The organism is Pseudolactococcus chungangensis CAU 28 = DSM 22330 (genome assembly GCF_002441885.1).
In the GTDB taxonomy this organism is placed as follows: domain Bacteria; phylum Bacillota; class Bacilli; order Lactobacillales; family Streptococcaceae; genus Pseudolactococcus; species Pseudolactococcus chungangensis.
Map to the genome: position 1 here is coordinate 1 of NZ_JXJT01000018.1, position 42,623 is coordinate 42,623.

The window sequence follows — 42,623 nt, forward strand, 5'->3', positions numbered from 1 at the left end:
TTCCCACACGATTTGACAAAGAACCAAAAAATCATGAGCGATCATGGTTTTTTTGTTTTACTGAAAAAAAGGCTTGACAAAATAAACTGTACTATCTATAATAGTACATATAATACAAAAAGAAAGGATTGCCATGAATAAATTAGCGATATATGAACAACTGGCCTACCAAATTAAGCATGAGATTGCGGCTGGCATTATTCAACCCGGTGATAAGCTACCAAGTGTGCGAAAGTTTGCGTTGGAAAAGCAAATTAATCCGAATACAGCGGTCAAAGTGTATAAGACTTTGGAAAATGAAGGTGTGATTATCTCGATTCCTAGTAAGGGTAATTTTGTGAGTGATGATGCTGACCAATTACAAAGTCTACGTGTGGCAGAGCTAACAGAGAATTTTCGTGACTTACTACAAGAGATGCGAGATAACCACATCAAAGAATCGGCTATTTTAAAATTAGTAGAAGGAGTTTACCATGACTTTGAGCGTTAACAATGTGAGCAAAATAATTGAAGGCAATCCGATATTAGAAAATGTGAACTTTGACATGGAGGCTGGCAGTATCGTTGGTCTTGTCGGGTGCAACGGTGTTGGGAAAACGACTTTAATGCGATTGATTGCAGGTGAAATGCAGCCAGAAAGTGGTCAAATTCAATTTGATGAAACAGGTCGAGCCTCTGTTTTCTATCTGGATACCTTGTCAAATTGGATGACGAGTTACACGGCGACATTGGCAGCAGATGTTTTAGCAATTTTTTATCCGCAATTTAATCGTGAGCATTTTGAAGAGATACTCTGCTCACAAAAGTTACCTTTGAATAAAACCATCGCAAGTTTGTCGAAAGGACAAAAGGCTTTAGTTTGTATCGCAGCAGGTATTGCCAGTCAAGCTAATTATTTGCTATTTGATGAACCCTTGGATGGTTTGGATGTTTTTGTCAAAGATTACTTTAAAGCGTTACTACTTGAAGCGGTCGATGAGGGACGCGGTGTCATCATTGCCACGCATAATCTAGCTGAATTAGACAGTCTGGCGGATAGGATATTACTGATTAATGATCGGTATGTCATTGAGCAAGAAAATGATACGGATACTGTCAAAATTCAATTTGTTTATGAGGGAGATGAACTCGCGTCCAACTTGACAGATGTTGCGACAATTCTTGAAAAAAGAGGTCGTGTCTATATTGCTTTGATTTCAGAGTCGTTGATCCCTGCTATTTTTACAGATACAACGACCTATAAATTTGTCGAGATTTTATCTGTGACAACTGAGGATATTTTCAGAAAGGAACTGGGGTAAGGTTGATGAAAAATGTAATGACAGCATATTATAAATTGCGTAAGGGATGGCTAATTGCTTTTTACAGTCTTATTATTCTAGCTGGTATGGTCAGCATGGTCGTGGATAGCGGCAACTGGCACACTTTGGAAAAACAATTTGACAAGCATTTCTCTGCGAAAATATATGATGAAATTCGTGATTATTTAGGGACTGAACAGGTGAGTCATGCGGATGTTTATGACAAATATGAAAATGCCTACCTTTATTTGAATATGATTGAGTCTGATGGGGAGACCGATGGTAAAGGGAGTACGAAACAAGCAGGCGCCGCACCCAGTGCCTATTATAAACAAATGCCTGCTAAGTTTGAGACCTTTAGAGCGCGTCAACTGGCTTACTATGGTCCAACTAATAGGCATCTCTATGGTGAGGGTTTAGTGCCTTATCGTCAAATCTGGTTAGGTATTCCTGAAGAAACGGTCAATATCTCCTTAAATGCTGTTGCTTTAATTGGCGCACCACTTTTAGTAATTGTGGCAGTATTTGGTTTGATGCTGATGTTTGACCAATGGAAGCAATTACCAAGTTTCATACGCTCACGAACTGGTCATGCTGGGTTATTACTTGGGGCGCAAGCTATTTATTGGGCAATCATACCGTTTGTCTTAGCTGGTGTGATGTCTGTGGTGACACAATTGACCCGCTCACTTTTTATTCCTGAAAAGTTTGTCACTGTTCCTTGGTCAGCTATCCTGAACTATTCCGCAGATTTTTTAGCTCAGATGATTTTACTTGTGATTTTGGCTGGTTTTGTACATGCTTTGGTTGGTAACCCAATTTATAAGGTCATCACCTTTATTTGTGCTTTAGGTGCTCTGGGGTTATCCATTAGTGTCTTTTATGGTTTAACAGGTATCGGGATTTTGAATAACGTTAACCGATTTAGTTATTTAACCTATTTTCTGATTGGGGGAGTCTCAATCCTTGCGACGGTCTGGTTGCAGTCTAAGTATTCTTTAGAGCAAGATAGTAGTTATATCCGACTGCCAAAGCTGAGGCTTGCTTTCTATCTGGTAATTGTTTTCTTCACGGTATTCGATTTTCTGGTACCATTGTTCGCTTTGCGAGGGGATAACTGGCGGGTGATGGATTCTGTGATTCATGTGATTGTTCCGATTGTGCTTGTCGTTTTATTTGCTAAATTAGTTCTGAATAAAGACATTCGTCATTTGTTTTCAAAATAAGAATTAGCACTCTGAAAAAAGAGTGCTAATTTTTTTGTCAAAATTGGTCAAACATGGTAAAATGGATGTACACTAAAAAATACTAAATAAAATAAAAGAGGTTTTGCCTAAATGAATAACACAGAATACTACGAGCGTCTGGGCATTAGCAAGTCTGCCAGCCAAGACGAAATCAAAAAAGCTTATCGTAAATTGTCGAAACAGTATCATCCGGATATTAATAAAGAAGCCGGCGCTGAGGACAAATATAAGGAAATTCAAGAAGCCTATGAAACGTTAGGTGATGAGCAAAAACGTGCAGCCTATGACCAATATGGTGCAGCTGGTGCCAATGGTGGTTTTGGCGGCGGTGGCGGATTTGGTGGATTTGATGGGTTCTCAAGTGGCGGTTTCGGTGGCTTTGATGACATCTTTTCATCATTTTTCGGCGGCGGCGGTGCGCAAAGCAATCCGAATGCCCCGCGTCAAGGTCAAGATTTACAATATCGCATGAAGTTGAAATTCGAAGAGGCGATTTTTGGCATTGAAAAAGAAATCAAATATACACGTGACCAAGCTTGTCACACTTGTCATGGCAATGGTGCTAAACCGGGTACGCAGCCTGTTACATGTAGTAAGTGTGGTGGTCGAGGCCAAGTACAAGTGGCGCGTGATACACCACTTGGTCGTGTGATGACAACAGCGATTTGTGATGTTTGTCATGGTACTGGTAAAGAGATCAAAGAAAAATGCCCAACTTGTTATGGTTCAGGTCATGAAAAACAAGAACATAAAGTTAAAGTTTCAGTGCCAGCAGGTGTAGAAACTGGTCAACAAATGCGCATGCAAGGTGGCGGAGATGCTGGGGTTAACCAAGGCCCTTATGGCGACCTTTATGTTGTCTTTGATGTAGCAGCATCTGACAAATTCGAGCGTGATGGTTCTGATATTTTCTATGATATGCCTCTTGAGTTTGTTCAAGCAGCACTCGGCGATGAGGTCGAAGTACCAACAGTTCATGGCAATGTTAAGCTAAAAATTCCAGCAGGTACACAAACCGGTCAAAATTTCCGTTTACGTGGTAAAGGTGCGCCTAAATTACGTGGCACAGGTAATGGCGACCAACACGTCATCGTTAATATTGTTACACCTAAGAAACTTAATGACGCCCAAAAAGAAGCTCTGACAGCATTTGCCAAAGCAAGTGGTCAAAGCGTCTCAGCACAAAAATCAGAAGGATTTTTCGACAAATTAAAAAAAGAATTTAAGTAAAAACATGATACTGAAAGCGATGCGACGAAGTCGTAAACTTTCGTAGAAAAATAGGATTTAGTGGTTCTGCGCTTGCACAGGTTCGCTAAATGTCTTTTTTCCACGAAAGTTAGCTTGAAGTTCAAATCAAGCATGATACTGAAAGCGATGCGACGTAGTCGTGAACTTTTTTCGACAAATTTTGATAGCCTCTTAACCAGTATCTCTGGTTGAGAGGTTTTATGTTGTACAGGAAACAAATATGTTATAATATAATCATGGAAAAATCAGAACAAATCATGGCTGGCATTACAGATCTGAACAGTAAGCTATTACTATTACGTAAACCAATCATGGAAAAAGCAATGAGAGGTTTTAGCTTATCAGAAATTGCTTATATGGAATATATTGCTTTGCATCCAGATGCTAATGTCACGCGACTTGCTGCGGCGCTTTACATGACACGAGGGGCGATTAGTAAAATAACCAAAAAATTAGAAAAAAAGGGTATGATAACCAGTTATCAGAAACCTGATAATAAAAAAGAACTCTATTTTGCCTTAACAGCAGAAGGTCAAAAGATTGATGCCATTCATCATCAACTACACCAAGACTTTCTTGCAGCAGACAAAAAGGTGTTTTCAGATTTTTCAGATGGTGAACTAACAACGATTTTACGTTTTGTTGACGCTTATAATCAGCATTTAAACCAAGAGTTAAATTGAGACCTTTTGAGGTCTTATTTTTTTTGAAAATATTTTTGTTGACAAGGAAACTAAAAAGAAGTAGACTAAATATGTTGACAAGGAAACAAAAAACGAAATGATAAAATATTCCACACATGAAAGGTTTTTAGAAATGTCTTTTACAATACAAACTCAAACAAAACTGCCGCGCCAGACAATGGTGACAGCCTGGACGATTATGCTAGCAGGGATAGCCCCGATGTTGGACGCAACCATGATAAATATTGCGTTTAAGCAACTGACGCAGGATTTTTCGACGACAATCGGCATGGTTCAGTGGGCGATGACAGGTTATATTCTAGCACTTGCGCTAGCAGTACCAATTTCAGGCTGGTTGATGTTGCGCTTTGATGGCAAAAAAGTGCTGATACTTTCAGTTCTTGCTTTTGGTTTGATGTCTATTCTAGTTGGCTTTAGCTGGAAAATCAGTCTCTTTATTTTTTTCCGTCTTTTACAAGGGTTCAGCGCGGGCATCATTACACCCTTGATGTCCACTTTACTCGTCAAAACAGCTGGTCCAGAAAATATATGTAACGTCATTGCTATCGTGACTACCCCGATGATTTTCGGCCCTATATTTGGTCCAGTTTTGGGTGGTTTACTCATCGAATTCAGTTCTTGGCAGTGGCTTTTTTTCATCAATGTCGGTGTCGTCGTCCTAGCAATCCCCTTACTCGTCCGAAATTTGCCAGATTTCCCAGCGGTTGATGCCTCACGTCGATTAGATATTATCGGGATACTGTTATTATCGGGTATGAGCATCGCCATGATTTTGGGCATCTCAAAAGCCACAGATTCAGCCAGTTTTCTGACACCCTCAACCTTGGTGTGGTTAGCGGTAGGAGGGGGATTGCTACTCGTCTACATCGGTTATGACCGACTCAGTCCGTATCCGACCGTTCTGCCGCTGCGCCTCTTTCACCATCGCACTTTCAAAGCGACAAGCATCGGTCTCTTTCTTGCCAACATTGCCATTATGGGGCCCATGTTCCTACTTCCTTTAATCTTTCAAAACATACTGGAGTTGACGACAATTGAGGCAGCGCTCGCGCTGATACCACAGGGTTTGGGGATGTTAGTGATGCGACCTTATATTGGTCGAATGATTGATAAAGTCGGCGCTAAAAGAGTGGTCATGGCCAGTGTTGCTCTATCAATGCTCGGCTCTGTTCCTTTAGTTTTTATCACACAACAGACATCTTTCATCTGGATATCTCTTATCCTTTTCACTCGTGGGCTGGGTATTGGTGGTATTACGATTGCTTTATCAAGTGATGCCTATACGGGTCTTGAAGAGCAAGACCTGCCGCCTGCTGGTGTTGGCATTAATGTCATTGAGAATTTGGGTTCTAGTTTTGGGACAGCGCTTTTAGCGACGGTCTTTGCTGCAACGACATTGACAGCTGGACAAGTCGCAGGATTTCATGCGAGCTTTCTTGTGGCAATTATTGCGCTTGTGCTTGTCACCTTACCTGCCTTATTTTTGACCGAAAAATAAGGGGTATTTTTAAAAATAGGCAACTTGGGCAAATCTGAAGTTTTAGAGATACCCTGAAATGCATTGGAATATAAGGTTCGCTTAAGGTAACTAGTCTATAATAAAGTCATTCCTAAAATATTTTTCATAAACTTCCCCTTTTCTCAGTAGCTCGCCAAGTTTGGCGAGCTTTTGTGTTATAATGAAAACATGAGTATTGAAAATTACAAACCGGATTTTCTGTTATCGGCTGCCTATCAGTTAGGTGCAGAAAGTTTGAGACGGCACGGGATTCGTGCGGTATTGGTAGATTTAGATAATACCTTGACTGCTTGGAATAATCCTAATGGGACGCCTGAGATGCGTGCTTGGTTGGCAGAGATGAAAGCAACGCATATCAAAGTCATCGTTGTGTCAAATAACAAACATGACCGGGTCAAGAGAGCTGTTGCGCGATTCGATGTGCCATTTGTCAGTCGTGCCATGAAGCCTTTCGACATGGGCATCAAAAAAGCCCTTAAGGTGTTGGGTGAAAAGCCTGAGGATGCGGTGATGGTCGGCGACCAGCTGATGACGGATATTCGCGCAGCTAAGCGGGCGGGTGTTCGAAGTGTGTTGGTTAAGCCGTTAGTTGAATCAGATGCTTGGAATACGAAATTTAATCGTGCGCGTGAACGACGCGTATGGCGCAAGTTAATAGAAAAATATGGAGAACCTGAGTGGCAGAACGCGATTTAGTAGTAGAAGAAGTAGAAGCCTTACGTTGTATTGGTTGTGGGGCTGAAATACAGACAGTAGATAAAGATGCAATGGGTTACACGCCGAAATCAGCACTAGAAAAAGGGCTAGAGACTGGCGAGTTATACTGTCAACGCTGTTTCCGTCTGCGTCACTATAATGAGATTGCAGCTGTTAATATCAGTGACGATGAGTTTTTACGTCTTTTGACAGAGGTTGGTAATACCAATGCTTTGGTTGTCAATGTCGTTGATATTTTTGACTTTAACGGCTCAGTTATCCCAGGTTTGCATCGTTTTGTAGCGGGAAATGACGTGCTGTTAGTCGGGAATAAGCGTGATATCTTACCAAAATCGGTTAAGGAAAGCAAAGTAAGAAATTGGTTGCGAGAACGTGCACATGAAGAAGGCTTGCGTCCTGTTGATGTTATTTTGACTAGCGCTTATAATCGTGATGATACGCTAGACCTCGTAGATGAGATTGAAAATTATCGTGAAGGTCGAGATGTCTATGTGGTTGGTGTGACCAATGTTGGCAAGTCAACCTTGATTAATGCGATTATTAAGAATGCGACAGGTGACAGTAATGTCATTACGACGAGCCGTTTCCCAGGGACAACCCTTGATAAAATTGAGATTCCGTTGGATGATGGTAGTTTTATCATTGATACACCGGGGATTATCCATCATCATCAAATGGCGCACTTTATCGGACCTGAAGACTTGAAGTTGGTGAGTCCGAAAAAAGAAATCAAACCAAAAACTTATCAGTTGAATGAAGGTCAGACTTTATTCATGGGTGGTTTGGCACGCTTTGATTATTTAAAAGGTGACAAACAAGGCTTTACAGGTTTCTTTGATAATCATCTCATGATTCATAGAACTAAACTTGAAAAGGCAGACGAGTTCTATGTTAAACATAAAGGTAGCCTTTTAGTGCCACCTCGTGAGGATGACATGGCTACTTTCCCTAAACTGGTTCGAAAAGAGTTTGCTATCAAAAGTAAATCGGACATTGTCTTTTCTGGACTGGGGTGGATTAGAGTTGCTAAACCAGCGATTATAGCTGCTTGGGTGCCTGAAGGTGTCGATGTTATGATTAGAAAAAGCTTGATTTAATAGCTTAGCCTTAATTGACTCTTAAAGTTAGACGTATTGAAACCATCATCTTTTTATGATATGATGGTTTTTTAATAATAAAAAAAGAGAATATTGAGGAAAGATGATGAATACGATGAAGTTATTATTTCAGGAAAATCCACTAGCCTATATTGGTCTTGGGGTTGCGGCAGTTGGTATAGTTGTCATGCTTGTTTTTTTAGTCCAACTAATTGCGGGCAAAAATAAGAAACATGAATTAATTAAATTTCTGGTTGCGCTCTTAGTTGTGGTCGCAAGTTTGGGTGCTTTTATGTATGCGGCATTGACGGTTAAGACGCCTAAGTCGGACACGATAATCGCCGTCATGGATAAAATCAATGGCAATCAAGACTATCAAAAATATAGCCTTGAAGCCAATCAATTGACAACATCAATGATTAATGAATGGGGTGTATCAGGTGATTTAGCACCTGAAAAAGGCCAAGAAATTGTCAATAATAACAAGGCAAAAGTCGATGCTTTGATTGCCAATGGAGAGAGCTATTTGAAAGCAATTGATGTGGCAGCGCCAAAAGCCAAACTGGATACTTTACCTAAAGCATATGGTGATTACGTTGTAGCGATTAAAGAAAATATCAAGATTAGCTTGAGTATGTTAAAAGAAGTGCAGACGATTAGATTAAATCAGAATGAAACCGTGGATAAGTTCAACAAAGAATATACACAGTCGTTGATGGCAGCACAAACGACAATCAATTCAGCGGCTGATGCCTTGAATAAGTTACGTGGCACTGAAAAATAAGTCAATGGGTAAAAACGGCTAGGCATTTTAGTTATTTGACAAGAAGTCTAAAGAAATGCTGTCAACTCTGATAAATAGCGAGGAAGGTGTGACTCCTTCCTTTTTGTTTCCTCTAAATTATGGTAAAATTAAACTTAGAGATTTAAAATATTGAATCGACAGCACACAAGCGGTTAGACTGATTATTTACGGTGTCTAACGCTAATTATAGAAAGATAACGATGACATTAACAGGAAAACAAAAACGATACCTACGCGCTGAAGCGCACCATTTGACACCGATTGTTCAAATTGGTAAAGGTGGTTTAACCAATGAAATCAAGACGAGTATTCGTAAGGCATTAGACGCCCGTGAATTAATTAAAGTGGCAATTCTACAAAATTCTGATGCTGACATTCACGATGTGGCAGAAGAAATCGAAGAAATGTCATTTGATGTGGTCCAAACCATTGGTCGCATTTTAGTCGTTTTCAAAGTAGCTGAAAAACGCGAAAATCGCAAGCTCTCCCTCAAAGTCAAAGAGTTGTAAGCCAAATTTTTTAGATGGCCGCAAGGCTCAGCACATCTACAATACATCTCACGCATGTTCAGCCACAAGCAAAAAAGGAGTTATCGATGGGAATTGAACTGCTCACACCTTATACGAAAGTTGAACTTGAACTGCAAGAAACGGACAGTCGTCGCCAAATTGGTCTTTTTGTCGGAAAATTTGCCCCGATTCATCTGGCACATCTGGTGATTGCGGATCAGGTGTGGCGAGAACTCAACCTTGAGCGCATTTTATTCATGCCTGAATATGACGATGAAAATGGGACGATTATCAGCCTCTTAGCGCGTGGTTTGCAAGGACATCCGGGCTTTGGTATTGATATGGCACGGCTTAACCGCACGAGGCAGCCCCTCACTGAAACTCTGAAAACCCTCATTGCGAATAACCCAGATACAGATTTTTACTTGATTGCAGGTAGTGATGAGATTGGTAGATTGTCACAGTTGGGAAATGCGTCAGAATTGGCGCAATTGGTGCAACTTGTGGGGGTACAGCGCCCGAAATTCAGGACGGGAACGTCGTTACCTATTTTATGGGTGGATGTCCCACAGATGGATATTTCATCTAAAAATCTGCGAGACATGATGCATCAAGGCATTGAGCCTAAGTTTTTGATGCCAGATGCGGTGCTTGATGTAATTAAGGAGAGAGGATTGTATGGTCTTTGAGTTTTATCCAGAAGTTGGACTGACACGAGCTGAATTATGTGATAAAATTTCAGCTAATATGTCTGACAAACGCTTTCAGCATGTGCAAAATGTCGCTAAATCTGCACTTAGATTAGCTGAGCGCTGGGGCTATCCTGAACCTAGGAAAGCAGAATTAGCAGGACTCTTGCATGATTACGCAAAGGAAACAACAGATGAGACGTTTATCCAGCTGATTGACAAATATCAGCTAGACCCAGATCTTCTCAACTGGAATAATAATGTCTGGCACGGTCTCGTTGGGATTTATAAAATTCAGGAAGACTTGGGGTTGACTGACCCAGAGATTACCCGTGCGATTGAGATTCATACAGTTGGTAGTGCAGCTATGAGTTTGCTAGATAAGATTTTGTATGTGGCAGATTATGTTGAAGATGGTCGTACTTTCGAGGGTGTTGATGTTGCACGTCAACTTGCTTATGAGCAGGACCTAGATGCTGCGGTTGCTTATGAAACGGTGCACACAGTTGCCTTTCTCGCGAGCAAACACGTGAGAATCTACCCGCAAACGATTTTAACCTATAATGCCTATGTTGAGCAACTCAAATAGGACGACAAAACGTCTGCCTATAGGATTTGTTGCTGGTTTTCTGGCAATTAATGGTGCTCAAGGTATCTATCAATCGCTTTTGATGTACAGACGTAAGCGACAGTTTCTAGCTTATCTAAAAAATGATTCAAGAGTTACTTTTGGCAATTTTCATCGTGGCTCAGTCTATGGCTACAAGCATATCAGAAGTTCCCAAGACGTTTATTTTGCGGTGAGACAACTCTCTGATGAACGATTTATCGTTCGTAGACATGCCCGGATTTGGAGAATGCCAGAAAGTTATTCAGTTACTGATTTCGACTACAACTTTCTCAGTGATTTTGCTTACTATGTTGATGATCAGATGGCGATGCAAGACCACTTTGAGCCGATTCGTGCTGGGGATTGTTTAGATGATAGATTTCAAGTCGTTCAAACAATCGATGATGAGGCAACAGGTTTGCAAGCCATGGCTGTGCAAGTTAGTCAGATGCAACTCGTCATTGCATATGCTGGCACTAACCCCCTCGATGCTAGGGATTTGAAGATGGATATGACGACGATTGTCGCCAAGCAACATCTACCTAGTTCAGAAAATAGCCAGCAACATCAAAAAGCTGAAAAATTTTATCAGGCAGTCCAAGCTGAATATCCTGATAGAATTATCACGCTGACAGGTCATTCACTGGGTGGATTTCTGGCACTATACGTCGCTTGTAGGCAGAGGCTTGATGCCACAGTATATAATGCGCCCGACCCTTGCCAGTTGTTAGCCGACATGCCCCAAGAACTAGAACTTAAACTGATAAATTACCGCCATGTTTATGATGCTATGGGCAAGATGCGGGGGAACGGGACGGGTGCTGAAGTGTTCAGTAATCGACGCTTTTTCCTCGCACGTACGCCTTTTGTTTACCACGGTATAGCCTCATGGCGCTTTGATTCGAATGGAAAAATAGAAAGATAAGAAAATATGACAATTCAAAATGTACTACAAACCGCAGTGACAGCTGCAGATGATAAAAAAGCCCTCAATATCGTTGCCTTAGATATGCGCGAAGTGAGCGGTGTGATGGATACGCTCGTCGTGATGGAAGCGATGAATGCGCGTCAAATCGATGCCATCGTGGATAATATCACGGAGGCTATCAAGAAAAATGGTGGAGACATTCATGGTGTTGAGGGTGTTGGTGCAGACGGTTGGGTATTGATTGACCTGATTGATGTTGTGATTAACGTCATGACGCATGATGCACGCCTGACATATAGCCTCGAAAAACTTTGGCATGATGCCCCAGATATTGATGTTGACGAATGGTTGACAGCATAATGATAGTGAAAGCGGTGCGATGGTTGCATCTAACTAAGTGAGAAAATATGGATAATTATCAAGAGTTTGCACGCGTTTATGACACGATTATGGACGACACCTTATACGATGCTTGGCATGATTTTTCACGTCGGCATTTACCATCAGAAACGACAAATATACTAGAGCTTGCTTGTGGTACAGGTAAGCTCTCTGTGCAGTTTGCGCGAGATGGCTACGCAGTAACTGGGCTCGATTTGTCAGAAGAAATGCTGACGATTGCTTACAACCGAGCGCTTGACGAGCTTGATGAATCCACAGGTATCGGCTTTATCGAAGGCGATATGCGCGATTTGAGTGATGTTGGTACCTACGATGCCGTAACTTGTTATAGTGATAGCATCTGCTATATGCCTGACCGCGAAGCCGTGCAAGAAGTCTTTGACGGCGTTTTTAACGCCTTAAATGCGGGAGGCACCTTTATCTTCGATGTGCACTCCGTGCATCAAATCGACGACGTCTTTCCAGGCTATGCTTATCATGAAAATGAAGAAGATTTTGCCTTTATCTGGGACTCCTTTCCAGGGGAAAAAGCCCACAGTATCACACATGAACTGACTTTCTTTGTCAAGGATAGCGACGGAAAATTTGAGCGTCGTGATGAAGTTCATGATGAGCGAACTTACACGATTGACAATTACCTGACCATGTTAGATAATGCCGGTTTCGTCTCAGTTCAAGTTTTTGTTGACTTTGAAGATATTGCAGCACAGGAAAAAGATGATGGTGCACGCTGGTTCTTTGTCGCAAGAAAGGACTAAGCGCAAGTATGATAGCGTCGGATAGCTACTTGGCTTTCTGTTTGCTTATTGTTTTTATGATAGTTTTGCTTAGGTTAATCGCTGAGTGTACTTCAAATGAGAGGAAAATACTATGTTCTATTTAGGTATCATCGTGGTCGTTGGCTTAATTGCTTATTTGACACAAAATAGTCGAGACAAAAAAATGCCACGATGGTTAAAAGTGCTTTTAGTTGTCATTGCTTTAGTAGTTCTAGGTGACATATCTGAAAAATTATCAGGGATCGTTTTGCTTGCCTTAATCGTCTGGTGGTTTGTCAGACGCCCAAGTCGTCAAAACAGACATCAGACAGCAGAAACCGCGGCGATGCGAAAACAAGCTAAATCTTCTTTCGCGCAGCCAATTGACCCGATTAAGCACTACGTCTCAACACCTAAGCGCCGTGAGGCTTTGGTTGAGTTAGGCAGCACACCAAAAGAATTAGCAGTTTACATTCATCAGGAAATTGATACATTCTTCATGAATGAATGGACTAAGATGTCCGTTATCTATATGGATCAGTCTGATCAATTTGATGATGATGTCCAAGAAAATGCTGGTCGTCAGATGCGGGAAATTTTGGATGCCATTTCTGCCAAATTTGCCAAGAAAAAGCGGGCTGAAATGGTAGAAAAACAATCAATTAATGAAGAACTGAAGGCCCAACATAAACAAGAGATTGACATCGCCATGCAAGTTTATGATAAGTGGCAGGATAAGTCATGAGGTTAACTAAAGTTTCTACTGAAAATTCTGTCCCAATATCAGGTATCATTGCAGAGTTTAACCCCTTTCATCATGGGCATCAGTACTTGCTGTCACAAGCACCAGGTCTGAAAATCGTTATCATGAGTGGCAACTGGATGCAACGAGGTGAACCTGCGATTGTGGACAAATGGACTCGTGCCCAAATGGCCTTAAAAAATGGTGCGGACATTATCGTCGAGTTACCATTTTTTGCTAGTGTTCAGGGAGCTGACTATTTCGCCCAATATGCGCTGCAAATGCTAGCAGACTTAGGCATTAATCAGTTGGTCTTTGGGACAGATTCTGATGATGTTGACTATGACATACTACGTCAACTTTATTACGATAAAAGTACAGAGATTCAGGGATTTTTAGAAACCTTGCCTGAGAACTTGTCTTATCCACAAAAGATGCAGCAGATGTGGCAGGCTTTTGCTGGTATTCAATTTGATGGCAATACACCCAATCACATCCTAGGTTTAGCCTACACCAAAGCTGTGGCGATGGTCGCGCCAAAGATTAAGTTACAGCCAGTCAAGCGCATAGGGGCAGGTTTTCACGATGACACCTTGTCACAATTTGCCTCAGCGACTGCGATTCGTGAGCATGCAAACGAAAATTTATCTAGCTTTATGCCTGACTATGCTAGTTTTCAGGCGGCGCCTAAAGTTCAATGGTCTGATTATCTCCCCTTGCTCAAGTATCAGCTGCTTTCTGCACGTCTTACGGACATTTTTCAGGTTAATGAAGAGTTGGCTGTCAGATTGAAAAGTGCTATTCAAATAGCGACAGATTTTGAAACCTTAGTAGATGCAGTGGTGACGAAACGCTATACTAGAGCGCGAGTTAAGCGTTTGCTGACTTACATCTTGGTCAATGTACCTAAATCACAAATCTTTGAGAAGCCCAAGCCACATGTGTTAGGTTTTTCAGCAGCGGGTCAGCGCTATTTGAAAAATGTTGATGTCGTGACGAAAGTCGGAAAAACCTATCAAGACAGACTCACGCTTCAGGCAGACGCTATCTATCGTCTGGGCAATCAAGCCATTCTTGAGCAAAATTATGGCCGGCCACCGCTTAGGCAGACGCATGGCGCAGCCCAAGGGAAAGAAATAGGTTAATGGGCTAAAAAAGTGTCGAAAATGACACAATAGCTGACAAATGTTGAAATTATGATAAAATAGTATAGAATGATAATAATGCTAAAAGGATACGAAAGAAGGAGTAATAATGGGACGCAAATGGGCGAATATCGTTGCAAAGAAAACGGCTAAAGATGGCGCAAACTCAAAAGTTTATGCGAAATTTGGTGTGGAAATCTATGCTGCAGCGAAACAAGGAGATCCAGATCCTGAGTCAAACTCAAAATTGAAATTTACGATTGAACGTGCAAAACAAGCGCAAGTGCCACGTCATATTATTGATAAGGCGATTGATAAGGCGAAAGGTAGCAGTGATGAAACCTTTACCGAAGGTCGTTATGAAGGATTCGGTCCTAACGGCTCAATGGTTATCGTGGATACTTTGACGACCAATGTCAATCGGACGGCTGCAAATGTTCGTGCGGCATATAATAAAAATGGCGGTAATTTTGGTGCCTCAGGTTCAGTAGCTTACTTATTTGATAATACCGGGGTCATTGGCTTTGTCGGTGATAACGCAGACGAGATTTTCGAGTATCTTTTGGAAAAAGAAATCGATGTTCGCGATGTTGAACAACAAGAAGACCAAGTCATTGTCTACACAGAGCCAGAGGCTTTGCATAAAGCCTTAGCAGCACTTCGTGAAAATGGTGTAGGTGAGTTTACAGTGTCAGAACTTGAATTGATCCCGCAAAGTGAAGTTGAATTATCTGGCGACGATTTAGAAACCTTTGAAAAATTAATCGATGCACTGGAAGATGACGAAGATGTTCAAAAAGTCTATCACAATGTGGCTGATTTCTAATAAATGGTGAGAATAGCAGTAAAAACAAGCGGTGAAAAGTCATCGCTTGTTTTTTGTAGAATTTCTAGCAGATATTATCAAATCTCTTGACTTTTATCTGAAACATGGTAAACTAAAATGGTATGCTTTTGGCATAACTATGAAACGGAAAAGAGGTGAAATCCTATGTCACAAACAATCGTACGTAAAAACGAATCGCTTGACGACGCGCTTCGCCGCTTTAAACGTTCAGTAACAAAAGCTGGAACACTTCAAGAAGCTCGTAAACGCGAGCACTACGAAAAACCTTCTGTGAAACGTAAACGTAAATCAGAAGCAGCTCGTAAACGTAAAAAATTCTAATCATTAAAGTTTAGAGATAAAAAGCAGCCATTGGGTTGCTTTTTTGTGTTCAGACTAATAATATCAATTCCTTTACGAACCTATTCTTGAAATGTTACAATGAGAGCAAATAAAAGCATTAATAAGGAAAGAGGAGTAAGCATGAAAATCGCAGTTATTGGTGCAACAGGTCAAGCTGGTAGCTTGATTACCGAAAAATTGGTCGCTGCGGGGGCAGATATCACAGCGCTCGTTAGAAATGCCAGTCGGTTAAAAGTCGATATCCCTGTTATCGAAAAGGATATTTTTGCCCTAACCCAAGCAGACCTTGCACCATTTGATGTCGTCATTGAGGCTTTCCGCGCGCCAGAAGGTCATGAAATTCAGCATTTGCAGGCTATGCAACACCTCATGGCATTGCTTGAGGACAGTCAAACGCGTCTTATTGCGGTGGGTGGGACGAGCTCGCTCTATAGCGACGAGACCCGCACTAAACGTCTTATTGACCTTGTCGATGTGACAGCGTCTTTTTATCCTGTTGCTAAATATATGAGTGACGCAGCCCTTGAACTTAAAGCGAGTGACCTTAACTACACTTACTTCTCACCCGCTGCTTACTTTGACCCGGCTGGCCTTGAAACGAGGGCTTACAGCTTAGCCACCGACATTTTCACGGTTAATGCGTCTGGGGAAAGCTATATCTCGATGGCAGATTTCGCAAGTGCTATGCGTGATATCGTGCTTAATGGTACGCACCAAAGGGAACATATCAGTATCTATCAAAATTAGAGGAGAATGAGATGAGTGAAAAAGTGATTTAATGTGCCACCTGTCTACTTTTTGTGATATAATGTACTATGTAGATTTATAGAATACAATTTAATGGAGGCAACAACCAAATGGCTAAACTTACTGTAAAAGACGTTGAGTTGACAGGTAAAAAAGTTCTCGTACGTGTAGACTTTAATGTACCTTTGAAAGACGGCGTGATTACAAACGATAACCGTATCACAGCAGCGTTACCAACAATCAATTATATCCTTGAACAAGGTGGACGCGCAATTCTTTTTTCTCACCTTGGTCGTGTAAAAGAAGAATCTGATAAAGCGGGTAAATCTCTTGCACCAGTTGCAAAAGCTTTGTCTGAAAAATTAGGTAAAGAAGTTGTCTTTACTGGCACAACGCGTGGTGCTGAACTTGAAGCCGCAATTGACGCGCTTAAAGACGGCGAAATCTTGCTTGTTGAAAACACACGTTTTGAAGATATCGACGGTAAAAAAGAATCTAAAAACGATCCTGAGCTTGGTAAATATTGGGCTAGCCTTGGCGATGGCATCTTCGTCAATGACGCTTTCGGTACAGCTCACCGCGCACACGCTTCAAACGTAGGTATCTCTGCTAACGTTGATAAAGCAGTTGCTGGTTTCTTGCTTGAAAACGAAATTGCTTACATCCAAGAAGCAGTTGAAGCACCAGTTCGTCCGTTTGTTGCCATCCTTGGTGGTTCAAAAGTATCAGATAAAATCGGTGTTATCGAAAACCTTTTGTCAAAAGCTGACAAAGTTATCATCGGTGGTGGTATGACTTATACTTTCCTTAAAGCACAAGGCATCGAAATTGGCGATTCACTTGTTGAAGCTGACAAATTGGATATCGCTAAAGAATTGCTTGCGAAAGCTGAGGGTAAATTGATCTTGCCAGTTGACTCAAAAGAAGCGAATGCTTTTGCTGGTTATACTGAAATCAAAGATACTGAAGGCGATGCGATCGACCCTGGTTTCCTTGGTCTTGACATCGGTCCTAAATCAATCGCGAAATTTGACGCTGAATTGACAGGCGCTAAAACAGTTGTATGGAATGGACCAATGGGTGTCTTTGAAAATCCTGATTTCCAAGCTGGTACAATTGGCGTTATGGATTCAATCGTTAAACAACCAGGCGTTAAATCAATCATCGGTGGTGGTGACTCAGCAGCAGCAGCTATCAACCTTGGTTACGCTGAGAAATTCTCATGGATTTCAACTGGTGGCGGCGCTTCAATGGAACTCCTTGAAGGTAAAGTCTTGCCAGGTTTGGCTTCATTGACTGATAAATAAGCCAATTAATTGATTGGTGATAATAGAATTATCATCATGATAAAAACGGAATTAGTTTGAGCTAATTCCGTTTTTTTATATTTTTGTAGTACTAGCGAGATGATAACGGTCTCGTTGGTTATTACTGTCAAAGCGACGGTGACAAAAGTCTAGAAAATAAAAAAAACTTGAAACTTGTATGTAAAGAACTTGGTTTCATGCAGTTTTCGTATTTTAGAGGTAGGGAAACTTGATTCATGCTAGTTTCCCTACCTCTTTATTTTAATTATTAAAAATATCAAATTTGTAGACTCTATTGATCCCTCTCGCAATAAACATGGCAATATTGAAATCAATTAGTGAGTGAATAAAGCCACCAATGCCAAGAATGAGTAGAAGGGAAGCCAGATTTCGACCGTCTAGATGGCTGAAACCAGTTGTCAGAAGAATATAGACGATTGCAACCTCTGCTAAGGTGTGGATTAGAGCAATAACGACATTGAAAATTTGGAATTTAATACCGTGCGTATAGTCGCGATGTTTCCAAAGGAAAAGAGAACCAACGAGTGCGAAAATAACGTGCGTTGCAGCGCGAAATGTAATTTCAATTGGTAAACCAGAAATCAAGAAACCAATCGTTGAGCCGAGTGCGACGATGACCGCAACAGCAGGCGAAATTAACATACCGATCATAATCGGGACATGACTAGCAAGCGTGAAGCTAGCTGGGGGAATCACGATTTTGGGCATGACTTGCGGAATGAGAATTGCAAGTGCTGTCAAAAGTGCAGCAGTTGTAAGTATTGATAAGTGTTTGCGTGTCTGATTCATGAGATTAGATTACCTTTCTGATAAATGGATCGCTAGAGATACCACGTTCAAGAATGAGTGCTGACCACTCCTTAGCAGTCCAAAGTGAATGGTCACGGTAATTACCGCAGGACTCAATCGTTGTGCCAGGAACATCTGACCATTCAATGGTATTAACAATGGCCTCTAAAGACGCTTTAATGACCTTAGCAATCTCTTCTGACGAATGTTCTCCCCACATGATCATATGGAAACCAGTACGACAGCCAAATGGTGAGAAGTCAATCATGCCATCAATGCGATCTCGAATAAGACTCGCCATCAGATGTTCAATGGTATGTAAGCCAGCGGTTGGGATCTCTTGCTCATTAGGTTGTACCAAACGAACATCAAAGTTAGTGATAACATCCCCTTTAGGGCCAGTTTCAGCCCCAATTAAGCGGACATAGGGTGCAAGGACTTTTGTATGGTCGAGTTGGAATGATTCGACGTCTGCCATAGATTGATTCTCCTTTTTTATGTTGGCTCTCCAGCCAAGTGTGGTTGTTTTGATATAGGGTTAATTATACTGTAATGTGAATGTTTTGACAAGAAGAACGGCGTAGAAAATACCATTTCAAATCATTGCAGAAAAAAGCTATCTATATTATAATGAAAGCGTAAATTGTTCAGCCTTCATCTGAGTTAATCAACGTATTGTGCACACGAACTTGAGCTTAGGCTCATATCTATAGGAGGAACGTATGACTTTAACAGATACTTACACACTCAACAACGGCGAAAAAATTCCAGTTGTTGGTTTCGGAACTTGGCAAACACCTGACGGCGATGTCGCTGAAAAATCAGTCATTGCAGCCCTTAAAGCAGGCTACCGTCATATTGACACAGCAGCTGTTTATAAAAACGAAGCCTCAGTAGGTCGTGGCATTGCAAATTCAGGAGTCGCACGTGAAGACATCTATGTGACAACAAAAGTTTGGAATGATAAAACGACTTATGACGAAACCTTGGTAGCCATTGATGAAAGCCTTGCTAAGCTTGGTTTGGACTATGTTGATTTATTCTTAATCCATTGGCCAAATCCTGCACCAATCCGAGAAACAATTGGCTATGAAAAAAGAAACGCAGACGTTTGGCGTGCCTTGGAAGCCGGCGTTGCAGCAGGTAAAATCAAATCTATCGGTGTCTCAAATTTCCGACCACACCATATTGATGCACTTCTGAAAACAGCAAAAATCGCACCAGTCGTCAATCAACTTTACGTGAACCCAAGTGACCAACAAGAAGAAGTTGTCGCTTACAACAAAGCGCACAACATCTTGACACAGGCCTACTCACCACTCGGAACAGGCGAAGTACTGACAGTACCAGCCTTGGTCGAAATCGCTGAAAAACATGGTAAATCACCAGCGCAAGTCGCGCTGAAATGGTCACTACAAAAAGGTTATCTACCCTTACCAAAATCAGTGACACCAACCCGTATCATTGAGAATGGTGAATTGTTTGATTTTGAATTATCGGTTGAAGATATCGCAACGATTGATACCCTCCACGGTGCCACACGCATGACGAGTGACCCGGATCAAACGAACTTCTAAAATGAGAGCGTTGTAAGACTCTTAATCGTGTAAATGCGGTTAAGCGTCTTTTATTATCAAACAACACAAAGTTTTAAAACTTGAAAATCTATCATAATTTGTTATAATAAAATAGAACTCAAGGGAGTAGCAAGCAGTTTTCTGCGCAACTATCGTCATTACGGTCGTGTTTTCGGCTCGGTAGTTGCTTAATATGCGAGACTTGTAGCTGTAGCTACAGGTCTCTTTTTTATCTGCTGTGATAGCTTTGCTTACCAGCTAGTCATCTTGAGACCCGAGTTATTGTTAATAATCAGTTAAGCTGAATGATTGATTAAATTTAGTAAGGAGACTACATTGTCAGAAAAAAAATTCTACACGCAATCCCCAGACGAGGTGTTGACAGAGTTGGCAACGACCAAAAAAGGGTTGACGTCAACTGAAGCCCAAGAACGTCTTGCCAAATATGGTAAGAATGAATTGGATGCTGGCGAGAAAAAAACATTACTCGCTAAATTTTTAGAACAATTTAAAGATTTGATGATTATCATCTTGATCATCGCAGCGATTTTGTCTGTGGTGACAAGTGGTGGTGAAGACATCAGTGACGCCATTATCATCATGGCGGTTGTGATTATCAATGCTGTTTTTGGTGTTTACCAAGAAGGTAAGGCTGAGGCAGCCATTGATGCTTTAAAATCAATGTCAACACCATCAGCACGTGTCCGTCGTGATGGTCACGTTGAAGAGATTTCATCAGACTTGCTTGTACCAGGTGATGTCGTATCACTTGAAGCAGGTGACGTTGTGCCAGCAGACATGCGTTTGCTTGAAGTCAATTCCCTTAAAATTGAAGAGGCAGCCTTAACAGGTGAATCTGTACCAGTCGAAAAAGATTTGGCTGTTGCCGTTGCTGCGGATGCCGGTATTGGTGACCGTGTCAATATGGCCTACCAAAATTCAAATGTGACTTACGGTCGTGGTTTGGGTGTTATCGTCGCAACAGGGATGACAACAGAAGTCGGAAAAATCGCCTCAATGCTCCAAAATGCTGAGGAAACAGATACACCACTCAAACAAAATCTCAACAATTTGTCGAAAATCTTGACTTATGCGATTCTCTTGATTGCAGCAGTGACATTTGTGGTCGGCGTTTTCGTTCAAGGACATGCGCCGCTTGAAGAAGTGATGACGGCAGTAGCCCTTGCCGTGGCAGCCATTCCAGAAGGCTTGCCAGCCATCGTGACGATTGTCCTTGCCCTTGGGACACAAGTGCTGTCTAAGAAAAATGCCATCGTCCGCAAATTACCAGCGGTTGAAACGCTTGGTTCAACTGAAATTATCGCCTCTGATAAAACTGGGACATTAACCATGAACCAGATGACAGTCGAAAAGGTTTACACAAATGGTCAATTACAGGATGCGACTGATGAGATTTCGTTCGATGACATGACCCTGCGCATCATGAACTTTGCTAATGATACCAAGATGTCACGTGATGGTAAACTGGTTGGTGATCCAACGGAAACAGCCCTCGTCCAATATGGGATTGATCATAACTATGACTTGCGTCAGGTGCTCAAAGCTGAGCCACGTGTGGCAGAATTACCGTTTGACTCTGATCGTAAACTTATGAGTACCGTCCACAAAATCACGGATGAAGAGTTTCTCGTTGCTGTCAAAGGGGCACCAGACCAGCTCCTCAAACGCATTAGCAAAAAAGTTGTTGATGATCAAGTCGTAGCCATGACGCAGACTGACCGTGATGAAATTCTAGCGCTTAATAAATCACTTGCAAAACAAGCCCTTCGGGTCTTGATGATGGCTTATAAATATGAGTCTGCCGTACCTGAGCTTGAAAGCGAAAACCTTGAAAATGATTTGATTTTCGCTGGTTTGATTGGGATGATTGACCCAGAGCGTAAAGAAGCCGCTGAAGCGGTGCGTGTTGCTAAAGAGGCGGGTATTCGCCCAATCATGATTACGGGTGACCACCAAGATACAGCTGAAGCGATTGCCAAACGCCTGGGCATTATTGATGAAGGCGACACGGAAGACCATGTCTTTACAGGCGCTGAGCTCAACGAACTGTCTGATGAAGATTTCCAAAAAGTGGTTACCCAGTATAGCGTCTATGCGCGCGTGTCGCCTGAGCATAAAGTGCGTATCGTTAAAGCATGGCAGAACGAAGGTAAAGTCGTTGCTATGACTGGCGATGGTGTCAACGATGCACCCGCACTTAAAACGGCGGATATCGGAATCGGTATGGGGATCACCGGAACAGAAGTGTCTAAGGGTGCCTCTGATATGGTCCTTGCCGATGATAACTTCGCAACGATTATCGTTGCCGTTGAAGAAGGACGTAAAGTCTTCTCAAATATCCAAAAAACGATTCAGTACTTGCTTTCTGCCAATACTGCCGAAGTCTTGACGATTTTCCTTGCGACCTTGTTTGGTTGGGATGTCTTGCAGCCAGTTCACTTGCTCTGGATTAACCTGGTAACAGATACTTTCCCAGCGATTGCGCTCGGTGTTGAGCCAACTGAGCCAGGTATCATGACCCACAAACCGCGCGGTCGTAAAGCTAGTTTCTTCTCAGGTGGTGTCTTGTTTGCGACGATCTATCAAGGGCTCTTGCAAGCCACACTTGTGCTGGGCGTTTATGGTGCAGCCATCACATGGCCAGTCCACACGGGTCATGAAATGCACGCGGATGCCTTGACAATGGCCTTTGCGACACTGGGCTTGATTCAACTGTTCCATGCCTTTAATGCCAAATCGGTCTACCAATCTATCTTGACAGTCGGACCATTCCGCAGCAGGACCTTCAACTGGTCAATCTTAGTTTCCTTTATCTTACTCGGTGTCACAATCGTCGTGCCAGGATTTAATAAAATCTTCCACGTGACACACTTAGATGCCTACCAATGGGCCATGGTTCTCGTCGGCTCATTTGCCATGATTATCATCGTTGAGATTGTTAAAGCCATCCAACGTGCTATGGGCTTAGATAAATAAACCGGATAAACAAAAATCCTTTGTCTCTTTAAAAGTAGACAAAGGATTTTTTGTCAATTTAATTACATTTCTAGTAAGATGGAAGAAGAGTAAAAATAAATCATATTTTTTGTAACCAAACTAAGTTTAATTCGTTATATAAGTGAAGTAGGACTTTGAGCGTTTGGATGTGCGTAAGCGTCGGTTAAATGTCAAGATTTCACGTAGAGAATTGTAGAAAGGAGGTCGCAGGTGAATATTAGCCCCTATGAGCAAATTTTGATGACTTGCGCATCTGAAATTCAGCGCTACTTAATCAAAACCGGAGCGAATCCAGCAGATGCGCAAGACATCGTTCAGGACGTCTTCATTAAGCTGATACAGGCTGATATTGTACTTGCCACCGATAAACTACGCCCTTGGTTCTATCGCGTGGCGCTGAGCCGGTTTTATGACCTTTATCGACGCGAAAAGCGTTATCGAGCACTTTTATCCGAACGATTTTATCTGATTTATGGTAATGTCGTTAACTTAGATAACGACAGAAGTTGGCAGCTAGAGCAGGCTTTGAAGACGCTGACAGATTATCAGTTAGGTCTTGTGACCTTGTATTATGAAGATGATAAGTCTGTCAAAGACATCTCAGAGATTTATCAAATTTCTGAGGCCAAGGTCAAGACAGACTTGTATCGCCTGAGACACAAACTTAAACAAGAAATGGAGCAAAATAATGAAGATGAATGAAGACTTTGATAAGATTATCAAAAAAGAAAAAAGAAAAAAAATCGTTAAAACATTCGCAATTTCAGTTGTAACAACGCTTGCTTTACTGTTCATAGGCTATACCGTGAGTAATAGAGGCATGGCCTTGCAATACGAAAAAGCAAAGGAAATGGCCAATATCACAGATATGATTGAATCTCCTAACTTGATTTCGAGATCCCAATATTTGAGCAAAACTGGCTGGGTGACTTCTCAACTGAAAAGTGATCGTTTTAAAAACATTGACGGTTACCTAGTTGCAGCGGCACCACTCGAAATCAATTTTAGCCTGTTTGGAGTTGGCTATGCCAGTGATCAAAACTCACCATTAACAGTTCCGATTACAAAAACAAAAGATATCGGTGCCTTTAGCCGAGAAAATGGCGAAAAACTGCCATTGTTTTTCGATCCCAAACACAAGCAAAGCGAAACTGAGCAAGAAGTTAAGACGACACACGAGGCAAGGACTTTATCCGGACTGAAAAATCATGTCGCAGAAGTTGCCATTTCATTTAAGGAGCCGATGACTTATGCTGAAATTCAGGCTAAACTTCCTGATAATTTACTGATTAACTGGTACTGGCTAGGCATGGCGAGTGACCAACTATCAGTCACGGATACCATTGGTAAAGTCATTGGGATTAATGCAGATGAAACTGGTAAATTGAAAGATGAGTCATTGGAGACATCCTCTTCAAGTAGCTGGTCATCTGCCAACTATCCATCTTTTGTGACTGCCGTAAAAACAGCAGCTGAAAAACGCGGCTATAATGTTGCGGGCATTGATATCTATAAAGATGCCCTAAAACAGGTCGAAAAATATCCAACTTTAAAGACGGCTAAGTTTGCAGGTATTATTGTCAGTGGTCGAACTGAAAATCTAGCCATCTTAGATGATGAACCCTACATCTTTGCGACCAATGTCGGCCTTCAAGCTGAAATTCTACCCTATATTGAACCGATGAAATAAACACAAAAGGCTGAGACAAAATGTGCTCAGTCAACGAGAGAGAAAAGTAAATTAGGGTGTGGTGATTGTACCTCGATTAGTTTTCTTTTTTTTATCTAGTTTTCAGAAAGTCTCCAAATTTTATAAAATAGCAGATTTTTTTTATCCAATTCGTATTGTTTTGGCAGAATAATACGAATTTGGTATAACATCGACGTTTTGATGATCAAATTAATCAAAATTTTTTAAATAAAATGTTTGACCTTTGTTGACCAAAGCGTTATAATAAGATTTAGAGATAAGATATGTCTCTAATCTACTTCTGAAAACATGATATTGAAAGCGATGCGACGTAGTCGCAAATTTCTGTAGAAAATTAGGGATTTATGGTGCTCCTGTGATTACTCGTCGCTGGTGACACTTCTGCACTTGCGCAGGTTCAGAAATCATCTATTTTCCCAAGAAGTTAGCTTGAGGTTCAAAAAAGGAGAACAAAAGACAATGAATATTGAAAAAATGACAACAACTTTACAACAGGCTTTGGCTGAGGCGCAAAAAATCGCGCAAGTTCGACAACATCAAAATATAGAAATCGCACATCTTTGGAAATTCATGATTCAGCCTGGGCAGTTTGCGCATGACTTTTATCAAGACTTAGGTCTAGATTTAGTGGGTTTTGAGGCTGAAATTGACAAGGAATTGGACAAGATTTCTGTCGTGACTGGTAGCAATGTGACTTATGGTCAGAATTTGAGTCAAAATCTGTTTAACTTATTTAGTCAGGCTGAAAAGCTGGCTGAATCTCTAAAAGATGAGTTTCTATCCACTGAGACGGTACTGTTAGCACTGTTTTCGCAAAGCCATAATCCATTGACCCAATACCTGAAAAGTCATGGCATCACGGCAAAAGAGGTTAGGGCGAAAATCGAGAGTATGAGAGGAGGGAGTTCGGTGACAAGTCAAAATCAAGAAGAACAATATGAGGCGCTGAAAAAATATGGCGAGGATTTGGTTGAAAAGGTTCGTACGGGTAAGATGGACCCAGTGATTGGGCGTGATGAGGAAGTACGAGATGTTGTAAGGATTTTATCGCGTAAGACGAAAAATAACCCAGTTTTAATTGGTGAGCCAGGTGTCGGTAAAACGGCAATTGTTGAAGGGTTGGCACAACGGATTGTGAAGAAGGATGTGCCAACGAATCTACAAGATAAGACGATTTTTAGTCTGGATATGGGTGCGCTAATTGCGGGAGCTAAATTCCGTGGGGAGTTTGAAGAACGGCTCAAGGCTGTTTTAAATGAGATTAAAAAGTCTGACGGGCGGATTATCCTCTTTATTGATGAAATTCACACCATCGTTGGCGCGGGCAAAACAGAAGGGTCTATGGACGCAGGTAATTTGTTGAAACCGATGTTAGCGCGTGGTGAGTTGCACTTGATTGGCGCGACAACTTTGGACGAATATCGTCAAAACTTTGAAAAAGATAAGGCTTTGGAGCGTCGTTTCCAAAAAGTGCTGGTAAAAGAGCCGACGGTTGAGGACACGATTTCTATCTTGCGTGGTTTGAAAGATCGATTTGAAGTTCACCATGGTGTGAAGATTCATGATAATGCTTTGATTGCTGCGGCAACCTTGTCAAATCGTTACATTACGGATCGCTATTTGCCTGATAAGGCAATTGACCTTGTTGATGAAGCGAGTGCAACGATTCGGGTTGAGATGAATTCATCGCCAACGGAGCTAGACCAAATCACCCGCAAGCTCATGCAGCTTGAAATCGAAGAAGAGGCGCTAAAAAAAGAAACGGACGAGGGTTCTAAGAAACGTCTGGCAATTTTACAAGAAGAACTTGCCAATACGCGTGAAACAGCCAATGCCCTGAAGATGCGTTGGGAAACTGAAAAAGAGGCAGTAGAAGCGATTCATACTAAACGTGCTGAGTTAGAGCAAGCTCGTTTTGATTTAGAAAATGCTGAAAATGACTATAATCTAGAACAGGCAGCGGTATTGCGCCACGGCACCATTCCAAAACTGGAAAAAGAAGTGGCTGATTTGGAAAATGCCCAAGAAGCAGATACCGGTAATCATCTGGTTCAAGAATCAGTGACAGATCAAGAAATTGCGGAAGTGATTGGTCGCTTGACTGGGATTCCAGTGACTAAACTGGTTGAAGGCGAAAAGGAAAAGCTCTTGCATTTGGCAGAGACACTACACCAACGTGTGGTTGGGCAAGATGAAGCTGTTAATGCGGTTTCTGATGCCATTATCCGTAGTCGTGCAGGTTTGCAAGACCCTAATAAACCGCTTGGTAGCTTTCTCTTCCTTGGTCCGACAGGTGTCGGTAAAACTGAATTGGCTAAAAGCTTAGCCGAAGACCTTTTCGATTCAGAAAACCATATGGTGCGGATTGACATGAGTGAGTATATGGAAAAACACAGTGTCTCACGTTTGGTTGGAGCACCTCCAGGCTATGTTGGCTATGACGAGGGCGGTCAGTTGACTGAGGCTGTACGTCGTAATCCTTACACGATTGTCCTGCTTGATGAAATTGAAAAAGCGCATCCTGATGTCTTTAACATTCTCCTGCAAGTTCTTGATGATGGGCGTTTGACGGATTCTAAAGGTGTTGTTGTGGACTTCAAAAATACCGTTTTGATTATGACGTCAAACATTGGCTCACGGACGTTATTGGATGGCATTAAAGATGATGGCACTCTTGACAATATGACGAAAGAAGCAGTCTTGGACGAGCTTAAACTTCATTTCAAACCTGAGTTCCTTAATCGGATTGATGATACTGTTGTCTTCACGCCATTGACCTTGTCTGTCGTGAAACAAATTATCGATAAAATCGTGGCGCAGCTTACAGAACGCTTGTCGCATCAAGATATTAATTTAGAGCTAACAACAGATGCCCTTGATTGGATTGCCAAAAATGCGTATGAACCCGAGTACGGGGCACGCCCAATAAAACGGTTTATGACGAAACATCTTGAAACACCGCTTGCGAAAGCACTTGTATCTGGTAAAGTCTTACCAAACTCAGTGGTTTTGGTTGGTTTGAAAGACGATGCGTTAGTTTTTGATATGAAGTAAGTAATTTCGAAATGAAAATAAACAGAAATCTGTTCATTAAGATTTCTGTTTTTTTATTTGAATAAAAATAGATAAAAGTGAGGAGCTAATAATTGAATGAATAATCTAATAATGTTATAATTGGTAGAAGGTAGAAGGTAGAAGGTAGAAGGTAGAAGGTAGAAGGTAGAAGGTAGAAGGTAGAAGGTAGCAAACTTGTTTGGAAACGCTTACTATACCTTGTCTCTCTCCTGGCTATTTTGTGAGTGATGAGTGGAGAAGACTAAATGACAATAGAATTAGACTTAGGTGCATTTTACAAAGAAACGCGAGAGAAATTGGGGTATTCACAGCGGGATGCGGAGTCAGCATATTGTGACCATTCATTAATTTCACGCTTTGAAAATGGTGAAACAGTATTACGAGCAGATAAACTTTTGATGGCGATAAATGGTTTGGATTTAACACCAACAGAATTTTTTGTTTGGCATGGCGATTACCTACCTAATAGGTTACAGATGTTCAACAAAAAAATGAATGCTTATGTGATTAATGGAGATGTAGAGGGTTTAAAAACATTACTGAAAACACGAGCTATAAGAAATGAAGATAAAATTTTTAATATTGTAGCTAAATGTGCGATTTTTGATTTATCAGATGAGATGTTAATAACTAAATCAGAGCGTAAATTTATCGAAAAATATTTTAATGGCGTTAAACAATGGACGATATACGAGATGAGTGTTTTTGCGCACTGTTTAGAAGTATTAGATGTCGGAGAGGCTTATGATATAGGTCAAGATATTCTTAAGAGTGATGAATTTTCTAAAATTATAGCTAGTAATGCTGCTCTTGCTAAGAAAACATTGGTAAATTTATATGTACATTTAATTTGTCATGGGAGTTATAGGTATGCCGAAAAGTTGAAAAGAGGCATAGATAATTTTTTGACGGAATGGGATATGTCAGAGAAGATTATTCTCCATATTTTTGAAAAATTTTCCTTGTATAGACAAGAAAAAAATCCTGAACTTCTATCAGAAATTCAAGATGATATACAGATTTTAAATAGGTTTGGTGCAACGGGGATGGCTAAGCGGATGACTCTATTTATTGAAAAATTTTGTTAGTGATTTTGATTTATTTTACTGAATACCAAACGATATAAGTGAGTATAGAAATTTAAACATACTGTTTTGCCTCCTTATCTTAATACATTTATTCTACCATTTAAAATGATTAAAATTTTAAATGGTGCATATATGCAAACTTGGTATTTTATAAATTTTTCTGTGTTAGAATGAATCTTATAAAGTTGAAAGAAAACGTTTTCTTTCAACTTTATACTGACGGTCGACAGTCAGTGCTATATTCAGATTGATTAATTCTGATGTTGTTTCATTTTTGTATTTGAAATTATCCTGATCAAATAATTTTAAATTGGAATGCTTAATCTTTTTGGAAGATTAACAAAAACAGAAAGAGGTTGTAAGATGAAAATTTGTTTGCAAAAACGAATCCCAAAAGTAGAGGTACTTAGTTCGTTAATGGTTGCTTTTGTGATTGCATTAGGTGCTAAAGTATTTTTGCTTGGTAACTTGGTTCAAAAATTTGGTCTGTCAAAAGGTGATGCTGCTTGGGCTGTTGGTTTAGTGGCTTCTGGTGCGGCTACGTTAATTGCAATGTGTTGGCCGATGCTTGCTCCATATTTGTTAACGCTCCGTGGTTTGATTGCTACTATTGGTGCAGGTGCAGCTGCTGGTTGGTAAAATAAAGGAGAAAAAATGTTAAGTATTTTTGGTAATTTGATTAGTAAGTTTGGACTTTCAAAGGTTGTTGCTTCAACAATTGTTGGTCTTTTATCAACTGGAGCGAGTTATTCTGTAATGATTATCTATCCTTATTTTGCACCATTTATTGCAACTGCTCAGGCATATCTTGCAATCTTTGGAGTAGCTGCGGGGATTTCATTTTAAATTATGAAAAAAACTTCTGTCAAAAAAGATTTTTGGGTAACTTTTATTACTTTGATTATAGGAGTAATTGTCGGTATCTGTATAATAAAAATTTCAGGTATTACCATTACTTCGGATATCCAAGTATTGAAGTTTAATGAAATATTTAATCATAATACAGGAGTTGCTTTAATAATCTTAATCATTGGGTCACTGACATTCGGTGTTGGAGGTCTAATGATTTTGTTTATTAATGGTATCTCAATGGGAATGGTAATGGGGATTTTGCCTCTAAAACAGATAATATTTATACTTTTCCCCTATGCAGTATTTGAATTATTGTCTTTTGTTTTTGTTGCTATGGCAGGAATAGAAATGTCTAGAAATATAAGAAAATTTATGAAAGAAAAAAGAATCATGGCCTTAGTTAATGAATGGTTTTATGTCCGATTTTTATTGACATTAACGTTGGTTTTATTAGCTATTGCTGGGATTATAGAGGTATACATATGATTAATAAAAAAGGGATAAAATTAACGTTTTTAGTTGCTTTTACTATATTTAGTATTTTAGGATTATACCTTGGTTTTAGAGGGGCAACCACTATCTTTTCTTCAATTGATTCAGAAAATATAACAAGTTCCACTAAAATTATTCAACCACTTGAGAGTAAGATTGCTTCTTACTTAAATATTTTAGTCGGTATTGTTGTATTTGCTTATATCGTTGTATTCAAAGAAAAGAAAACGAATATATTTTGGTTAATTCTTGGTCCGATAGGTGTCCTAGCATTTTCGATAAAAAAACTTCTATATCTAAAAAAAGGTGGCGATAATATTGCGATTTAGTAAGGAGGTGAAAGTTCCTAGTGTATATGAGATGTTTATATTTTTCTCAGTTATTTTTGGAGCAATATATTACAAAGCGTGGTTTGTTTTTATATTTTTACTTTTGATTAATTTACCTGAAATAGTTGTAGTTTTTTGTTCAATTAAAAGATTTGGAAGATGATGAATTATAAAATGCAGGAAATGTATTTATACTTTAGTATGGATAGAAATTTAAGAGCAGATATAATGAGAGGACTAAATTTTTTAGTTTGGGAGAAGAATATGAATAAAAAAATGAAGAAAATTATCGCTATTGTCATTATCTTACTGGGCATTATATCAATCATCACGACATCGCTTAATCTTCAGGTAACACTAGGTAATACAGAGGCATTTTTGGCTGGTGAAGTGGATGTACCAGTTTCATCGGTTTTGACATGGGGACTTAATTTGATGCAAGTGCTTGGTTTCTTTTATATCGTATTTGCTGAAAAATTCAAGAAATCAAATCTATTTTGGATTTTAGTTTTACCGCTAGGTTGCATTGTTCTAGGAACGCGTCAACTTTTAAGATTAAACAAACTGACCTTGATTGAGGACTAGGCATGAAAAAATTCTACCAAAAATACCCATTAGTCGTTATTTTGACAAGCATTATTACCACAATTATCATTGGAATTGTGGTTTTATCTGCTTTATTATTACCTAAACTAAAGTCTAGCAAGCAGGAAAATTATACGCTTTACGCTGTCAAAGCTCAGGCGGATAATATTTTCAAGGGCAATGTGACGGCAAAAACGTCGACTGATTATCGAGAAGATATGTCGCTTGGTGAATTGTCACAAGTCAATGTGACGGATGGGCAGGAAGTGAAGGCTGGCGATGTTTTATTGACATATACTAAGTCATCTGACGACTTATCAAGCCAAGAATTTGCAATCAAAAGTGCCGAGAATGATTTGGCAAATGCCCAGGCAGATGTGGTGGAAGCAGAAAATAAAGATGCTAAGTTGCGCAAGAAATATGATAAAGCCAAAGAGATAGAAGAAAAAGAGGGGATCAATACACAAATTGAGAGCAATAATGAGGCTTGGAAAGCAGCGCAACGCTCGGTGACGGCTGCTACACTTGCGCGCGACCAAGCACAAGCAAGTTTAGCAAGTCAAAAGGATAAGCAAACGGCCACGGTGACCGCTAAAACGGATGGTCTTGTGATCATGGGGACGAATTCTGAGACGTCGCCTTTACTGAGTGTTGTGAGTCGGGAGACACTGGTCAATGGTAAGACGTCGGAATATGATTACGACAAGCTCAAGGTGAACGATGTGGTAAGTGTTGAGACGGTTGACTTGTCGAAAAAAGTGACGGGTAAAATCTCTTACATTTCCCCAGTTCCAGATAAAGCAACATCTGAAACCTCATCTAGTCAATACAATTTTAAGGTTGTTTTAGATGAGCCGTTACAAAATGGCTATACGGTTCAGATTCACCGTCCAAATGAAACACTTTATATTCCGAAAACATCCGTGAAAAATGGTAAAGTTTACATGAAACGTGGTGGGAAATTTAGTAAGGTTGCAGTCGAAACTAAGGAGTCGGGTAGTCGATTGCAAGTCATATCTGGTTTAAATTCGGGCGATAAAATTATCGAGGAGGCAGCAGCTTATGTTGATACGCCTTGAAAATATCACGAAAACTTATGAGCTTGCCAAACAAGAAGTTACTGTTTTAAATAATGTCTCTCTCAATATTTTTGAGGGTGATTTTGTTGGTATTATGGGGCGAAGTGGTTCTGGAAAGTCGACTTTGGTTAATCTGATTGGTTTTTTGGATAAGAAATTTAAAGGGACTTACTATTTTGAAGATAAGTTAGTTGAGCAGTATACAGACGATGACTTATCTAAAATCAGAAATGAAAATGTTGGCTTTGTTTTTCAAAATTTTGGCTTGATTGAAAATATGACAGTTGGGCAAAATGTTGAATTGCCTTTATTATACGCTGGTATTTCTAATCAGGAAAAAACACGTCTTGTAGCGGAGAGTTTGGAAAAAGTGGGCTTGGCTGACTTTGTAGGCCAGTCTGTTAAACTTTTATCGGGTGGTCAAAGGCAACGGGTGGCTATTGCGCGTGCCATTGTCAATTCTCCTAAATTTATCATTGCAGATGAGCCAACGGGTGCGCTTGATAGCAAAACATCTGTTGATATTATGCAGTTGTTTACAGATTTGAATAAGACTAGTGGTGTGACGATTATTTTGGTGACACATGATCCCAATTTGATGGCACATTGTAATCGTGAAATTAGAGTGTCTGATGGCGAGGTGGTCCTATGAACTTGCGTGCCGTTATCAAAAATGCTTATCAAGCCCTTCGTCAAAATACCAGACGCAGTATTTTAACGATGCTTGGTATTGTCATTGGTATTGCCAGTGTCATCACGATTTTATCGTTAGGACGTGGGTTTGAAACTTACACGGTAAAAAATCTGACTGCTACAAATGAAAAAAATGTAGCGGTCGATGTTGTTTTTTCGCCGTCGGATTATGAACAGTTTGAATCAAATAAAATGCGCTACTTTTCTGATGAAGACCTTAAATTGATAGGTCAGATTGAGGGCGTAGAGAAGGTTGCCTATGTCAAAGCTGACGACAAGTTTTTACGTATAGATTTACAGGCAGCAGATAAAAAAATCAGTAAGAATTTAGGCTTTGTAGCTGGTGGTAAAGATGCTGTCGAGGTGGGGCGCACGATTAGTCGTGATGATATTGAAACGCATCAAAAGGTCGCAATTATCAGTCGTGATACGGCAAAAGATGTCAATCCAGATGTGAATAAGGTATTAGGTACAGGGATTGACATAAAAGGTGAGCTTTATCAAATTGTTGGCATCTATAAAGGAGGGACGGCTAATTTGTTTGATATGACCCCTGATGTCAAAATTCCCAAGACAACCTACCAGTACTATGCGAATAGCGATGGCAATCCCACGCAGATAAAAGTTATAGTTGCGAATGACTATAAACCTAGTAAGGTAGCGCAGAAAGTGATTAAAAAACTGGAGAAAGTAGGCGTTAGCCGTCATTTTGGTGAGTATTCAACTTTTGATATGAGTTCTCTGACAGACGGTATTGGTAAAGTATTGAAGACGTTGACTTTCTTTATCTCAGGCATAGCGGGCATTTCACTCTTTATTGCAGGTGTTGGTGTTATGAATATGATGTATACATCAGTTTCTGAACGTGTCAAAGAAATTGGCGTTCGCCGAAGTGTTGGCGCTAAAAGACGTGACATTAGAAATCAATTTTTAGTTGAAGGCTTGATGCTAACGATATCGGCTGGTGTGATTGGTTATATCATCGGTTATTTGGTGGCGCTTGTCATCTCAATTTTCTTGCCATTTAAAGTATCTCCAGATTTATTTACAATCTCTCTGACTTTGGTCATAACGATTGTCATTGGTCTGGTCTTCTCAATCACTCCGGCCAACATGGCAGCGCGAAAAGATTTGGTTGAGATTTTAAGGTAGCATCACAAAAAAATAGGTCATTTGACTTATTTTTTTGTGGCTAATAAGTCGAAAATAGGGCAATCTATTGGCTGAATAGGATGAAATAATCACATGTTAGGTAAATTCTTGACATCCTATATATAGTGTGTTAAAGGCTTAAATCTTTATATGTGACACAATATATTGTGATTCTGTGTTTACAAATTACCCAATGAGTGGTAGAATATATTTAAAATCACTTTAGAAATGAGATGTACGTTATGATGGTATGGGAAAAAACAGAGGTAATTGACAACACGATGGAAGTTGTCAAGCGTGATGGTCGCCATTTAAATTTTGAACCGGAAAAAATTTATGATGCCTTGAGAAAAGCCTCTGATGAAGTTTTTCCTATGTCACCGGTTCAAGAAGTGAAATTGGAACACTTGACGGATAAAATCGTTGCGACAATTTTTGACCGTTTTGATAAGGATATCAAAATTTATGAAATTCAAAACATTGTCGAACATGTGTTGTTGGATGCGAATGAGTATCAATTAGCAGAAGTCTATATTAATTATCGGACAAAACGCGATTTTGAGCGCTCGCAAGCGACAGATATCAACTTCACGATTGACAAATTGATTAATAAAGAACAATCTGTTGTCAATGAAAATGCCAACAAAGATAGTGATGTTTTCAATACACAACGTGACTTGACGGCAGGTATCGTTGGCAAATCGATTGGTTTGAAAATGTTGCCGGCGCATGTTGCGAATGCCCACCAAAAAGGTGACATCCATTTTCATGATTTGGATTACCAACCCTATGCACCGATGACGAACTGTTGTTTGGTTGATGTCAAAGGCATGCTCCGTGACGGTTTCAAACTTGGAAATGCTGTCATCGACAGTCCTAAATCAATCCAAACAGCAGCAGCACAAATTTCGCAAATTATTGCCAATGTTGCCTCAAGTCAATATGGTGGTACATCTGTCAACCGTATCGATGAAGTGCTTGCGCCTTATGCTGAGCTCAACTACGCCAAACACATGAAGGACGCCGAAGAGTGGGTAGCAGCTGAAAAACGTGAAGACTACGCGCGTGCCAAAACGGCAAAAGACATCTATGATGCCATGCAAAGTCTGGAATACGAGATTAACACCTTGTTCACATCCAATGGTCAAACGCCATTTACAACGTTTGGTTTCGGTCTAGGCGAGGATTGGTATGCGCGCGAAATTCAGAAAGCAATTCTTCAAAACCGCATTAAAGGTCTGGGTAAAGAAGGGCGTACAGCTATCTTCCCTAAACTTGTTTTTACCATTAAACGTGGTTTGAATTTGAATGTTGAAGACCCCAATTATGACATTAAAGCATTAGCAGCCGAATGTGCGACAAAACGCATGTATCCAGACATTGTCAGCTACGATAAAATCGTTGAGCTAACAGGCTCGTTTAAAACGCCAATGGGTTGCCGCAGTTTCTTGCAAGGTTGGCAAGATGAAAACGGTCAAGATGTCGTGGATGGTCGGATGAACTTAGGCGTTGTGACGCTTAATTTACCACGTATCGCTCTTGAATCTAAAGGCGATAAAGATAAATTCTGGCAAATTTTCTTTGAGCGGATGGCAGTTATGAAAGACGCGCTTGTTTACCGTGTGGAACGCGTAAAAGAAGCAACGCCTGCCAATGCGCCAATCCTTTATGAAAACGGTGCTTTTGGTAAACGGCTTAGCAGAACAGACTCTGTCAATGAATTGTTCAAAAATCGTCGTGCGACGGTTTCTGCCGGCTATATTGGGTTATATGAAGTCGCAACTGCTTTTTATGGTGGTGAATGGGAATCTAATCCTGAAGCTAAGGCATTTACACTCGATATTTTGCGTGAAATGAAAAAAGCAGCAGGTGAGTGGTCTGACGAATATGATTATCACTTTTCAATCTATTCAACACCGTCTGAAAGTTTGACTGACCGTTTCTGTCGCCTAGATACAGAAAAATTCGGTGAGATTAAAGACATCACAGATAAAGAATACTACACCAATTCATTCCATTATGATGTCCGTAAAAATCCAACACCATTTGAGAAGTTAGACTTTGAAAAAGACTATCCAGTCTATGCTAGTGGTGGTTTCATTCACTATTGTGAATATCCAGTACTCCAACAAAATCCAAGAGCCTTGGAGGCTGTTTGGGATTACGCCTATGACCGTGTTGGCTATCTTGGTACAAATACACCGATTGACCACTGTTATGAATGTAATTTCGAGGGCGACTTTACACCAACTGAACGTGGTTTCCAATGTCCGAACTGTGGTAATAGTGACCCTAAAACAGTTGATGTTGTCAAACGGACGTGTGGTTATCTCGGTAACCCACAAGCGCGCCCAATGGTCAAAGGTCGTCATAAAGAAATCGCATCACGTGTGAAACATATGAACGGTTCAGTCGGTCATTTGTCAAACGGAGATGACTTGGAAAGTGTCGACATTGACTCAGCTAAGTCTCGTTTCTTTCAACAATAATATATAAAACGGCGAAATGCCGTTTTTTGCTGTTTAAACAGCTGTCAACTGAGTAGATTTATAGTTCAAAATGAAGAAAAGCCGACAATTTCGGCTTTTTTTGGTATAATGTTGTCATGCAGAAAATTCTGGAAATAAAAAATTTAACTTATCAATATGAAGAATCAAGCGATATTTACGCTGTAAATGACGTGTCTTTTGACGTTGTTCGTGGTGAGTGGGTGTCGATTATTGGGCGAAATGGTTCTGGTAAGTCGACAACGGCAAGGTTAATAGATGGTCTGATGGCAGCAGCCTCAGGTGAGATTATTATTGATGGGCAAACCTTAACGGAAAAAAATGTTTGGGAGTTGCGCCAAAAAGTAGGTATGGTCTTTCAAAATCCTGATAATCAATTTGTCGGCTCAACTGTTGAGGATGATGTCGCATTTGGGATGGAAAATCATGGTGTGCCACGTGAGGAAATGTTGGCGCGTGTGAATGCAGCTCTGGAACGTGTCAATATGCAGGAATTTAAAACGAAGGAACCTGCTCGTCTATCGGGTGGTCAAAAACAACGGGTTGCCATTGCAGGTATCGTTGCTTTGCGTCCTGACATCATTATCCTTGATGAGGCGACATCCATGCTAGATCCAAAGGGAAGGCTGGAAATTATTCAAGTCGTTAGAGAAATCAAGGAGCAGTATGGTTTGACGGTGATTTCGATTACGCATGATTTAGATGAGGCGAGTCTTTCTGATAAAATTATTGTTATGAGAGATGGGAAGATCGAGCAGATTGCGACACCAGATGACTTGTTTTTGAATCATAATCTGGTCGATATTGGTTTGGATGTGCCTTTTTCAGCCAATGTTGCAAGAGAGCTGCGCCAAAATGGGTTGCAGATTCCTGAAAAATATTATACAGAAAGCGAGCTGGCTGACTTTTTATGGCAATCTCTTTTGACAAAGTAAACTACACTTATCAGCCCAACACACCTTTCGAAAGCCGAGCGCTGTTTGATATTGATTTAGATGTGGCAGATGGTAGTTTCACGGCACTGGTGGGACATACTGGTTCGGGTAAATCTACTTTATTGCAGCATTTAAATGCGCTTTTACTTCCGACTTCAGGGACTGTTACGGTCGGTGAAACGGTCATCAAGCCTGACAGCAAGGCGAAGGCTATCAAACCTGTTCGTCAAAAAGTCGGTGTTGTTTTTCAATTTCCTGAAACGCAGTTATTTGACGAAACAGTTTTAAAAGATGTGGCTTTTGGTCCGCAAAACTTTGGCGTATCAAAAGAAGATGCTCAGACTATTGCGCGCGAGAAGTTGAACCTGGTCGGGATTTCAGATGAACTATTTGAGCGGTCGCCGTTTGAGCTTTCTGGTGGTCAGATGCGCCGTGTGGCGATTGCCGGTATCCTAGCGATGAACCCAAGTGTTCTTGTTTTGGATGAGCCGACTGCTGGTCTTGACCCTAAAGCACGAATTGATATGATGCGTTTATTTGAAACGATTCATGCCTCTGGTGTGACGACAATTTTGGTAACGCATCTCATGGATGATGTCGCCGATTATGCTGATACCATGTACGTTCTTGAAAAAGGCCGCATTGTTAAATCAGGACAACCGCAAGACTTGTTTCAGGATGTTGATTTCATGACTGCGCATCAGCTCGGTGTACCTAAGGCGACTCGCTTTGCGCTACTTTTACGAGCGCGCGGTCAGTATTTTGAGCACTTGCCAATTACACGTTCGGCGCTTGTTGAGATGATTACGGAGGCGGCAAATCATGGATAAACTGATTATTGGTCGCTACATTCCCGGGTCTTCAATCATTCATCGTCTGGATCCAAGAAGTAAACTACTTGCTATGTTTGCCTTTGTTTTTATCATCTTTCTGGCAAATGATGCTATCGGCTATGGTATTTTGACCATTTTTACCTTTCTTGGTGTTGGTTTGAGTCGGATTAAATTATCTTATTTTCTCAAAGGGTTACGCCCGATGTTGGGGTTGATCTTATTTACGGTCATTTTCCAAATGCTTTTCACAACAGGTGGAGAAGTCCTCTTTCAAATCTGGTTTTTAAAAATCACGTCTTATTCGTTGCAAAATGCCTTTTTTATCTTCATGCGGTTTGTCTTGATTATCTTCATGTCAACACTGTTGACGTTGACGACGCCACCTCTGACTTTGGCTGACGGGATTGAAACGGGGCTTGCACCCTTGAAAAAAATCAAGGTGCCTGTTCATGAAATTGGACTCATGTTGTCGATTTCTTTACGATTCATTCCAACGTTAATGGATGATACCACGATGATTATGAATGCCCAAAAATCAAGAGGAATGGACTTTGGTGAGGGAAACTTGGTTCAAAAGGTTAAATCGGTCATTCCGATTTTAATTCCACTGTTCGTCTCAAGTTTTAGACGGGCAGATGATTTAGCCATTGCCATGGAAAGCCGTGGTTACCAAGGGGGAGAAGGACGCAGTAAATACCGCATCCTCAAATGGCAGCGCTCTGATACTTTGCTGTTGCTCAGTTTGGTTATCGTTACTGCTATTCTGGTCGCATGGAATATGATGAAATGAAGTCATATTAAATTATATCGTTTAACACACATATCTTAATAAGGGAGAGTAATATGTCTAACAAAATGTCTGCACAAGAAATTATCCAATTTATCGGTAACGCTGAGAAAAAAACAGCGGTGAAAGTGACGTTTGAGGGTCAGCTAGCAGGGAAAATCCCTGAAAAGGTTGTTAAACTCGGCAATGTTCTTTTTGGTGACTGGGTGGAAATTGCGCCGCTCTTGGTTAACTTGACTGAGAACAAAGATTATGTCGTTGAGCAAGATGGTCGTAATTCAGCGGTGCCTTTGCTTGATAAGCGTGAGCTTAATGCACGGATTGAGCCGGGTGCTGTGATTCGTGATCAAGTTGAAGTCGGCGATAATGCCGTGATCATGATGGGTGCTGTGATTAATATCGGTGCCGAAATCGGTGCGGGGACGATGATTGATATGGGTGCTATTTTAGGTGGTCGTGCGATTGTCGGTAAGAACTCGCATATCGGTGCGGGTGCTGTTCTTGCAGGTGTGATTGAGCCTGCAAGTGCTGAGCCAGTTCGTGTGGGGGATAATGTCCTTGTTGGTGCCAATGCTGTGGTCATTGAAGGCGTGCAAGTTGGCAATGGTTCTGTTGTTGCAGCGGGTGCTATCGTCACACAAAATGTCCCTGAAAATGTTGTTGTGGCAGGCGTCCCTGCACGTGTGATCAAGGAAATTGATGAGAAGACCAAGCAAAAAACAGCGCTTGAAGAGGCACTGAGAACTTTGTAATAATAGGGTGACTGATATAGAGAAGGATAGAGTAAGCTGGAGCTACAGGTCACTGGCGTTATTTGAGGTATTGCCTTAGCTATATTTTTCCTCGGTTTGATTTTTAAAAGAAATGTGTTATGGATAGGCGTTCTATGTCTTGTAGGTTTTGCTTTGCTAGTTCCTCTAATTTATGCAGTGGTTCAGACCTTACGACATAAAGAAACATTTAAAAATAATGTTTTAAAATCATGGACGTGGCTGACTGCTCAGATTTTAACAGGCATATTATAAATAATTGGTGAGAAAAAATGTTAGATTTAATAAAAATACGTAGAGAACTTCATCAGATTCCCGAAATTGGTTTGGAAGAATTTGAGACCCACGCTTATCTCATGACACAAATCCGTGAGTTGACAGCGGATAAATCTTTTATTGACATTAAAACTTGGCAGACAGGGATTGTCGTTAAGCTCAATGGTTTTGCTCCAGAAAAGACGATTGGTTGGCGGACGGATATTGATGGCTTGCCGATTGTTGAAGACACAGGGGTGGCTTTTGCCTCGCGCCATGAGGGGCGGATGCACGCTTGTGGTCATGATATGCACATGACCTTGGCATTGGGCGTTTTGGAAAAAATGATTGCAACGCAGCCTAAGAACAATCTGATTTTTCTGTTTCAGCCTGCCGAGGAAAATGAGGCGGGTGGTATGCTCATGTATGAAGCTGGTGTCTTTGATGGCGACTGGTTACCGGATGAATTTTATGGTCTTCATGTTAGACCGGACCTCAAAGTCGGTGATATCGCGACTAATACACATACCTTGTTTGCAGGGACTTGTGAAGTTAAGATTAACTTCAAGGGAACGGGTGGTCACGCTGCCTTTCCACACCATGCTAACGATGCCTTAGTTGCAGCCAGTTATTTCATCACACAAGTTCAGACCATTGTGAGTCGAAATGTTGACCCGATTGAGGGGGCAGTGGTAACCTTTGGTAGCCTTCATGCTGGCACAACGAATAATGTGATTGCAGAGACGGCTTTTCTTCATGGGACGATTCGGACCTTAACTCAGGAGATGAATCAGCTGACACAAAAAAGAATCAGAGCGATTGCAGAAGGTGTTGCTATGAGCTTTGGTTTGGCAGTTGACATTGAGCTTAAACAAGGCGGCTATCTACCCGTCGAGAATAATCCTGAATTGGCGCAGGATTTGATGACTTTCTTTGATGCGCAAGATGGCGTGAATTTGATTGACATCGAGCCAGCCATGACAGGAGAGGATTTTGGTTATATCCTATCTAAGATTCCAGGCGTCATGTTCTGGTTAGGCATTGACACGCCCTATGCCCTACATCACCCTAAAATGTCGCCTGATGAAGGGGCACTTGCCTTTGGAGTAGAACAAATTTCAGCGTTTCTTAATACAAGAACATTATAAAAAATAGGCTATGACTGATTTTCGGGTTCTTTGTCAAATCGTGTGGGAAAATAGTTNGTCGTTGATCTAATGGAATTAAATAATTTGGAAGGGTAGCGAAGTGGCTAAACGCGGCGGACTGTAAATCCGCTCCTTCGGGTTCGGGGGTTCGAATCCCTCCCCTTCCATATTACCTTTACGGGCATAGTTTAAAGGTAGAACAAAGGTCTCCAAAACCTTTGGTGTGGGTTCAATTCCTGCTGCCCGTGTTTTAAATATGGCGGTCGTGGTGAAGTGGTTAACACATCAGCTTGTGGCGCTGACACTCGCGGGTTCGATTCCCGTCGACCGCCTTTTATTAGTATTATTGGGGTATAGCCAAGCGGTAAGGCAAGGGACTTTGACTCCCTCATGCGTTGGTTCGAATCCAGCTACCCCAGTTTATTGGAAATTTCCATAATAGAATTTGCCGGCGTGGCGGAATTGGCAGACGCGCTGGACTCAAAATCCAGTGTCTTCACGGACGTGCCGGTTCGACCCCGGCCGCCGGTATAGCAGATTCAAAAAAGATCCTCTGAAATCAATATTTCGGAGGATCTTTTGGTTCTTTGTCAAATCGTGTGGGAAAATAGTTTTCCCCTATAAAGCAAGTAACTGTTGAGTTGCTTGTTTTTTAATTGGTTAAGGTTTTGTTCATGAGTAGAATGCGTTTCTTGAAGTTTCTAAAGGTTCTAAAGCCATAAGCCACACGTTTAATGGCCTTTATTTTATTATTCATCCCTTCCAAACAGCCGTTTGAATAGCCTAGCTCAAGTGCTAACTTAATGGATGCCTTCTTCCCTAGTAAAAATTGATACTTCTTGACAAATGTTTCGGGTAATATCTCTGTATTGAGGGACTCAATCAGGTCAAAAAATGCTTGTGAATCCTTATTCCTGAAATGAGTACTTGCCAGTTGTAAGACTTGCCAACCTTGATAAAGTATCGGACTGTAGTTAATCAGCTGCTCAACTAGCTCACGACTAGTTGTCCATTTACGCAATGAACGAGAATAAAAAGGGATGTCAGATAAGTCATCATAGTCTTTAAGCAGATGTTTCCAATAATATTTGAGATGCCGGTATTCAGGGCTTTTGGTATCAAATTCTTTCATGACTTGAACACGTAGTACATTGAAAGCTTTGGTCATTTGTTGGACAACGTGAAAGCGATCTGTGATGAGCTGAGCGCACGGGAAACAACGGCTAATCAACTTATCGTAACTATAATTCATATCCATCA

Annotated in this window: 44 protein-coding genes and 5 tRNA genes; 46 read left to right on the forward strand and 3 right to left on the reverse strand. The window is 40.8% G+C overall.

Translation table 11 applies throughout. The features are described 5' to 3' along the window. Positions 1-133 precede the first annotated feature (133 nt). From RR45_RS07770 to RR45_RS07870, 21 genes are all read left to right on the forward strand, one after another. Entirely contained in the window at positions 134-490 is a 357-nt protein-coding gene (locus RR45_RS07770) for a GntR family transcriptional regulator (protein WP_003140000.1), read from the forward strand. Then, a complete protein-coding gene (locus RR45_RS07775) occupies positions 474-1,301 on the forward strand; it encodes an ATP-binding cassette domain-containing protein (protein WP_072353650.1) in 828 nt (275 codons plus the stop codon). Before RR45_RS07770 ends, RR45_RS07775 begins: the two co-directional genes overlap by 17 nt. Before the next feature lie 17 nt (positions 1,302-1,318). Next, positions 1,319-2,527: a hypothetical protein gene (locus RR45_RS07780; protein ID WP_143188753.1), complete on the forward strand. Its 1,209-nt coding sequence runs from the start codon at positions 1,319-1,321 to the stop codon at positions 2,525-2,527. Between the two features lie 111 nt (positions 2,528-2,638). Next, positions 2,639-3,778 carry a molecular chaperone DnaJ gene (dnaJ, locus tag RR45_RS07785; protein ID WP_031366884.1) on the forward strand — a complete coding sequence of 380 codons (1,140 nt, stop codon included), beginning with the start codon at positions 2,639-2,641 and terminating at the stop codon, positions 3,776-3,778. A gap of 257 nt (positions 3,779-4,035) precedes the next feature. Then, positions 4,036-4,482 (forward strand): MarR family winged helix-turn-helix transcriptional regulator, encoded by a 447-nt coding sequence (locus RR45_RS07790; protein ID WP_031366885.1) that lies wholly within the window; start codon positions 4,036-4,038, stop codon positions 4,480-4,482. Positions 4,483-4,615: 133 nt separating this feature from the next. After that, positions 4,616-6,001 carry a DHA2 family efflux MFS transporter permease subunit gene (locus RR45_RS07795; RefSeq protein ID WP_031366886.1) on the forward strand — a complete coding sequence of 462 codons (1,386 nt, stop codon included), beginning with the start codon at positions 4,616-4,618 and terminating at the stop codon, positions 5,999-6,001. Between the two features lie 189 nt (positions 6,002-6,190). After that, positions 6,191-6,718 carry a YqeG family HAD IIIA-type phosphatase gene (locus RR45_RS07800; protein ID WP_031366887.1) on the forward strand — a complete coding sequence of 176 codons (528 nt, stop codon included), beginning with the start codon at positions 6,191-6,193 and terminating at the stop codon, positions 6,716-6,718. After that, the gene (gene yqeH, locus RR45_RS07805; protein WP_031366888.1) at positions 6,700-7,836 is read left to right on the forward strand and encodes a ribosome biogenesis GTPase YqeH; all 1,137 of its coding nucleotides are present in this window, start codon (positions 6,700-6,702) and stop codon (positions 7,834-7,836) included. Before RR45_RS07800 ends, yqeH begins: the two co-directional genes overlap by 19 nt. Positions 7,837-7,951: 115 nt before the next feature. Continuing rightward, positions 7,952-8,620: a hypothetical protein gene (locus tag RR45_RS07810; protein ID WP_143188754.1), complete on the forward strand. Its 669-nt coding sequence runs from the start codon at positions 7,952-7,954 to the stop codon at positions 8,618-8,620. A gap of 221 nt (positions 8,621-8,841) precedes the next feature. Then, positions 8,842-9,150, forward strand: coding sequence for a ribosome assembly RNA-binding protein YhbY (gene yhbY / locus RR45_RS07815; protein WP_031366890.1), 309 nt, complete (start codon positions 8,842-8,844; stop codon positions 9,148-9,150). A gap of 86 nt (positions 9,151-9,236) precedes the next feature. Then, positions 9,237-9,839: a nucleotidyl transferase family protein gene (locus RR45_RS07820; RefSeq protein WP_031366891.1), complete on the forward strand. Its 603-nt coding sequence runs from the start codon at positions 9,237-9,239 to the stop codon at positions 9,837-9,839. Next, positions 9,829-10,428, forward strand: a complete 600-nt coding sequence (gene yqeK, locus RR45_RS07825) for a bis(5'-nucleosyl)-tetraphosphatase (symmetrical) YqeK (RefSeq protein WP_031366892.1) — start codon at positions 9,829-9,831, stop codon at positions 10,426-10,428. The genes RR45_RS07820 and yqeK overlap by 11 nt, the downstream gene beginning before the upstream one ends. After that, positions 10,403-11,374 carry a Tle-like phospholipase domain-containing protein gene (locus RR45_RS07830; protein WP_084463491.1) on the forward strand — a complete coding sequence of 324 codons (972 nt, stop codon included), beginning with the start codon at positions 10,403-10,405 and terminating at the stop codon, positions 11,372-11,374. Before yqeK ends, RR45_RS07830 begins: the two co-directional genes overlap by 26 nt. Before the next feature lie 6 nt (positions 11,375-11,380). Further along, a complete protein-coding gene (gene rsfS, locus RR45_RS07835; RefSeq protein WP_031366894.1) occupies positions 11,381-11,737 on the forward strand; it encodes a ribosome silencing factor in 357 nt (118 codons plus the stop codon). Between the two features lie 47 nt (positions 11,738-11,784). After that, positions 11,785-12,537 (forward strand): class I SAM-dependent DNA methyltransferase, encoded by a 753-nt coding sequence (locus RR45_RS07840; protein ID WP_031366895.1) that lies wholly within the window; start codon positions 11,785-11,787, stop codon positions 12,535-12,537. 112 nt (positions 12,538-12,649) lie between these two features. Further along, a complete protein-coding gene (locus RR45_RS07845) occupies positions 12,650-13,282 on the forward strand; it encodes a hypothetical protein (protein WP_031366896.1) in 633 nt (210 codons plus the stop codon). Beyond that, positions 13,279-14,424, forward strand: coding sequence for a nucleotidyltransferase (locus RR45_RS07850; RefSeq protein ID WP_031366897.1), 1,146 nt, complete (start codon positions 13,279-13,281; stop codon positions 14,422-14,424). Before RR45_RS07845 ends, RR45_RS07850 begins: the two co-directional genes overlap by 4 nt. A gap of 109 nt (positions 14,425-14,533) precedes the next feature. After that, positions 14,534-15,250, forward strand: a complete 717-nt coding sequence (locus RR45_RS07855; protein ID WP_031366898.1) for a YebC/PmpR family DNA-binding transcriptional regulator — start codon at positions 14,534-14,536, stop codon at positions 15,248-15,250. A gap of 165 nt (positions 15,251-15,415) precedes the next feature. Beyond that, positions 15,416-15,592 (forward strand): 30S ribosomal protein S21, encoded by a 177-nt coding sequence (gene rpsU / locus RR45_RS07860; RefSeq protein WP_003137442.1) that lies wholly within the window; start codon positions 15,416-15,418, stop codon positions 15,590-15,592. 141 nt (positions 15,593-15,733) lie between these two features. Further along, positions 15,734-16,360, forward strand: coding sequence for an NAD(P)-dependent oxidoreductase (locus tag RR45_RS07865; protein WP_031366899.1), 627 nt, complete (start codon positions 15,734-15,736; stop codon positions 16,358-16,360). A 110-nt stretch (positions 16,361-16,470) separates the two neighbouring features. Further along, positions 16,471-17,667 (forward strand): phosphoglycerate kinase, encoded by a 1,197-nt coding sequence (locus tag RR45_RS07870; protein WP_031366900.1) that lies wholly within the window; start codon positions 16,471-16,473, stop codon positions 17,665-17,667. Between the two features lie 261 nt (positions 17,668-17,928). Here RR45_RS07870 and RR45_RS07875 read toward each other — a convergent pair whose 3' ends face one another. Both RR45_RS07875 and RR45_RS07880 read right to left on the reverse strand, forming a co-directional pair. After that, positions 17,929-18,477 (reverse strand): hypothetical protein, encoded by a 549-nt coding sequence (locus tag RR45_RS07875; protein WP_031366901.1) that lies wholly within the window; start codon positions 18,475-18,477, stop codon positions 17,929-17,931. 4 nt (positions 18,478-18,481) lie between these two features. Then, on the reverse strand, positions 18,482-18,955 hold the full coding sequence (locus tag RR45_RS07880; RefSeq protein ID WP_031366902.1) for an S-ribosylhomocysteine lyase: 474 nt from the start codon (positions 18,953-18,955) through the stop codon (positions 18,482-18,484). 244 nt (positions 18,956-19,199) lie between these two features. Here RR45_RS07880 and RR45_RS07885 point away from each other — a divergent pair, with 244 nt between their 5' ends. From RR45_RS07885 to RR45_RS08005, 25 genes are all read left to right on the forward strand, one after another. After that, positions 19,200-20,054: an aldo/keto reductase gene (locus RR45_RS07885; protein ID WP_031366903.1), complete on the forward strand. Its 855-nt coding sequence runs from the start codon at positions 19,200-19,202 to the stop codon at positions 20,052-20,054. A gap of 336 nt (positions 20,055-20,390) precedes the next feature. Continuing rightward, entirely contained in the window at positions 20,391-23,051 is a 2,661-nt protein-coding gene (locus tag RR45_RS07890; RefSeq protein WP_031366904.1) for a cation-translocating P-type ATPase, read from the forward strand. Positions 23,052-23,282: 231 nt separating this feature from the next. Next, positions 23,283-23,774: an RNA polymerase sigma factor gene (locus RR45_RS07895; RefSeq protein WP_031366905.1), complete on the forward strand. Its 492-nt coding sequence runs from the start codon at positions 23,283-23,285 to the stop codon at positions 23,772-23,774. Then, positions 23,761-24,762 (forward strand): anti sigma factor C-terminal domain-containing protein, encoded by a 1,002-nt coding sequence (locus tag RR45_RS07900; protein ID WP_031366906.1) that lies wholly within the window; start codon positions 23,761-23,763, stop codon positions 24,760-24,762. The genes RR45_RS07895 and RR45_RS07900 overlap by 14 nt, the downstream gene beginning before the upstream one ends. A gap of 480 nt (positions 24,763-25,242) precedes the next feature. Beyond that, complete coding sequence (clpB, locus tag RR45_RS07905; RefSeq protein ID WP_031366907.1) at positions 25,243-27,837, forward strand: ATP-dependent chaperone ClpB; 2,595 nt, start codon at positions 25,243-25,245, stop codon at positions 27,835-27,837. 266 nt (positions 27,838-28,103) lie between these two features. Next, positions 28,104-28,946 carry a helix-turn-helix domain-containing protein gene (locus RR45_RS07910; RefSeq protein ID WP_031366908.1) on the forward strand — a complete coding sequence of 281 codons (843 nt, stop codon included), beginning with the start codon at positions 28,104-28,106 and terminating at the stop codon, positions 28,944-28,946. Positions 28,947-29,309: 363 nt separating this feature from the next. Next, positions 29,310-29,585 (forward strand): hypothetical protein, encoded by a 276-nt coding sequence (locus tag RR45_RS07915; RefSeq protein ID WP_031366909.1) that lies wholly within the window; start codon positions 29,310-29,312, stop codon positions 29,583-29,585. A gap of 15 nt (positions 29,586-29,600) precedes the next feature. Next, on the forward strand, positions 29,601-29,792 hold the full coding sequence (locus tag RR45_RS07920) for a hypothetical protein (RefSeq protein ID WP_031366910.1): 192 nt from the start codon (positions 29,601-29,603) through the stop codon (positions 29,790-29,792). 3 nt (positions 29,793-29,795) lie between these two features. After that, positions 29,796-30,284 carry a stage II sporulation protein M gene (locus RR45_RS07925; RefSeq protein WP_031366911.1) on the forward strand — a complete coding sequence of 163 codons (489 nt, stop codon included), beginning with the start codon at positions 29,796-29,798 and terminating at the stop codon, positions 30,282-30,284. Further along, positions 30,281-30,619, forward strand: a complete 339-nt coding sequence (locus tag RR45_RS07930; protein WP_031366912.1) for a hypothetical protein — start codon at positions 30,281-30,283, stop codon at positions 30,617-30,619. Before RR45_RS07925 ends, RR45_RS07930 begins: the two co-directional genes overlap by 4 nt. 264 nt (positions 30,620-30,883) lie before the next feature. Continuing rightward, positions 30,884-31,204, forward strand: coding sequence for a hypothetical protein (locus RR45_RS07935; protein WP_143188755.1), 321 nt, complete (start codon positions 30,884-30,886; stop codon positions 31,202-31,204). Positions 31,205-31,206: 2 nt separating this feature from the next. Further along, entirely contained in the window at positions 31,207-32,283 is a 1,077-nt protein-coding gene (locus RR45_RS07940; RefSeq protein WP_031366914.1) for an efflux RND transporter periplasmic adaptor subunit, read from the forward strand. Next, on the forward strand, positions 32,267-32,935 hold the full coding sequence (locus RR45_RS07945; protein ID WP_096823182.1) for an ABC transporter ATP-binding protein: 669 nt from the start codon (positions 32,267-32,269) through the stop codon (positions 32,933-32,935). Before RR45_RS07940 ends, RR45_RS07945 begins: the two co-directional genes overlap by 17 nt. After that, positions 32,932-34,128, forward strand: a complete 1,197-nt coding sequence (locus tag RR45_RS07950) for an ABC transporter permease (protein ID WP_031366916.1) — start codon at positions 32,932-32,934, stop codon at positions 34,126-34,128. The genes RR45_RS07945 and RR45_RS07950 overlap by 4 nt, the downstream gene beginning before the upstream one ends. Before the next feature lie 242 nt (positions 34,129-34,370). Beyond that, positions 34,371-36,617 carry an anaerobic ribonucleoside-triphosphate reductase gene (gene nrdD / locus RR45_RS07955; protein ID WP_072353653.1) on the forward strand — a complete coding sequence of 749 codons (2,247 nt, stop codon included), beginning with the start codon at positions 34,371-34,373 and terminating at the stop codon, positions 36,615-36,617. 116 nt (positions 36,618-36,733) lie between these two features. Beyond that, complete coding sequence (locus RR45_RS07960; protein ID WP_031366922.1) at positions 36,734-37,570, forward strand: energy-coupling factor ABC transporter ATP-binding protein; 837 nt, start codon at positions 36,734-36,736, stop codon at positions 37,568-37,570. Continuing rightward, the gene (locus RR45_RS07965; RefSeq protein WP_031366918.1) at positions 37,546-38,400 is read left to right on the forward strand and encodes an energy-coupling factor ABC transporter ATP-binding protein; all 855 of its coding nucleotides are present in this window, start codon (positions 37,546-37,548) and stop codon (positions 38,398-38,400) included. The genes RR45_RS07960 and RR45_RS07965 overlap by 25 nt, the downstream gene beginning before the upstream one ends. Further along, positions 38,393-39,193: an energy-coupling factor transporter transmembrane component T family protein gene (locus RR45_RS07970; protein ID WP_031366919.1), complete on the forward strand. Its 801-nt coding sequence runs from the start codon at positions 38,393-38,395 to the stop codon at positions 39,191-39,193. Before RR45_RS07965 ends, RR45_RS07970 begins: the two co-directional genes overlap by 8 nt. A 53-nt stretch (positions 39,194-39,246) precedes the next feature. Next, complete coding sequence (gene dapD, locus RR45_RS07975) at positions 39,247-39,942, forward strand: 2,3,4,5-tetrahydropyridine-2,6-dicarboxylate N-acetyltransferase (protein WP_031366920.1); 696 nt, start codon at positions 39,247-39,249, stop codon at positions 39,940-39,942. Positions 39,943-40,232: 290 nt separating this feature from the next. Further along, on the forward strand, positions 40,233-41,363 hold the full coding sequence (locus RR45_RS07980) for an N-acetyldiaminopimelate deacetylase (RefSeq protein WP_031366921.1): 1,131 nt from the start codon (positions 40,233-40,235) through the stop codon (positions 41,361-41,363). Between the two features lie 86 nt (positions 41,364-41,449). Further along, positions 41,450-41,530 (forward strand) — tRNA-Tyr (locus RR45_RS07985). Positions 41,531-41,540: 10 nt separating this feature from the next. Next, positions 41,541-41,611: transfer RNA gene (locus RR45_RS07990), tRNA-Trp, on the forward strand. An 11-nt stretch (positions 41,612-41,622) separates the two neighbouring features. Next, a tRNA-His gene (locus RR45_RS07995) sits at positions 41,623-41,695 on the forward strand. Between the two features lie 15 nt (positions 41,696-41,710). Further along, positions 41,711-41,782, forward strand: a tRNA-Gln gene (locus tag RR45_RS08000). Between the two features lie 28 nt (positions 41,783-41,810). Continuing rightward, a tRNA-Leu gene (locus RR45_RS08005) sits at positions 41,811-41,894 on the forward strand. A 121-nt stretch (positions 41,895-42,015) separates the two neighbouring features. Here the strand turns inward: RR45_RS08005 and RR45_RS08010 are convergent. After that, the coding region (locus RR45_RS08010; RefSeq protein WP_143465084.1) for a transposase at positions 42,016-42,623 on the reverse strand (608 nt) is incomplete at its 5' end.

Excerpts from the sequence above, each read along its gene's own strand:
- RR45_RS07770 (WP_003140000.1), top strand. The coding sequence starts at position 134 with ATGAATAAATTAGCGATATATGAACAACTGGCCTACCAAATTAAGCAT.
- RR45_RS07775 (WP_072353650.1), top strand. The coding sequence starts at position 474 with ATGACTTTGAGCGTTAACAATGTGAGCAAAATAATTGAAGGCAATCCG.
- RR45_RS07780 (WP_143188753.1), top strand. The coding sequence starts at position 1,319 with ATGACAGCATATTATAAATTGCGTAAGGGATGGCTAATTGCTTTTTAC.
- dnaJ (WP_031366884.1), top strand. The coding sequence starts at position 2,639 with ATGAATAACACAGAATACTACGAGCGTCTGGGCATTAGCAAGTCTGCC.
- RR45_RS07790 (WP_031366885.1), top strand. The coding sequence starts at position 4,036 with ATGGAAAAATCAGAACAAATCATGGCTGGCATTACAGATCTGAACAGT.
- RR45_RS07795 (WP_031366886.1), top strand. The coding sequence starts at position 4,616 with ATGTCTTTTACAATACAAACTCAAACAAAACTGCCGCGCCAGACAATG.
- RR45_RS07800 (WP_031366887.1), top strand. The coding sequence starts at position 6,191 with ATGAGTATTGAAAATTACAAACCGGATTTTCTGTTATCGGCTGCCTAT.
- RR45_RS07810 (WP_143188754.1), top strand. The coding sequence starts at position 7,952 with ATGAAGTTATTATTTCAGGAAAATCCACTAGCCTATATTGGTCTTGGG.
- yhbY (WP_031366890.1), top strand. The coding sequence starts at position 8,842 with ATGACATTAACAGGAAAACAAAAACGATACCTACGCGCTGAAGCGCAC.
- RR45_RS07820 (WP_031366891.1), top strand. The coding sequence starts at position 9,237 with ATGGGAATTGAACTGCTCACACCTTATACGAAAGTTGAACTTGAACTG.
- yqeK (WP_031366892.1), top strand. The coding sequence starts at position 9,829 with ATGGTCTTTGAGTTTTATCCAGAAGTTGGACTGACACGAGCTGAATTA.
- RR45_RS07830 (WP_084463491.1), top strand. The coding sequence starts at position 10,403 with ATGCCTATGTTGAGCAACTCAAATAGGACGACAAAACGTCTGCCTATA.
- rsfS (WP_031366894.1), top strand. The coding sequence starts at position 11,381 with ATGACAATTCAAAATGTACTACAAACCGCAGTGACAGCTGCAGATGAT.
- RR45_RS07840 (WP_031366895.1), top strand. The coding sequence starts at position 11,785 with ATGGATAATTATCAAGAGTTTGCACGCGTTTATGACACGATTATGGAC.
- RR45_RS07845 (WP_031366896.1), top strand. The coding sequence starts at position 12,650 with ATGTTCTATTTAGGTATCATCGTGGTCGTTGGCTTAATTGCTTATTTG.
- RR45_RS07850 (WP_031366897.1), top strand. The coding sequence starts at position 13,279 with ATGAGGTTAACTAAAGTTTCTACTGAAAATTCTGTCCCAATATCAGGT.
- RR45_RS07855 (WP_031366898.1), top strand. The coding sequence starts at position 14,534 with ATGGGACGCAAATGGGCGAATATCGTTGCAAAGAAAACGGCTAAAGAT.
- rpsU (WP_003137442.1), top strand. The coding sequence starts at position 15,416 with ATGTCACAAACAATCGTACGTAAAAACGAATCGCTTGACGACGCGCTT.
- RR45_RS07865 (WP_031366899.1), top strand. The coding sequence starts at position 15,734 with ATGAAAATCGCAGTTATTGGTGCAACAGGTCAAGCTGGTAGCTTGATT.
- RR45_RS07870 (WP_031366900.1), top strand. The coding sequence starts at position 16,471 with ATGGCTAAACTTACTGTAAAAGACGTTGAGTTGACAGGTAAAAAAGTT.
- RR45_RS07875 (WP_031366901.1), bottom strand. The coding sequence starts at position 18,477 with ATGAATCAGACACGCAAACACTTATCAATACTTACAACTGCTGCACTT.
- RR45_RS07880 (WP_031366902.1), bottom strand. The coding sequence starts at position 18,955 with ATGGCAGACGTCGAATCATTCCAACTCGACCATACAAAAGTCCTTGCA.
- RR45_RS07885 (WP_031366903.1), top strand. The coding sequence starts at position 19,200 with ATGACTTTAACAGATACTTACACACTCAACAACGGCGAAAAAATTCCA.
- RR45_RS07900 (WP_031366906.1), top strand. The coding sequence starts at position 23,761 with ATGAAGATGAATGAAGACTTTGATAAGATTATCAAAAAAGAAAAAAGA.
- clpB (WP_031366907.1), top strand. The coding sequence starts at position 25,243 with ATGAATATTGAAAAAATGACAACAACTTTACAACAGGCTTTGGCTGAG.
- RR45_RS07910 (WP_031366908.1), top strand. The coding sequence starts at position 28,104 with ATGACAATAGAATTAGACTTAGGTGCATTTTACAAAGAAACGCGAGAG.
- RR45_RS07915 (WP_031366909.1), top strand. The coding sequence starts at position 29,310 with ATGAAAATTTGTTTGCAAAAACGAATCCCAAAAGTAGAGGTACTTAGT.
- RR45_RS07920 (WP_031366910.1), top strand. The coding sequence starts at position 29,601 with ATGTTAAGTATTTTTGGTAATTTGATTAGTAAGTTTGGACTTTCAAAG.
- RR45_RS07925 (WP_031366911.1), top strand. The coding sequence starts at position 29,796 with ATGAAAAAAACTTCTGTCAAAAAAGATTTTTGGGTAACTTTTATTACT.
- RR45_RS07930 (WP_031366912.1), top strand. The coding sequence starts at position 30,281 with ATGATTAATAAAAAAGGGATAAAATTAACGTTTTTAGTTGCTTTTACT.
- RR45_RS07935 (WP_143188755.1), top strand. The coding sequence starts at position 30,884 with ATGAATAAAAAAATGAAGAAAATTATCGCTATTGTCATTATCTTACTG.
- RR45_RS07940 (WP_031366914.1), top strand. The coding sequence starts at position 31,207 with ATGAAAAAATTCTACCAAAAATACCCATTAGTCGTTATTTTGACAAGC.
- RR45_RS07945 (WP_096823182.1), top strand. The coding sequence starts at position 32,267 with ATGTTGATACGCCTTGAAAATATCACGAAAACTTATGAGCTTGCCAAA.
- RR45_RS07950 (WP_031366916.1), top strand. The coding sequence starts at position 32,932 with ATGAACTTGCGTGCCGTTATCAAAAATGCTTATCAAGCCCTTCGTCAA.
- nrdD (WP_072353653.1), top strand. The coding sequence starts at position 34,371 with ATGATGGTATGGGAAAAAACAGAGGTAATTGACAACACGATGGAAGTT.
- RR45_RS07960 (WP_031366922.1), top strand. The coding sequence starts at position 36,734 with ATGCAGAAAATTCTGGAAATAAAAAATTTAACTTATCAATATGAAGAA.
- RR45_RS07965 (WP_031366918.1), top strand. The coding sequence starts at position 37,546 with ATGGCAATCTCTTTTGACAAAGTAAACTACACTTATCAGCCCAACACA.
- RR45_RS07970 (WP_031366919.1), top strand. The coding sequence starts at position 38,393 with ATGGATAAACTGATTATTGGTCGCTACATTCCCGGGTCTTCAATCATT.
- dapD (WP_031366920.1), top strand. The coding sequence starts at position 39,247 with ATGTCTAACAAAATGTCTGCACAAGAAATTATCCAATTTATCGGTAAC.
- RR45_RS07980 (WP_031366921.1), top strand. The coding sequence starts at position 40,233 with ATGTTAGATTTAATAAAAATACGTAGAGAACTTCATCAGATTCCCGAA.